This window comes from Pseudomonas sp. PS02303 (assembly GCF_029959925.1).
In the GTDB taxonomy this organism is placed as follows: Bacteria; Pseudomonadota; Gammaproteobacteria; order Pseudomonadales; family Pseudomonadaceae; genus Aquipseudomonas; species Aquipseudomonas mandelii.
The window spans coordinates 1-57,424 of the sequence record NZ_JASCOM010000017.1 but is presented as its reverse complement, the minus strand read 5'-3'; the positions used below and the strand labels follow the sequence as shown (position 1 = coordinate 57,424).

Genomic DNA, 57,424 nt, shown 5'->3' with positions numbered 1-57,424 from the left:
CGCCGGGTGGACGAGGGCTTATCAATAAAAAAACGCGGACGCCGAATCGAGAGGAGCGTGGCGCCGCGTCGGTTCAATCGTTAGAACTGTTCGGCGCTCAGGCCGTACAACGAGGCGCTGCCGGCGAGAATGGAATGCTCCAGGCTCAATGTGCGCGGAAGCAGGCGACGGATGTAGAAATCGGCGGTGGCGATCTTCGCGCCATAGAACTTGGGGTCCTCGCTGAGTTTATTCTTCGCAACCTGGGCCATGCGCGCCCAGAGCCAGGCGTAGGCGACGTAACCGAACAGGTGCAAATACTCGACCGAAGCCGCGCCGATTTCGTTGCGATTGGTGGCGGCCTGGTCTTGCAGCCAGTCGCTCAGGTTTTCCAGACGCTGCACGGCATCGAACAGTTGCACGGAGTAGGGCGCGTCAGGCTGATGGGCGAAACGACGGATCTCCCCGGTGAACTGACGCAGCGCGAAGCCGCTGTCGGCCAACACTTTGCGGCCGAGCAGGTCCAGCGCCTGAATGCCGTTGGTGCCTTCGTAGATCTGCGCGATGCGCACGTCACGGACCAACTGTTCCTGGCCCCATTCGCGGATGTAGCCATGGCCGCCGAACACTTGCTGGCCGTTGATGCAGCTTTCCAGACCCGTGTCGGTGAAGAACGCCTTGGCCACTGGTGTCAGCAGCGCGACCAGGGTTTGTGCGCTGTCGCGCTCCTGGGCGTCATCGGAGAACTTCGCCAGGTCCAGTTGTTGACCGACGTAACTGGCAAACGCGCGACCACCTTCGGTCATGGCTTTCATGCTCAGCAACATGCGGCGCACATCGGGGTGGACGATGATCGGATCAGCCACTTTGTCCGGGGCCATCGCGCCGGTCGGTGCGCGGCTCTGTACACGTTCACGGGCGTAAGCCACGGCGCTCTGATAGGACGCTTGCGCACAGCCGATGCCCTGAATGCCGATGGACAGGCGCTCGTAGTTCATCATGGTGAACATCGCCGCCAGGCCTTTGTTGGCTTCGCCGACCAGCCAACCGCTGGCGCCGTCGAAGTTCATCACGCAGGTGGCGGAAGCCTTGATGCCCATCTTGTGTTCGATCGAACCGCAGCTCACGGCATTGGCGTCGCCAAGGGAACCGTCGGCATTGACCAGCACCTTGGGCACGACGAACAGCGAGATCCCTTTCGGTCCGGCTGGCGCGTCCGGCAGTTTGGCCAGCACCAGATGGATGATGTTTTCCGTCAGGTCCTGATCGCCACCGGTGATGAAGATCTTGCTGCCGGTGATGCTGAAACTGCCGTCGGCCCGGGGTTCGGCGCGGGTGCGGATGATCCCCAGATCAGTGCCGGCATGCGCTTCGGTCAAGCACATGGAACCGGCCCAGCGGCCTTCGTACATCGGTGGCAAATACAGGTTTTTCAGGGTCTCGCTGGCGTGGGCATCCAGCGCCAGGCAGGCCCCGGAACTCAAGGCCGAATACAGGGCGAAGCTTGAGTTGGCGCCGTAGAGCATTTCTTCGAACTGCACAGCAAGCATCTTCGGCATGCCCATGCCGCCAAAATCGGCATTACCGGAAAGCCCCACCCAGCCGCCTTCGATGAAGGTGGCATAAGCCTGTTTGAAGCCGATCGGCGTGCTGACCTGGCCATCGAGCCACTGGGCGCCTTCTTCGTCGCCGCTGCGATTCAACGGCGCAATCAGGTGCGAAGTGACTTTCGCCGCTTCCTCAAGAATGGCGTCAGCGGTGGCGGCGTCGACCGTGTCGGCCAGGGCCGGCAAGCGCGCCCACAGGGCCGGGGCATCGAACACTTCGTGCAGCACAAAGCGCATGTCGCGCAGCGGGGCGTTGAATTCGGGCATAACGTGAACCTCAAAAGGTGTGCGGTGGGCACGGCGCCGTTACGGTAGACCGTGCCCTTTCAATCAATGAGCGGAAGCGCTGGCGGCGCCGAGGCCGGTCTGGGCGCGAACGAACTGGTCGGCGTAGGCGTCACGCTCCTTGTCGGCGCGCACGCTGCGGTCGAGTTTCGACACCACGACGATCACGAAGAACGCCAGCGGCATGGAGAACAGCGCCGGGTGGTCGTAGGGGAAGATCGCGTGAGCGTGACCGAGCACGGTGACCCAGACCGCTGGCGACAGGATCACCAGCACCAGTGCGCAGATCAGGCCGGCAAAACCGCCGAGGATCGCGCCTTTGGTGGTCAGGCCTTTCCAGTACATGGCCATGATCAGCACCGGGAAGTTGGTCGACGCGGCAATGCCGAAGGTCAGGCCTACCAGAAACGCGACGTTCATCTTCTCGAACAGAATGCCCAACAGAATCGCGATGATGCCCAGGCCTACCGTCGCCATGCGCGTCACGCGCATTTCCTGTTTCTGGCTGGCCTTGCCTTTCTTGAACACCGTGGCGTAGAGGTCATGGGAAATCGCCGAGGCACCGGCCAGGGCCAGTCCGGAGACCACCGCCAGAATGGTGGCGAAGGCCACGGCCGAGAGGAAACCGAAGAACAGGTTGCCGCCCACTGCTTTGGCAAGGTGCATGGCAACCATGTTGCCGCCGCCGATCAGGGCGCCGCCGACTTCACCGTTGACGTAGTACTGCGGGTCGGTGCCGATGATGACCATCGCGGCAAAGCCCAGGGTGCAGACCACCAGGAAGAAGAAACCGATAAAGCCTGTCGCGTAGAACACCGACTTGCGTGCTTCCTTGGCGTTCGGCACGGTGAAGAAACGCATCAGGATGTGCGGCAGACCGGCAATCCCGAACACCAGCCCCAACGACATCGACGCGGTGTTGATCGGGTCGGCGAGCATCGAGCCTGGCCCCATGATGTTCCAGCCGCTGGCATGGGCCTGGACGGCTTTGTCGGCCAGGGTTTCGTAGCTGAAACCAAACTGCGACATGGCCATCACCGCCAGGGTGGTTCCGCCGGCGAGCAGCAGCACAGCCTTGATGATTTGCACCCAGGTGGTGGCAATCATGCCGCCGAAGATCACGTAGACCAGCATCAATGCACCGACGATCACCACCGCAACCGGGTAGTCGAGACCGAACAGCAACTTGATCAACTGACCGGCCCCGACCATCTGCACGATCAGGTAGCAGCACACCACTGTCAGCGAACCGAACGCGGCGAAGATCCGCACCTTGTTCTGGTCGAGGCGATAGGAAACGATGTCGGCGAAGGTGTAGCGGCCCAGGTTGCGCAGGCGCTCGGCCATCAGGAAGGTGATGATCGGCCAGCCGACAAAGAAGCCGATGGTGTAGATGAAGCCATCGTAGCCCTTGGCAAACACCAGGCTGGACAGCCCCAGCAGCGTGGCGGCGGACATGTAGTCACCGGCAATTGCCAGGCCGTTCTGGAACCCGGTAATGCCACCGCCAGCGGTGTAGAAGTCCGACGTGGATTTGGTTTGCCGTGCGGCCCACCAGGTAATCGCCAGGGTGCCCAGCACGAAGACAAAGAACATGCCGATCGCATGCAGGTTCAGCGGTTGTTTTTCCACTGCGCCCATTGTCGGGGCGGCGAGGACGATGGAGGCCGGCAACAGGCCGGCAGCGGCGAGGATGAGCTTACGCAGCAGGTTCATCACTTGCTCTCCTCGAGAATGGCGGCGCCCAGTGCATCGAAACGCGTGTTGGCGCGGTAGACGTACCAACCGGTCAGCAGCCAGGAAAAAATGATGATCGCCGCACCCACCGGCATGCCCAGGGTCAACATCCGATGCTCGGCGACTGGCGCATGCAGCCATTGCGGGGCAAACGCCACCACCAGCATGAATCCGTAGTAAGTGCCCAGCACGGCGGCACTCAGCGACCAGGCCAGGCGCGAACGGCTGCTCACCAATTGAAGGAATTTCGGATTGGTCCGAATGCGTTCACAACGTTGGGTATCGGTTGAATGGATGTCGATCATGGGTGGCTCCACATTGTTTTTGTTATGTGTCTGGGGGCAGGGCAGGGCCGAATTCGGCCTGCACGAGCCCGAAGCGGCAGATGAAACACCTGCCGCCGGGTAGGTAAAACGTCGGTTCGGGTTAAAGCGCTTTAGCCCTGTCGCGCAGGACGTACTTCTGGATTTTGCCGGTGGACGTTTTCGGCAACAGGGTGAAGATCACCGTGCGCGGGACTTTGAAGCCCGCCAGATGCTCGCGGCAGAAACTGATGATGTCGGCCTCGCGAACGTCCTGGTGGTCGGCCTTCAAGGTGATGAACGCACACGGCGTTTCTCCCCATTTTTCATCGGGACGGGCAACCACGGCTGCTTCCATCACGCCCGGATGGCGATACAGCACGCCTTCCAGTTCGATGGTGGAAATGTTCTCGCCGCCGGAAATGATGATGTCCTTGAGTCGGTCCTTGATCTCGACATAACCATTGGGATGACACACCGCCAGGTCACCGGTGTGGAACCAGCCGCCTTCGAATGCTTCGGCGGTGGCGGTCGGGTTTTTCAGGTAGCCCTTCATCACGGTGTTGCCGCGCATGAAGATCTCACCGATGGTCTGACCGTCCCGTGGGGTAGGTTCCAGCGTCTTTGAGTCGCCGACCATCACACCTTCAAGCGTCGGGTAGCGCACGCCCTGACGGGATTTGATCTGTGCCCGTTCGTCCAGCGGTAACTCATCCCATTCGGCATGCCAGGCGCAGAGCGTCACCGGACCGTAGGTTTCGGTCAGGCCATAGACGTGCGTGACCTTGATGCCCATTTCTTCCACGGCGCCGATCACTTTGGCGGGCGGTGCAGCACCGGCAACCATGGCGTTGACCGGGTGGTCGATGGCCGCTTTCGCCGATTCCGGCATGTTGACCAATGCATTGAGCACGATAGGCGCAGCACACAGGTGCGTGATTTGATGCTCGCGAATCAGCGTGAGGATTTTCTGCGGATCGACCCGGCGCAGGAACACATGCACACCGGCCATGGCGGTGATGATCCACGGGTAGCACCAACCGTTGCAGTGAAACATCGGCAGGGTCCAGAGGTAGACCGGATGGTTGCCCATGGCCCAGGTCATCTGGTTGCCCAGCGAGTTCAGGTACGCGCCGCGATGGTGGTAGACCACACCTTTCGGGTTGCCGGTGGTGCCGGAGGTGTAGTTCAGCGAGATGGCTTGCCACTCGTTGTCCGGCCATTGCCAGGCGTAATCCGGATCGCCTTCGGCCAGCAGCGCTTCATAATCCAGGTCGCTGACGGCCTTGCCTTCGCCGTATTCCGGGTCATTGACGTCGATGACCAGCGGCGGGTGATCGAGCATGCCGATGGCCGCGTGAATCACGTCATGGAATTCACGGTCGGTGATCAGCACCTTGGCTTCACCATGCTGCAGCATGAAGGCAATGGCTTCGGCATCCAGGCGCACGTTGAGCGGGTTGAGCACGGCGCCGATCATCGGCACGCCAAAATGCACTTCAAGCATCTCGGGAATGTTGGGCAGCATCACCGCCACCGTATCGTTCTTGCCGATGCCACGACCGGCCAGCGCCGAGGCCAGACGCCGGCAACGGGTGTAGGTCTGCGCCCAGGTACGACGGATCGAACCGTGGATCACGGCGGGGTAGTGGGGGTAAACGCTGGCAGTGCGTTCGATGAAGCTGAGCGGCGACAAAGCAATGTGATTGACAGCCGAAGGGCCTAGCCCTTGTTCATAGATCGACATGACGGGTACTCGGTGGCTGATTGTTAGCTCTATGGATGGGCCTGTTCAGCGTAGCCGCTGAGGTCATCCTTTATGTCCGGTGTGCTTTATATAACAATCTGCCACGGATATGGAAGTACAACCTACGCAGTATAGTATATGTACTATATTTGATTCTTCTGCCTCCAAATGAATGCGGCGATACCTCTAGCGCCGGTATATTCTTGGCTCCCCCGACAATGCGGACCTGTGATGACCCTGACTCCCGTTCGATTGCACAGCTGGTTGCGCCTGCAGCGCGAGGGCGTGTCCCTGGCCGCTCGGGCGGATGCGTTGTGCCGTGCGCTGCAGGAATGTCCCGAGGTGCGGCGGGCGGTTTACCTGAGCTGGCAACCCAGCGCGCGAATTTACAGCCACGAAGGCGCCGCCCAGCATTTCCCGCCGGGCCTTGGCGATCCATCGCTGGCCAGCGATCAGCTGCTGTTTGATCGGCTGGGCGAGACCGGGCGCCTGGACCTGGCCCAGGTGCGGCAACTCGATTGCTGGCTGTCGGGCCGATTACGCCGCGCAGCCATCAGCCATGGCCAAGTGTTTGATCTGGCCTTGCAGGCGGGGCAGTCAGGCCTGTTGCTGGTGGAAGTCTGCGACGGCGTGAGTCTGGACTGGCTGGGTTGGGTGCAGGATTTGTTGACCACCTTGCTCAGCAGCGTCAACGGCATGCTGCGGGGGTCGCCGCTGTTGGGGCACGACCCACAACCGAGTCTGTTGCTCGATGCGCAGGGCCGACCGCTGGAGTTCAATGCGGCGCTGCTGGCCCTGCTCGCGGAAAAGCCGCTGACCGAGGTGCTGGGCTTTTTGCCGGTCAATCATCGGGTGTTGGTGCGTGCCTGCCTCGACCAGCAACGTGCCATCGAAGGGGTCGAGGCCCAGTTCGAGGCGCAGATTCTGATCTGGACGTTTATCCCCGATCCCCAGGACAACCGCGTGCTCGCCCGTTGCCGCGACGCCACGGTACAAGTATTGGCCGAACGCGAAGCCGCCACGGCCCGCCGGTTGTACCGGCTGATCATCGAGAACACCACCGACCTGATTTCCCGGCACACCCCGGACGGGCGTTTTCTCGATGCCTCGCCGGCATCCTGGACATTGCTTGGCTACTGGCCCGAAGAGTTGCGCGGGCAAATGGCCCAGGGCCTGTTTCACGGCCAGGACCTCGCCAACCTGGTGCAGCGTGCGCGGGACGCGCTGGAGCAGGACGGTTATCACACCATGACGTACCGCATTCGCCATCGCGCCGGGCATTACCTGTGGTTCGAAACCGCCAGCCGGGCGATCCGTGAAACCTACACCGGCGCGGTGGTCGAGGTGGTCAGTGTGTCCCGGGACATCACCGCCCGGGTACAGGCCGAAGAGAACAAGCGGCGCCTGGCGGAAGTGGTCGAGGCCAACACCGATCCGGTGTTGTTCATCGACCCTGACGGGCAAGTCACTTACCTCAACCCGGCGGCACGGCGCATCCTCGATATCGACGAGCAACAACCGATGCCGGCCCTGGCGCAGCTGTTTGCCAGCGCTGACCTGACGCGCCTGCAACGTGACGGCTGGAGCAGCGCCGAACGCGACGGCGTGTGGAGCACCGATGCACGGTTGCAACCGCCCGGTGGCGGCACGTCGGTGCCGGTGTCGCTGGTGCTGCTGGCGCACCGTTCGGCCGGCGGCGAGCGCTACTACTCTTTGGTGGCGCGGGACATGACCGAGCGTGAATTGCGCGAGGTGCAACAGCGCCGCCATCAAGACGAATTGGCCCACACCGCACGGTTGGTGACCCTGGGCGAGCTGGCCTCGGGCATTGCCCACGAAATCAACCAGCCACTGGCCGCCGTGGTCAATTACGCCAATGCCAGCCAACGCTATTTACAGACGCTCGACACCAACCCCGAGGCCGCCGAACGCGTGGCGAAAGGACTGCAACGCATCACCCATCACGCCACCCATGCCTCGGAAGTGATCAAGCGCTTACGGGCGTTTCTGCGCAAGGGGCAGCGGCGCATGCAGGCCCTGAATTTTACCGACGTCGCCCGTGAGGCCGTGCGTTTGTGTGCCTGGGAAGCGAGCAATTGCCAAGTGACAATCGAGGATCGACTGCCGGATAATCTGCCGCCCGTTTATGCCGACCGGGTGTTGCTGGAGCAAGTGCTGCTCAATCTGTTGCGCAATGCCATCGACGCCAATCGCGAACAACATCCGGGGCAGCCCTCGCTGATCGTGATGACGGCGGAGCAGGGCGGTGGTGCCACCGTGGAAATCCGTGTGCAAGACCAGGGGCCGGGCGTCAGTGAGCCCGAACTGGAGCAGATATTTACCCCGTTCTATACCAGCAAGGCCGATGGCCTGGGCCTTGGCTTGTCCATGAGCCGCAGCATCATCGAAGGTTTCGGCGGTGAATTGCAGGCTCGGCGCCAACCGGTCGGGCTGCTGATGGGTTGCCGCTTGCCGCTTGCCGGCCCAACAAAACAACAACAGGAATAACGCAATGGCAGGTGTGACTGAGCACGTGGTGTATGTGGTCGACGATGACCAGGGCATGCTCGATTCAACGGTCTGGCTGTTGGAATCGGTCGGGCTCAAGGCCTTGCCCTTTACCAGTGGCGTGGAGTTTCTCAGCGCCTGTGATGCCACGCTCGACGCCTGCGTGCTGCTGGATGTGCGCATGCCCGGCATGGGCGGGTTGAACGTGCAGGAAGAAATGCGCGCTCGGGAGTTGAACCTGCCGATCATCTTCGTCAGCGGCCACGCCGATGTGCCCATCGTGGTGCGCGCGTTCAAGGCAGGCGCCCATGACTTCATCGAAAAACCTTATAACGAGCAGTTGTTGCTGGACAGCGTGCAACAGGCGCTGAGCAACTGCGCGGCCAACCGTTCGGGTAATCAGGGCCATGACGCCTTGCAAGCCCGTTTGCTGACACTGACCCCCCGCGAGCGCGATGTCTTGCTGCCGCTGGTGCAGGGTTACACCACTCGGGAAATCGCCGAGCAACTGGGCGTCAGCGCAAAAACCGTCGACCTGTATCGCTCACGCGTGATGAAGCGCATGCAGGCCAGCAACCTGCCGGACCTGGTGGGCATGGCCATTGCCGCCGGACTGGTCGATCCACTGAAATTGCGTTGAGGCCTCACGCCGTGTATTGAGCGTCTATGCTGGGCTAACCGATCCGCTACCGTTGCAGTGATCTGCAAGGAGCCACCCGTGGAGCCCACACCCTTTACCGAGAAAACGCTGAGCCGCACCCTGCTCGATGTAATGATTCGTGCCGGGTTGATCGCGGTGCTGGTACTTTTCTGTTTCCAGATATTCAGCCCGTTCCGCGACTTGATGTTGTGGTCGCTGATCCTGGCGATCACCCTCTATCCGCTGCAAGAGCGACTCAGGGGGAGCCACAAACCCGGGCACGTCGCGACGCTGATCATTCTGATCGCCATCGTCATCCTGATGGTGCCGATCTACCTGCTGGGCACCTCGATTGCCGATTCGGTCGAACGGGCGATGGAAGTCGTCAAGGGCGGCGGTTTTCACATTCCACCGCCGGCCGAGTCAGTTGCCAGTTGGCCGTTGGTGGGCCGGCCACTCTCTGATCTGTGGTTTCAAGCCTCCACCAATCTTCCCGAGCTGACCGCCAAATACGTACCGCAAATCAAACATGTCAGCCTGGGCCTGTTGGGTAAACTCGCGGGTGTCGGCATGGGTTTCCTGACGTTCATCTTCGCCTTGATCATTGCCGGGATTTTCATGGCCCATGGCGAAGGCGGCAGTCGCGCCGCGGTCCAGATTGCCTCCAGAGTCAGCGGTCCGGCACGGGGCCCGAAAATCGCTGAACTGTGCACCGCCACCATCCGTGCGGTGGCGTTGGGCGTGGTCGGCATCGCGTTCATCCAGATGCTGCTGGTGGGCCTCGGCTTTGTCTTCAAGGGCATCCCCGGTGCCGGTCTGCTGGCCTTGGCGGTGCTGCTGCTCGGCATCATGCAATTGCCGGTGACGCTGATTACGCTACCGGTGATTGCCTTCGTCTTTGCAACCGAAGGCGCCAGCACCGCGACCATTATTTTCGCCATCTATGTGTTCATTGCCGGCCTGGTGGACAACGTCCTCAAGCCCTTGTTGCTGGGGCGCGGTGTCGACGTGCCGATGCCGGTGGTGTTGATTGGTGCGTTGGGCGGCATGGTCACCAGTGGCATCATCGGGCTGTTCATCGGGCCAGTGGTCCTTGCCGTCGGCTATCAATTATTCTGGCAGTGGGTGCAGGATCGACCATCGGAAACAGGAGGGCCGCCACTGTGAATGCGCAGGATCATCCACTGCTGGATCAGGTGCTGATCGCCCATGGCGGTCTGGACCGCTGGAACAGCTTCAACACTGTGCGCGCCACCCTGGTGACCGGCGGCTCGCTCTGGGCCGCGAAAGGGCTGACCCAAGACAGCGCCCCTCGCCAGATGACCGTTTGGCTGCATGAACAGAAAGCCTCGGTAACCCCCTTCGGTGGCCCGGATAAACGGACAGCCTATTCACCCGATCGAATCGCCATCGAAACCACCGACGGGCAGGTGATCGCCGAGCGCCAGGCGCCCCGGCAATCCTTTGGCGACCACACCGAAAACACCCCGTGGGATCCACTGCATCGCGCGTACTTCAACGGGTATGCGCTCTGGTCCTACCTGACCATGCCTTTTTTGTTCAAGTGGCCGGGTGTGGTGACCGAGGAAATCGAACCCTGGCAAGAAGCAACCGAGCGCTGGCGCCGTTTGCGGGTGCACTTTCCCGAAAGCATCGCCACGCACTGCGCCGCACAGGATTTCTACTTCGGTGAAGACTTCCTGCTGCGGCGACACGACTACAACGTGGATGTCAGTGGTGGTATGCCTGCCACCCAATATGTGTCTGACTACATCGAGGCTGACGGGCTGCGCATGCCCGGCAAGCGTCGTGCCTACCGACGCGGGAAGGACGGCCTGGCTGACATGGATGCCTTGCTGGTAGCCATCGATCTCAGCGAAATCGGCTATTCCTGATGCGCTGCGCAGGGAACAATCATGACCGTACATGCCTGGGAAAAACTCTACCTCGATGACCTGAGCCTGGGTCAGCAGTTCGAAAGCGACAGCGTGCGGGTCCATCGAGCGTCGATGCTGGCCTTCGCCCAGGAGTACGACCCGCAACCGTTTCATCTCGACCCTGAAGCTGCCGAGTTGAGCCTGTTCCGCGGCCTGGCCGCCAGCGGCTGGAACACCGCCGCCCTGACCATGAAGCTGCTGGTGGACAGCGTGCCGTTGGCGGACGGCATCATCGGGTTGGGCATCGAGCTGAGCTGGCCGACACCGACTTACCCCGATGACCTGTTGCGCCTGCAATGCACCGTGCAGGCCATCGACCCGTCCAGCTCCAAACCCGACCGGGGCGTAGTGACGATGTTCATGGAGACCCTCAATCAAAATGACAAGGTGGTGCAGCGAGCCACCGGCAAATTGTTGGTCTTCAGGAGACCGCCGCCTGACTGAAAAGTAGTCATGGGTTTTAGGGTGCGCGCATGATGGCGGAGGCCAGTTTTCACCGAGTCAGTCGAGTGCGCTCTGTCGATGGCAGGGACCGGAGGAGGCGTCGTGAAACCATTTCTGCCCAGGCCCAGCGCCTCAACAATGAATATGTTGCGTGAAGGGTGCCTGCAACGCCGTGATGCAGTGCCGCAAGACCTGACGGAACAAGCAGTCATTCCGGGCATCCCGAATGCGCGCTACTGGCTGGACCGGGACCTGACGGCGTTCATTGTGGATGCGAGCCTGGCCAACGATCGCGAGGTCGAGGCGCTCGCCGACACAGAGTTGCCGACCGATGCGCTGCCACTGGCTTACTACCTGGCCATTTCGGGGGGCGGCGACGCCGGCACCTTCGCGGCGGGCATCATCGCCGGCTGGAGCTTGCATGGGAGCCGACCGCCTTTCAAAGTCGTCACCGGCATCAGCGCAGGCGCCCTGGTCGCACCGTTCGCATACCTGGGGCCTGAGTATGACCCGGTCATCCTGGGGATCTGCAGCGCAATCGGTCCGAAAGATGTGTTCCATGCGCGAAGTGTGCTGACCCGCCTGGCCAGCGACGGCATTGCGGACAGCAAGCCCCTGGCGCGCCTCATTGCCAAGTACATCACCGCCGACGTGTTAGCGGCCATCGCTGCGCAATACGCCAAGGGACGACTGCTGATGATCGGCACCACCGACCTCGATGCCGGGCGGCCCGTCACCTGGAACATGGGCGCGATTGCTTCCAGCGGAGCACCGGGCGCGCTGCACCTGTTTCGCAACATCATGATCGCGTCGATGAGCATTCCCGGTGCCGTTTCACCGGTCATGATCGATGTGGAGGTCGACGGCCAACAGTTTCAGGAAATGCACGTGGACGGAGGCGTCCTGACACAGGTGTTCCTTTACCCGCCGGGCACCGTGATGGCGTTGAACAGCGTGGCCGGCGCGCGCATCCGCCGGGCCCGGCATTTCTATGTCATTCGCAATGGCAAACTGGAACCGCAGTGGTCCGGTACCAAGCGCCGGACCTTGAGCATCGGCGGGCGAGCCATCAGCACCTTGATCCAGACCCAGGGGATCAGCGACCTCAATCACATTTACCGGATCGCCCAGCAGGACGGCGCAGACTTCAATCTGGCGTACATCGGCGCGGATTTTATCTGCCCGCGCAATCAGAAATTCGATGGCGAGTACATGAAGCGTCTGTTCGATTACGCCTTTCAACTCAGCGCGCAAGGCTACCCGTGGCATAAATCGCCGCACACCTGAGTTGCCTGTATGAAATTTATGCTGTAGTTTTTCATGAAATTATAAAAATATAATTTCATGAGGCTTGTATGTTTCAGCAGTCCACGCAGCATGTCGCCAGCTATTACGCCCACAGTTGCGCTGATCGCCTGACCACCCGACCGGCGCTTGCCGGTGAGCAAACCACCGAAATCGTCATCATCGGTGCCGGTTTCAGCGGCCTGCATACTGCGTTGCGCCTGGCTTTGGCTGGTAAGCGGGTGACGCTGCTGGAAGCCAGCTGCGTGGCATGGGCCGCGTCGGGGCGCAATGGCGGGCAGGCCATTCTCGGCTGGTCGTGTGACATGCCGCCTCTGGAAGCAGCGTTGGGCTACGAGCGTGCGCGGCGGTTGTGGGACGGCATGCGCTGGGCTGCGCAAGAGCTGCGTGAGTTGCCGGCTCGCCATGGTTTCGACTGTGATTACCGCGCTGGCCATTTGTGGACATCGGTGATGCCCCGTCGGGTTGGTCTGCTGACGGAGTGGCAGCACGAAGCCAGCCACAAATGGGGCCACGATGGCTTGCAGTTCATCCGCCGTGAACAGTTGCCGGAATGGGTGGCCAGCGAGCGCTATCAGGCCGGGCTTTATGACCCTGAAGGCGCGCACCTGAATCCACTGAAACTGGCCCTCGGCCTGGCCGCCGCCATCGAGCGTGCGGGCGGCCGTATCCATGAACAAAGCAAGGCGCTGAGTTATCGAGAGGAGGGCGGTCAATTCCTGGTAAACACCGAACGCGGATCGATTCGCGCGGATGTGCTGGTGCTGGCCTGCAATGCCTATCTCGACGAGCTCGACCCGCAGCTGGCCAGTTGCGTGTTGCCGGTGGGCACTTATCAAGTCGCCACCGCGCCCCTGACGGCCGAGCAGGCCACGGCGCTGTTGCCGAGCAATGTCTGTGTCACCGACAACCAGTTCGTTCTCGACTATTTCCGTCGCACGCCGGACAACCGCTTGCTGTTCGGCGGTGGATGCACGTATCTGGGTGGGATGCCCAGGGACATTGCCGGCGCAACCCGGCCGTTTCTGGAACGGGTTTTCCCGCAGCTCAAAGGCGTGAAGCTGGAGTTCGCCTGGGGCGGGCACATTGACCTGACGCTCAAACGCACCCCAGACATCGGTCGCAAGGGTGATCGCTACTGGCTTCAGGGGTATTCCGGGCATGGCGTGCTGCCCACGCTGGCCGCTGCCCGCGCCGTGTCCGACGCGATTCTCGGCCAGAGTGATGAACTGGCGTTGTATCAGGGCTTGAGTAACCCCAGCTTCCCCGGCGGTAAATACCTGGCGGCGCCGCTGGAAGCTATCGGCAAGGCGTGGTATCGACTGCGCGACAGCATTTGATGAATCACTTGGCGGAATTCCAGGCATGAACAAGCAAGAAGAAATCGCCGCGCTGGCGATCCTGATTCACGATCTGCGCAAGCATAAGAAGTACACCTTGAAGGATCTGGCTGATCAGATCGGTCGTTCCGTCGGCTTTCTCTCGCAGGTCGAACGCGGCCTGTCACGACCCACCGTGGCCGACCTGACGGCGATCAGCGAAACCCTGGGCGTGCCGACCACCTATTTCTATAGCCTGCCCAAACCCAAGGAACTGCCGTGGGTCACCCGGCCGGATGAACGCCGCACGTTGTACTACGCCAACGGCATCACCGACATTCTGGTGTCGCCGAAGATGCGGGCTTCGTTTTCCATGCTCGAAAGTCACCTCGAAGCCGGCGCCAGCAGTGGCGAACGGCACTTGAGCGACAGCTCGGAGCAGGGCGGCTACGTGCTCGAAGGCGAGTTGACGCTGTGGTTGGGTGATGACGACGCCGTCACCTTGCAGGCCGGCGACAGCTTTCAGTTCGACAGCCATACCCGTTGCCGCTACGGCAACCTCACCGAGCACCTCACGCGAGTGCTCTGGGTCTACACCTGATCACCACAATAGGACCAACCATGATGGACGCTGATCTGCTGGCCGAGGTGCACGCCTTTCGCCAACGCTACCCTGATGTACGTTATGTCGACCTGATTTCCCTGGACATTCCGGGGCACTTCTACGGCAAGCGCTATCCCGTGGAGATGCTGGAAAAGGTCGCGTCCGGCAGCGCGCTGAAACTGCCGCAAAACTGTGTGCTGCTCGGTGTGCAAGGCGGTTTGTTCAAGATTGGCGACTACTGCTTTAACGACGGTGACCCGGATGCGCTGCGCCGCCTGGTGCCCGGCACACTCAAGCCGGTCAGCTGGGAAGCACAACCGCTGGGGCAAATGCTGATCACCTCGGACGGCACCGAGAAGCCGATTGTGTTCGAGCCGCGCCAGGTCCTGGCGCAGGTGTTGGACAGGCTCGCCGGCAAAGGCATCCATCCGGTGGTGGCGTTCGAGCTGGAGTTCTATCTGTTCGATAAAAAGCTGCGCGACGGACTGCCGCAATTCCCCCGGGATGATCTGACCGACGATACCGACGATCAGCCGAACATGCACATCGAGCGCCTGTCACGTTTTGCGCCGGTGCTGGATGAGATGGTCGAAGCCTCGCGGGCCCAAGGCATCGATACCACAGTGATCACCGCCGAGCTTGGCCCGGGCCAGTTCGAGATCAATTTCGGGCATCTTGATGATGGCTTGCGAGCGGCGGACTGGGCGGCCTTGTTCTGTCGCAGCACCCGTGGCGTGGCCCTGAAACACGGTTACCGCGCCAGCTTCATGGCCAAACCTTACTTGCAGCACCCGGGCAGCGGCATGCATGTGCACGTCAGCCTGTATGACGCCGCCGGCAATAACCTCCTCGCCGCGAATCAGCAGCAATCGTTGCGTCATGCCGTGGCCGGCTGCCTGGAATTACTGCCGCATTGCATGCCGATCTTCGCGCCGAACCAGAACGCCTTTCGCCGTTTGGGCGGCACCACCAACATCGCTACCCGGGCGAGCTGGGGCTTTGAGGATCGTGATGCGTGCCTGCGCATTCCGGAGTCGGATGCGAAAAACCTGCGCATCGAATATCGCCTGGCCGGTGCCGATGCCAACCCGTACCTGGTGCTGGCGGCGATTCTGGTGGGACTCGAACAGGGCCTGGAAGCAGGCAACGAACCGATCCCGCCGCTCAATGAAGACCGCAACAGTGGGGTCGACTTCCCGCTGGAGATGCTCGAAGCGGTGCGCGCCATGCAGCATCAACCGCAGCTGCGCGAAGGGCTGGGAGCGGAGTTCGTAGACGTGTATTGCGAGAACAAGCGCCAGGATCATCTGGCGTTCATGCAGGAGATCAGTGCGCGGGAGTATCGCTGGTATCTATAAGCCAAGCGTGCAAATGCACTTTAATAAAGCTTTCGTGCGGTGGCATGCACTAAGCCAAGGCAGAAACCGCCACGTTGATCTCCTTAAAGTCCCGGAAGGTGCCGTAAAACACTGACATTCAGCGCTTGGCACAATCGCTGCATTACATCGATCAGGCCCACCGTGAACGCAGTCGAGTGGGCAGCCCCCTCGGTCAACGACGATCGATTCGTGGGCAACATCGGTGGGTCAGGCATAGACGTCTGGTTTCAACACCGCAAAAGAACAGGCAAAGACGCCTGGAACCGCAAGGTTTCAGGCGTTTTTTTTTGCTTTTTGAACCGTGATGGGCTTAGTCGGGTACTTCTTATGAATTCCAATGTCGCCGCGTTGAACAAGCTGCAAACGCTGATCGTGATCGGTAACGGCATGGTCGGACATCATTGTGTCGAACAGCTGATCGAGCGCGGTGCCCTTGATCACTATCGGCTGCACGTTTTCAGCGAGGAGCCGATGCGCGCCTACGACCGCGTGCACCTTTCCGAATACTTCACCGGACGTGATGCCGAGTCGCTCGCCTTGGGTGAAGCCTCGTTGTACCAGACCCCGGGCGTCACCTTGCACTTGGGTGTGCCGGTCCTGGAAATCGACCGCGCCCGCTGCCAGGTGATCACCGCGCAAGGCTGCGTCGCCTACGACAAATTGGTACTGGCCACCGGGTCCTACCCGTTTGTGCCGCCGATCGAAGGCGCCGAGGGCGATTCGCGCCTGGTGTACCGCACCCTTGAAGACCTTGATGCAATCCGCGCCGCTGCGTCCAATGCCCGACGTGGCGTGGTGGTCGGTGGTGGCTTGCTCGGACTGGAAGCCGCCAATGCCCTGAAAAGCCTGGGCCTGGAAGCTCACGTGGTGGAATTCGCGCCGCGCCTGATGCCGGTGCAGCTGGACGAGCAGGGCGGTCGTGCACTCAAGGCCCAGATCGAACGCCTCGGCGTCGGCGTGCACCTGTCGCGAGGCACTCAATCGATCAGCCCAGGCGAGGAATATCGCTATCGGATGAATTTCGCCAATGACGAATTTCTGGAGGCCGACCTGATTGTGTTTTCCGCCGGGATCCGCGCCCAAGATACCTTGGCCCGCCAGTGCTCGCTGGAAGTCGGCCCGCGCGGCGGCGTGGTGGTTGACGACCAATGCCTGAGCAGCGATCCGAACATTTATGCCATCGGCGAGTGTGCCGCGTGGAATGGCAGCATTTTTGGCCTGGTCGCCCCGGGCTACCAGATGGCGCGCGGCGTGGCTGCACGGCTGTGCAACGAAGTCGCCGAGCCGTTCATGGGCGCGGACATGTCGACCAAGCTCAAGTTGTTGGGCGTTGACGTCGGCTCCATCGGCGATGCGCATGGCAGCACGCCGGGCTCGCGCAGTTATCAATTCATCGACGAAACCACCGTCAGCTACCGCCGATTGGTGGTGGATGCGACAGGCAAGCACGTACTGGGTGCGGTGCTGGTCGGCGACAACAGCTATTACGACACGCTGCTGCAATACATGCAGAACTCGATTGCCTTGCCCGCGGAACCCGCCAGCCTGATTCTGCCCTCGTCCGAAGGCGCGCCGACCCTGGGCCCGGGCGCGTTGCCCGAATCGGCCACGGTGTGCTCGTGCCACAACGTCACCAAGGGATCCATTTGCTCGGCCATCGACGGTGGCTGCACCGACCTCGGCCTGCTCAAGTCGCAAACCAAGGCCTGCACCGGCTGCGGCGGTTGTGCCGGGTTGCTCAAGCAGGTTTTCGAACATGAGCTGATTGCCCGCGGCGTCAGCGTCGACAAAAGCCTGTGCGAACACTTTGCCTATACCCGTCAGGAGCTTTACGCATTGGTACGGGTAGAAGGGGTGATCACCTTCGAAGAACTGCTGGCCAAACATGGCCGTGGCCACACCGGTTGCGACGTGTGCAAACCGGCGGTGGGCTCGATCCTCGCATCGTGCTGGAACCAGCCGATCATGGACGCCTCACTGGTGCCGCTGCAGGACACCAACGACACGTTCATGGCCAACATGCAGAAAAACGGCACCTATTCGGTGGTGCCGCGCATCCCAGGTGGCGAAATCACCGCCGACAAACTGATCGCCATCGGCGTGGTGGCGAAGAAATACGACCTCTACACCAAAATCACCGGCGGCCAGCGTATTGATTTGTTCGGCGCGCAGTTGCACGAGTTGCCGGACATTTGGGCGGAGCTGATCGAAGCCGGTTTCGAAACGGGGCACGCCTACGGCAAATCGACCCGCACGGTGAAGTCCTGCGTCGGCAGCACCTGGTGCCGGTATGGCGTACAGGACAGCGTGAAAATGGCCCTGCTCATCGAGGACCGCTACAAGGGCCTGCGTTCGCCGCACAAGCTTAAGTTCGCGGTGTCCGGTTGCACCCGTGAGTGCGCCGAAGCCCAGAGCAAAGACGTGGGCGTGATCGCCACCGAGAAAGGCTGGAACCTGTACATCGCCGGCAACGGCGGCATGCGACCGCGTCACGCCGAACTGTTTGCCACCGACCTCGACGATGAAACCCTGATCCGCTACATCGACCGTTTCCTGATGTTCTACATCCGCACCGCCGACAAATTGCAGCGCACCTCGGTATGGCGTGAAAGCCTGGAAGGCGGCCTCGACTTCCTCAAGGAGGTGATCATTAACGACAGCCTCGGCCTGGGTGAAGAGCTCGAATCGCAGATGCAATTGGTGGTCGACCGCTATGAATGCGAGTGGGCCAACGCCCTCAAAGACCCGGAAAAACTCAAGCGTTTCCGTACCTTCGTCAACGACAAACGCCCGGACCCGGACATTCACTTTGTCCAGGAGCGCGGTCAGCGGCGTCCGATCATGGCCGCCGAACTCAACCTTATCCCTGTCACCGAGGAGATTGCCTGATGAGCCAGCCCACTACCCGACGCATTGCGCCCCTGGAAAACACCGGCGCCTGGCAAACCGTCTGCGACCAACAGGACCTGGTCAGTAACTCCGGCGTGGTCGTCTGGCTCGACGGCGCACAAGTGGCGCTGTTCTACCTGCCCGGAGCCGAGGGGCAGACCCTCTACGCCATTGATAACCATGACCCGCAATCCGGGGCGAATGTCATCGGTCGCGGGTTGATCGGCAGCATCAAGGGCGACCTGGTGGTGGCGTCGCCGATCTACAAACAGCATTTCCGGCTCGAGGACGGCAGTTGCCTGGAGTACCCGCAACAGCGTTTGCGGGTCTGGCCGGTGCGGTTGAACGGGGGGAGGGTGGAGGTCGGGGCGGTTTGAAGGCCATTAACTGCATCACGCAATCGAATCGGAGCCACGTATGAAAACAGCCGCACAGTTGCTCAAACTCAAGGTCGTGCAGAACCGTCAGGTGCATAGCATCGCACCCGATGAAATGGTGCTGGAGGCCCTGAAGCTGATGGCCGAAAAGAATGTCGGGGCACTTCCCGTCATCGACAAAGGCCAGGTGGTCGGGGTGATCAGCGAGCGTGACTATGCCCGCAAAGTCGTGCTGCAGGGGCGCTCTTCAGTAGGGACGCCAGTGCGCGACATCATGAGCTCGCCGGTAGTGACTGCGCCGAGTCAGCAAAGCATCGAGCGCTGCATGGCCGTCATGACCGACAGTCATCTGCGTCATTTGCCGGTGGTGGAAGACGGTGAACTGATTGGCCTGCTGTCGATTGGCGATCTGGTCAAGGAAGCCATCGTCGAACAGGCCGATCTGATTCGGCAATTGGAGCATTACATTCGCGGGCACTGAGACGGTGGGTGGTTTTGCGCCAAAGCCATCAACTGACCGGTTCGACCGTACAGCTCATTTCCCGTGAGCCTGGCTTCTGGAAAAGCACCGCGTTGCCGTCTTGCCAAAAGCTGTAATTGCCCTGGTAATCCTTGCCGGTGTATCGAGTGCCCGAATCGCTCGGCACCTGGCTCAGGGTGATCGCAGTGTTGGCCCATTTCAGGTACACGACACCCGGCTGCGCACTGAAGAAAGTGGCGGTAATCAGCGTGTTAAAGCCTGCACAACGAAACGCCAGGGGGCCTTCGGTGAGTCGGTCTGGATCCTTGGTTCGCACGATGGCCGAGCCTTGGCGAAGCTGGTGCGCACGCTCGGCATAACTGCGGATGATGCACATCTTTTGCTCCGGTCCCGAGGCACACCCATTGCGGGCATCGATCCAGAACTGCTGGTCGATGATGACTTTGTCCGGGGGCGGAACTGAACGTTCATCGGTGAGCGCCAGGCGATAAAGACGCGTCAGTTCGATGTCCATCTGCGTCAGTTGTGGATCGCGACAGATAAGCTTTTCGACGGAGACCCTGGTCTTGGCGCAGTCGATGCCGGGAGGGGACGCAGCGTGGGCGCAGGTGCTCGCCGCCGCGCACAGGCTGGCAGCGAACAGGCATCTGAACAGGGCCGTGACCGTTTTCATGTTGGCTTCACCCAGATCATTTTGGGATGCCCGGATTGCCGAGGACCTGGCGATCCGTTGAACAGTCATTCGTTTGCATGGGTGTACGCAGTGTATGCCAGTGTTTGAAACTTGCCACACCCGCCCGGCGGCGGGTGACCTTCAGAATCGATCCAACCTGTAGGGCGCAATGTCCGGTAACTCATGGGTATGAGGCGCAGGCGAAGCCAGTTGCGCGATGAGTTCGGCTGTGACTGCGGCCTGTGTCAGGCCCAGGTGCTGGTGACCGAAAGCGAGCAGCACTTTGTCGTCGCACACCCGGTCGATGATCGGCAGGGAATCCGGCAAGGACGGGCGAAACCCCATCCACGGCGTCGCCGCCTCAGCGTTCAAGTCGCGTTTGAACAGGCCTTCACTTAACCGGTGCAACTGCCAGGCACGCTCCATCACTGGCGCTCGGTCGAGGCCGGCGAACTCGACGGTGCCGGCCAAGCGCAGTCCATCGGCCATCGGGGTCATGATGAACTTGCGCTCCAGAGAGGTGACGGCGAACGGCAGCCGTCCGTGTTCATGGGGCAACATCAGGTGATAGCCGCGCTCGGTATCCAGCGGTACTTTTTTGCCGGTCAGCGCTGCCGTCAACTTCGCGGAGTGAGCACCGCAGGCGATCAGGGTCTGGCGGGCGGTGAAACGGCCCTGGTCGGTGATAAGCGAGACGCCGTGTTCATGCAGGTGTGCGCCCCGGACCTGATGCTTGAGGAAGTGCACGCCGCAGGCTTTGGCGGCATGGACCAGTTCGCAGACTACTCGGTAAGGGTCGAGAAAATGACCGGTGCGCGGGAAGAACAGACCGCCCTGAATTCGCTCGCTGAGTTGTGGCGCCGCCTCGCGCACCGCGTTGGCCTGCCAGTAGTTGACCGGTACGTGTTGATGGCGCATCCGAGCCTGTAGCGCTTCGATTGCTTTATGCGAGTCCGCCCGTTCGAACACCAGCAACGAGCCGTCTTCGCGCAGCAGATGGGGGCGGGCAATGTCCTCCAGCAGTCGGTGCCAGGCGCCCAGGCTGCTTTCGTTGAGTGCGCGCAGGCCGGCGATGGTTCGTTGGAAGGGGGCATGTCGCAGGTTCAGCAACAGGCGCGTGAACCAAGGCAGGGCGCGTGGCAGGTATTTCCAGTCCAGGCGCAACGGCCCCATTGGGTCTGTGAGCATGGCGGGCAGACGTTTGAGGATGGACAGGTCGGCGATAGGAAACACCTGTTCGGTCGCCAGATGCCCGGCATTGCCAAACGAGGCGCCCCGGCCAGGGTCTTGCTGGTCGAGGACCACCACCCGCAGACCCTGACGTGCCAGCCGCACAGCGCAAGCGACGCCGATGATGCCGGCGCCGACCACGACAATGTCGGCGATGTCGTGCGGGTTGTGTGCAGCAGGCAGAGTCATGGCGCTTTCCTGGAAAAAGTGGCCCCGGCTGCAAAGCCGGGCGGGTTTACAGCGGGCGCAGTCAGGGTGGGATCAGGCAACGTTCTGTTCGGCCGACCAGTTTTTGTACCACTGACGGAACAACGTGTACTGAGTCTCGGCATAGCGCCGTTGGGCATCGCTGAGCGCATCGGTTTCGTTGAAGTGCAGGGTGTATTCCTTGTCGCCATTGAGCACCATCAGGTGCTTGTAATAGAGCACCAGATCGCAGCCCTCATCGAAGGACGACAGCACCTGCAGCGCAGATTCCAGCTCTTTGGCCAGGCGGCGAGCCGTGGCGTCACCCTTGGCCGCCTGCTTGCTGAGGGCCACCAATTGCAGCACTTCGCGGGGCAGCGCGTTGCCGATGCCGGTGATAGCGCCGGTGGCGTTGCAGTTGACGAAGCCATGCATCACTTGGGTATCGACACCGACCATCAGGGTGACGTCATCGTCCTTTGACGTGATGTTTTCGGCGGCGTAACGCAGGTCGGCAGCACCGCCGAACTCCTTGAAGCCGATCAGGTTCGGGTGTTCGCGGCGCAGTTCGAAGAACAGTTCGGCGCGGGTGGCGAAGCCGTAGTAAGGACTGTTATAGATCACCGACGGCAGATTTGGAGCAGCCTCCAGAATCGCCGCGAAGTGAGCTTTTTGCGCGGCCGGCGAGGCACCCCGGGAGAGGACGCGAGGGATGACCATCAGGCCCTGGGCACCGACCTTGGCCGCATGCGCCGCGTGGGAAATTGCTTCACGACTGTTGACGGCGCCAGTGCCGACGATGGTCGGAACGCCGGCAGCGACCAGACGCGCCACGCCTTCCTGGCGCTCGGCTTCGGTGAGCAGGGGCCAGTCACCCATGGAACCGCAATACACGACAGCGCTCATGCCGATATCGATCAGTTCGCGACCTTTGGCCACCAGCGCGTCGAAGTCGGGTTTGCGCTCGGCGGTGCAGGGGGTCATCAGTGCAGGCATGCAGCCTGTGAAGATGTTTGCGCTCATTGTTGGCACTCCTTGAAGCGTTTATTCAGCTTGATTGAGGTGGGGAATGCAGCGTGTTCGCTCAAATGCCCCACGCGAAGGGGTCCTGTTCGTCGATCAGCAGCGTGCTGTCGGCGGTCATGAAGGCCTGGCCGGTAATGAACGGGCGGACACGTTCGCCTTCCCATTCGTAACTGCCGACGAATTGACTGGCGGTGATGCTGGCTTGTACCCAGGGCGCACCCGCGGCCAGTTTTCCATCGGCAGCCAGGCATGCCAGTTTGGCGCTGGTGCCGGTACCGCAGGGCGAGCGGTCGTAGGCTTTGCCCGGGCACATGACGAAGTTGCGGCTGTCGGCCTGGTCGTCGTCGGCAAACAACTCGACATGGTCGATGACGGCGCCGTCTTCGCCATGGATGCCTTGGGCTTCGAGGGCCTTGAGCATCGCCCAGGTGTAATCGGTGAGCGCTTCGACGTTATCGAGTTGCAACACTTGCCCGTGGTCGGACACCAGGAAAAACCAGTTGCCGCCCCAAGCGATGTCGCCGTAGACGCAGCCGTGCCCGGGGACGTCTACCGGCACCTGTTGGCGATAGCGGTAGGCGGGCACATTGCGCAGGGTCACCGTGCCGTCTTCATGCAGCGTCGCGCTGACCGGGCCGACCGGCGTGTCGATCTTGTGCACACCCGGAGCGATGTGCCCCAAGTAATGTAACGAGTTGACCAGGCCGATGGTGCCGTGACCGCACATGCCGAGGTAGCCGGCATTGTTGAAGAAGATGACGCCGCAGGTGGCATCCGGCGAGACCGGCTCGCAATACAGGGCGCCGACCAAGACATCGTTTCCCCGGGGCTCCAGCAGGCAGGCCTTGCGCCAGTGGTCATGCTGATCGCGCAGGGCATCACGCTTCTCGATCATGGTCTGGCCGGGCAATTGGGGAAATCCGTTCATCACCAGGCGAGTCGGTTCGCCGCCGGTGTGGGAGTCGATGACATGTACTCGTTTCATGAACCCATCCTTTAGAAGTGTGCCGGTACACCGGTTGCCACCACCAGGCCACCGAACCTGCGGATAGAGTGAACGCGTCAGGGGCGATAGCGATTGATGTTTTCCATGAATGCAAATGACGAAATCAGCACAATCTTTATGGCCTCGACACGGGGTAAACCTTGGGGCAATCTGCTTGCGCGCGCCTCGACGCCAGCTCCGAAGTGAAGGCCAGTTGCTGAGCGGAGAGGGCGCAAGGGAGGATTTTTGCTTGTCCGCAGACTGGGAGAACAAGCGTCATGACGCAGAACGCATTGGCGATCCTGTGCCAAGGAAACGACCTGAATCGGCCCGATACCCTCGAAGAATTACTGGCGGGCGTGGCACTGCTGTTGCCGATGCTGGACGTGATCCCCAATGCCGCGATCTTTATCAAGGACATGAAGGCGCGTTATGTCATGGCCAATAGCACGCTGGTTCAGCGCTGCGGGTTGAAACAGTTGCAACCGCTGCTTGGCAAAACCAGCGCTGAAGTCTTTCCAGCACAATTGGGGCCTGGCTACACCGAACAGGATCGTCGTGTACTGGAGCAAGGCTTTGTTCTGGAAGACCAGTTGGAATTGCATTTATATGGGAGTCGAGAACCCGGTTGGTGCCTGACGCATAAACGCCCGTTGTATAACCGCAGCGGTGAAATCATGGGCCTGGCGGGAATTTCGGTCGATCTGCAATCGGCCAGTGATGCTCACCCGGCCTATCAGCGCCTGGCGGCGGTGGATGAATACATTCGCGCGCATTTCAATCGCCGTATCACCTTGGGCGAACTGACGCGGATCGCCGGTATTTCGGTGGCGCAACTGGAACGGTATTGCAAGCGAGTGTTCCACCTGACGCCACGGCAGATGATTCAAAAGGTTCGACTGGGACATGCGCACCGACTGCTGCACACCGAAATTCCCATTACCGACGTGGCATTGCAGTGCGGCTACACCGACCACAGTGCGTTCACACGACAGTTCAAGGCATTGACCGGGTTTACGCCGCGCCAGTATCGACAGGTGTCATGAATGCATCGGGGGGACATTCATTCGCCAGAAACTAAGTTAGAGTGCCCATCAGTGTCCGCTCATAAGGGCCCTGTACTCGATTCGGGTAGTCGCGCCAAGCGGTTCCAGCGAACGAACAGGGCAAAGAAAACCGTGTATCAATCGTTATGTGAAGAATGAATCGTCCGCTGTTTGTTTCTCTAGATGGGCCCAAGGGAGCCGGCAAAACCACACTGTTGGAGGCCGTCACGGAAGTACTGAGGGCAGACAACAAAAAAGTGATCCGGCTTTGCGAGAAAAAAAGCGATCCCTACAGGGGTGAAACAATGGCCCTCGTGAACAAACTCGTCAGAAATCCCAGCCGGGATCTGGAGTTGGAAGTTTGTGAGCGCTTCGCCGATAGCCGTGCCTGGATCTCCCGGCACGTGCTGACTAAACAACCACCAGGCAGCATCATCTTGATTGATCGCTGGTATCCATCTGATGCCGCGTTTCGCCGGATAATCCCGTTTGCAGAGATTCTGCAGTTGAACATTGATCGAAACGTGCGAGTGCCAGACCTGCATGTCGGAGTTGTCACCGCCCCTGATATTTCATGGGCGAGGGCAGCGGCACGACAGCGTGGGCTGAGCAGTACTGTGATCCATCGGTTGGAAGAACATGTCGCTTGTACCCAGGCGTTCGAACGAGCGATTGCAGATCACGGCTGGGTTTTATGCCGTAATGAAGGAACGATCGAAGCCGCAACGATGCAGGTGGTTTCGCAGATCAATGGCGTCCTTCGATGTGCCCTGTAGACGAAGTTCGCTGCGCCGGTCTTGCGTCGCTGACAGTTTTTACGTAGCAACGACGTCTTCAAGAAGGTGCCCGCGCTTTTACACACACGCACACACAGCCTGGGCCAGAGGTCGGCAATCGAAAGCCTATGCGGGAGCAGCGTTGATTCGCTGTTTGAAATATTACATTTCTGACAGCTAACCGGCAGTAGGCAGTCCATGGGCTAGAGTGAAGTACCAACGTAGCTATTCAAAGGGCTTGCAGATGAGCTTAGCCATTGATGCTATTGCAAAGGTGATTGGTGGAAACGACAGTGAGATCTAATTGGCGTTGGAAATTGCATCCGCGATAGCTTCACTCAGCCAGGAGCACTTGAGATGACAAACACCCAAAAGTTGCTGTTCGCTTTAGGATCCGCAATAGCACTGCCAGTCGCCACATGCCTTGCGCAAGCGGAAGAGCCGCAGATCAAGACGCTCACCTCACCGAAAGATCCAACGGAAAGCGCAGTTCTAATAGGTAGAGTCATCAACGACGGGCTGACAATCCAGTTGGAGCTTGAGGGCGCCGAAGCTATGTGGATGCAGATGGGAACACCTGCTCAGTGGAGTGAACATGTTCCCGCAAAGAACGAGCGGTATCATATTGAGATCAAGGTGACGGACAACGCAACCAAGACGCGACTCCCGTACTCCACGGTTACCTTCGCTGCGACGAACAAAGCCAATGGAAAGAGCGTAGAAACGATTCTACCGCCGATGTGGGGCGGCAGTGGTTTGCATTACTCTGAAAACAGCCCCTTAGCTGGTGATGGTGTTTACGCCGCCACGGTCACTGTTGGTGTTCCAACGTTCGCTCGTGAAATGCAGGACAAAGACCTGTGGTCGAAACCGGTAAACGCCCACTTTCACTTCAAATTGAAGGAAAGTGTGCTTGTCGAGGTATCAGAACCCGTCTCGGCAGCAAACTAGCGGAGCCCATTTTGCCGAAGGAGGGCGCAGATAAGGGATTTCGGAAGAACTTCACCACGGTGCTGGAGCATAAATTCCAATAATGAAAACTCTTTCGCCGTTAGGTCGATCCGTTTCCCTCCTCGAAACGCCTGATGCTTGAGTAGGTCAAGCTCAAGATCACCGATTACTAAATGGGGCTGACTGGATGGAGGGTTTGCTCTACGCAGCAAGACTCGGACTCTAGCAAGTAGCTCGGGGAACGCAAAAGGCTTGACCATGTAGTCATCAGCACCCAGATCCAACCCTTTAACTCGGTCTTCTACGCCATCGCGAGATGAGAGGAACAACACTCGCATACTTACGCCTGCGGCCCGGATCTTTGTCAGGACGTCCCAACCGTTGAGCACCGCCATTAATAGGCTTTTTTGCTATCGTTGCATTAAATTGAGTGATCACAAAGGGATAAGAAATGGCGATTCCAATGTGGCAAGGTCAAGTCGCGCTGGTCAGCGGTGCGGGCAGTGAAAGTGGTATTGGACTCGCAATCGCCCGACGTTTGGGCCGCGAAGGCGCGCGAGTCTTGATCACTGCCAGCAGTGCGCGAATTCAGCAACGTGTCGCCGAGTTGCAGGCTGAAGGTATAGACGCTCGGGCGATGGCAGCCGACCTGACTGACGAATTGCAAGTCAAAGCGCTGACCGATTGGGCTCATGAGCAGTTCGGCCATATCGACATTTTGGTCAATAACGCTGGCATGGCTATGGTCGGCAGCCCGGAACCCTTCGTCGAAGTGGCGGACATGGATTTGGCGACCTGGAATCTATCTCTGGCGCGCAACCTGACTACCGCTTTTTTGCTGACTCGTGCGGTGTTACCTGGGATGAAGACGCGCGGTTACGGACGTATCGTCCACATTAGTTCGACGTCCGGTACACGCGGAAGCAATCCAGGTGAGTCGGCTTACAGTGCGGCAAAAGCAGCAATGCTGGGGATGAATATGGCCCTGGCGCTGGAAGTCGGTAAACGGGGCATCACCGTCAATAGTGTTGCACCAGGCTGGATTGATACGGGAGCATTGACCGAAGAAGAAAGCCGCGCGGGTACCTACACTCCGATCGGTCGCGCCGGTCGTCCAGAAGAGGTTGCCGCTGCAGTGGCGTTTTTGGCGTCTCCGGAAGCCAGCTATATCACCGGTGAAGTGCTGGTGGTGGATGGCGGTAATTGTCTGATCGAAAACAAGGCGCCCTGACGTTAGCTTGGACTGCTGTCTTTTAGCGAGCCTACTATTTAACGAAGAAATCAAACGCGCAGATACTTGCTAGCCTTAAGCCGGATGCTAGTTCCGCCAGCGTTGAAATAGTGACTCAGGTTGAGCAATTACTTTCAGGTGCTTTCATACCAGAACATCCGTTGCAGCCCACCATCCTTAAGCACCACGTTTGTCTTTCGATGACGTAGGGCATCGGCATACACCAAACTCGGCCGAAGGCCGGGCCATTGGCATCTCGCCGGATAGCTGGAATGGGCCATGATCTTGTGCACCATCTGATTACGATTACGGCAGTGCACAAATTATGGCGGATGATTGCGAGGGTGGGGGTGGTACGTTGCTTGAGAGTTCACCAGTCCCTGGTTCAGAAACAGGGACGTTTTTACGGGTGGATACTGGATCGTTAACCCATCAAGTGCGGATTCATCTAGGTTTTAGATTGTAATAGAGCCAGCTGGGTCTTCAGCTGTGCGACTTCAGCTTCCAGTTCACGCACTCGCTCCTTGGCCTCAACTTCGACGCTGACGTCCTTCTGGATACCGATGAAGTAGGTGAGTTGATCTGTGTCGTTGAACACTGGGGTGATCGACAGCTCGTTCCAGAAGGCGCTGCCGTCCTTGCGATAGTTGCGAATGACTTGGCGGCAGGGGAGCATGTTCCTTATCGCCTCGCGGATTACTGTCAAACCAGCTTGATTACGGTCATCACCCTGCAGGAAGCGGCAGTCCTGGTACAGGATGTCGTCAACGCTGTACCCCGTTAGGCGCTGAAAGGCGGGGTTGGCATAGATCAGGATGTTTTCGTCGCCTTCCTGCTCTGCTACCACGATGCCGTCGTTGGATGCTTCAACCACCAGTTTCAGCAGTTCTGCGTCGATCATTTTCAGAGCCCCAGTGAGTGACATCTCATTTTTAGCGGTTACCCGCCATACACGCAGTAATCAGTATAACCCTCGGCATTACCGCCATACACTGTGGCTGAGTTTAGAGGGGGCAGCGGCCAATCGTTCGAGATTCTGGCTGGCAGATCCGGGTTGGCCATGAACGTACGGCCAAAAGCGACAATGTCGGCCAGTCCTGAATCCAGCAACTGCGTAGCGCTTTGTGCAGTGTAACGACCGGCGTAGATGATCGCACCGCTGAAAGAACTACGGACTGCGCGACGGAACGATTCCGACATCAGTTGTGCATTATCCCAGTCCGATTCGGCGATGGAGAGGTATCTCAGCATGGGTTATACGGGGGGATGAGTGGCCCGCTATTCATGTTCAAGGATCAGAAAGGCACTGTTACCGGCATCACACCTGTAACGTGAACCAAGCCTAAGGCGTGAACGTGGTCATCGCTGAAGGTTTTGATGCCCAAAAGTTAAGCGACAGTGCCGCCCTTTTGAGTAGGGGCGGCTGTCTTCACCTTCGGGCGGTATCCTTTGGTATCGCTTTACGATCAATTTCCTCGGTATGTGGAGAAACCGTAAGGGCTCAGAAGCAACGGGATGTGATAGTGAGGAACGGTACCGTCCACCTCAAAAATGACGGGTACCTCCGGAAAGAAGCTGGACGTTTTGTGCGACTTGAACCACTCACCAGTCTTGAAGGTGACACGGTAGGTACCTTTCTCCAGACCCCGACCTTGCGGATACAGCCCGGTGATACGACCTTGCTCGTTGGTAGCCGCGCTGTTGAGCATGTCCCAGTTTTTCCCATCCTGTTTTTCCAACGTGACATTGACTCCAGGGGAGGGCAGACCATCCTGCAAGTTGAGTACATGCACGCTCAACGGATTTGTTGCCGCTGATGCAAGGGCTGAAAGGGCACTCAATACAGCGCCAGCGAAGATACTTTTCAATACAGTCATGGTGATGTCCTTAGTTTTTAACGGCAGGTAAAACTTTGTTGATAGCGACCTCTGCGCAACCTTCATCGTGTGTTGCGCCCCCCGCACCAGCCACCCCAATGGCGCCGATGACCTGACCATCGAATTTCAATGGCACGCCTCCACCGAGCAGTAACAACTCATCGAGGGTGTTGAGGTTTTCAGCATCTGGATTAGCGCGAGCGCGCTCAGCTAACAACCGCGTCGAAGTCTTGGTCGACAGGGCGGTATAGGCTTTGCGTTGCGCGGCTAACGTGTTGTGCGGGCCGACATTGTCATCGCGTTGCACGGCAACCAGATTGCCGCCACGGTCGACAACTGCGGCGACGGCTGTGCGGCCATCGGCATGACAGGCGGTCAGCGCGGCCGTTAGCAAATCGTTGGCCATTGCAAGTGACACGTCCTGGCGCTGCGCAACCTGATCCGGAGCTGCAACGGCGAACGCAGAGTTCATTGCGAGTGTGATCAGCAATGAAGTCGATAGGCTTGTACGCATGCTGTTTCCTTGGTTGGTTGGTTGAGTCTGTCTGGGTCATTGCCAGACATCATGACCAGCCCGCTCCGTCAGAATGATTACCTCCTGATTACCAATATGTAATGTGAGAAATCAGCGAAGCGGGCTAGCCTGTGCGCCAGTCCTGGAGGAAAAAATGCGTATCCTGGTGGTTGAAGATGAAACGAAAATGGCGGATTACCTGCGCAAAGCCCTGACTGAATCGGGCTATTCGGTAGAGATCGCTCTTGACGGCCTCGATGGCCAGCATTTGGCACAGGAGAGTGAGTTCGATCTGATCATTCTGGATGTCATGTTGCCGGGGTTGGACGGCTGGCAATTGCTGCAAATCATCCGGCGTAAGTGGCAGACCCCGGTACTGTTTCTTACCGCACGTGATTCGGTTGATGATCGGGTCAAAGGGCTGGAGTTGGGGGCTGATGATTATCTGGTGAAACCCTTTTCCTATGCCGAGTTGTTGGCACGCGTACGCACTTTGCTGCGCCGTGGCCCGCCTCGCGAGGTGGAGCATTTTGTGGCTGGCGACCTAAGTCTGGACTTGTTGCGACGCAAGGTAACGCGCAACGGAGAGCGCCTCACCCTGACCAATAAGGAGTTCGCCCTACTGCACTTGCTGCTTAGTCGTGAAGGGGAGGTGCTATCGCGTTCGTTGATTGCCTCACAGATCTGGCAAATGAACTTTGACAGTGACACTAATGTGGTCGATGTCGCCATCCGCCGACTGCGCGCCAAGGTTGATGATCCTTACCCGCTGAAATTGATCCACACAGTCCGTGGTATCGGTTACATGCTCGAGGTGCAATCTTGACTCTGTTTCCGCGCACTCTGAGCCTGCGCCTGGCGATCATGTTCGCATTGGTCAGCGCACTGTTATTGGGCTCCATCGGTTTTTATCTTTATCAATCGTTACAGCGAGAGATTGCGTGGCGCGACGACCAGGCCCTGCTGGGACGCCTGGAGCGAATGCAAGCATTGATCAGCGATAGCGACAGCATCGAGCAACTGCGAGGTCGGCCCAAGCTCTACGAAAACATGTTGGGCAATCGCGACAGTCTGCTATGGATTGTCGATGACACCGGCAAGGTGTTGATCGAAATCAACCCGGTGGGTATGACTTTTCCAAAGTTGCCGGCTGCCCCCCAGGCGCGCCTTGTTGAGGATCACTCTTCCGAGGCTGTGCGGCTTGCCTGGCAGGATGTCATACAAGGTGATCGCGGCTTGACCTTGATCGCTGGCAAGTTGTTGGGTGAGCGCGAGCAGATGCTGGGGGTTTACCGACTCAGGCTTTGGCTGGCCATGTCAGTCGGAGCGCTATTGGCTTTTGGATTCGGTTGGTGGGTTAGTCAACGAGGCCTGCACCCTGTGCGCCTGCTGGCCAAGCGCGCCGCTGGAATCGATGTGCAGCATCTGCATCTGCGGCTGGATGAGTTCAGTGAGCTGAATGAACTCAAACCGCTCTGTAATGCCCTCAACCAGATGCTTGCACGTCTTGAGGACGGATTCGCCCAGCTTTCACGTTTCTCGGAAGACCTCGCCCATGAGATGCGAACCCCACTAGGCAACCTGATGGGACATACCCAACAAACTCTGAGGCGCAGTCGCTCTATAGAGGACTATCAGAACCTGCTGGTTTCCAATCAGGAAGAGTATGAAAGGCTGGCCCGCATGATCGACAGCATGCTGTTTCTCGCTCGCACCGAGCAACCAAACGCTTGCGTAAAATTCGAGCAAATCAACCTGCACGATCTGATCGAGCAGCTCTGTGAGTATTTCGAAGGGGTAGCGCAAGAACGAGATGTACAGCTGATAAACCAGGCCCAGGATCAATTGCTGGGTGATCCAGGCTTGATCCGTCGAGCACTTGCTAACTTGCTGGCGAATGCGCTGCGCTACGCAACTCCTACCTCTGCAGTGACGATCAGCAGCAGGGTTTTGGAGCACCGTCTCGACATCACTGTGCACAACCACGGCGAGCCGATTGCGGCAGAACATCTTCCACGATTGTTTGAGCGCTTTTACCGGTGTGACCCATCACGCAATCAACCCGACGATTCCGGAGGGCTGGGATTGGCCATCGTTCGTTCGATTATGCAACTGCATGGCGGTCGTATAACCGTTGATAGCACTGACGCAGGTACGAGCTTTCACTTGGAGTTTCCCCTTATAAACGCCTGAGCTCGAACCGAAGGTATTGCACACGACACAGCGAATACTGGCAAATTGCCCTATAGTGAGTTTCGTTGCGGTGGTGACCATCTAGGAAGCAGCAAATGGAGCTCGAAAATTTTTCTTTCGAGCACATGCGAAAGGGGTAGCCGCAGTGCAGAGCAGAAATCGTATCGGATCTGATTCCTTGGGAGTTGTTTTCAATGCTCAGCGACCTTCAAATCGGCATTTATCGGTCGTTCACCCGCGATCTCTTTTAGCTTCAACGGTGCTTGCCAAGGCTCGGCTCTCGCTCTGCGCTTTGGAAAAGTTAAAGTGATGCTTACTAGGCGGCGCAGCTCCCTGGCAGGTTTCATTTTCCTCGCTGTCGGATTGGTTGTTTTTTCAGCTCTGTTACTGCTGAAGTCTGAGACTGAACGTAGAGAAAAGCGTTTCTCGGAATACGTACAAAATATTTCCGGCATCGTGCGCAATCAGCTTGATACTAATGAGGCTGTGCTGGCGGGTTTCTCGGCATTTCTTCAAGCCGTCGATCAGAGCGATACGGAAGCTGCGGCCCGGTATGCAGCCGTCGTTTTAGCCGCTTACCCTCATATTTATATGCTTGAGGCGGCGCGGGCGGTACCCATCGCCGAACAGGCGGCTTTTGAAGATCTGTTGCGCCGTACTTGGCGACCAGACTTTCAACTCAAGGATTTTCCGAGTCTCACTCACCAACCTGCGCAACATCAGGTCTATCTCAATGAGACTTGGCCTGTATTGTTCATGTACCCTTTACTCCCTGAATCGAGTTCGATCTATGGCGTCAAGCTAGAAACCGTCGCCTATCTCTCCTATGCGTTGGCTCGAACACACAATAATCAGAAGCCGGTCGTATCGCCTGTTTTCTCAATGTATGAGGGGGGGAACGCTTACATTCTGATGCAGTCAGTCATTCGTCCTGAACAGGATCGAGGGAACACTCGCCCCAATTTCTTTGGCAGCACGATGGTGTCTTTGCTTTTGATCAAGACGGACTCGCTACAGGAGGCTGTGAGTTATGCGAACGTAGATCCCCTGGTTCGCGTCAGTGCTGTCCTGAAAACCGCTGCAGGATCTGAAAGCAATGTTTTTTCAACGCAGACCGAGCAAGCCTGTATCTTGGATCGCTTCCTATTACCGGCGCTATCTGACCGAGTCGAGATCAGGAATGTTTCACAACCGATGATCTTGTTGTTTGAGCGTCAGTTGCGATTGGGGGATATTCTGACCGCGGAAACATTGATCATCCTTGCGGTTCTCGCGGGGGCATTCGTGCTTGTGCCTGTGGTATTGACTCGGCATTTCAAAGCGATCGAAAGAGCAGAGGTTGAACACGAACGCTCGGCTTATCTCGCAACTCATGACGTGCTCACCCAACTGCCTAATCGCTACCTTTTCGCCGATCGATTTGATCAGGCCTTCTCCGATTGGAAAGTGAACGGGGTTCCATTTGCCGTGCTGTTGATCGACCTGGATCACTTCAAGGATATCAACGATAAGTACGGCCATGAGGTCGGCGATCAGGTTCTCCGAGCGGTCGCAAATCGCATGCTTCAAGCCACTCGCTCGTGTGACACCATCGCACGCTACGGCGGGGACGAATTCGTGATTCTGGTTACAGGCATTACCCACACCGAGAGTGCGGAACTGAAGGCGGCGAGGGTGCTCGAAACCATCGCGCAGACAGTCGTGACCAGTGCAGGAGAGCTTTCAATATCGTGCAGTATTGGCGTCTCGCTGTGTCCTACCCATGGCAAGAGTCTCGATACATTGCTTAAGGCGGCGGATCAGGCCATGTATGGCGTTAAACAACTGGGGCGAAAAGGAGTCGCGATGACTGAGTCCCCGGAAGCTTGAGATGCTCACTAGCACCGCTAGTCGCTTAGTCAGGCAAGGATCCATCGGATGTAAATTTACTTTAGCGTCCCGTTGGCCTCGATGCGGCATTGGCCTTCGTCATATTTAAACTCGCAGCACGCCCCCCTAGAACAAAACGGGAACCCAACAAGGCGTCAGTTTTTATTTGCGCGTTACTGACTTAGAGGCGGCTTTGCCTTTTGCGGTCTTTCTTCGGTAGCGATCTTGCGTCTAGGATATTCCGGCTCATTTAGTCGCTAAGTTCGGCAACAAAGACCCAGGGAGCCTGTCAGGTTCTGTTAGAAATGCTCTGAATACAGATATCATTTCTGCATATCGGCATTCCGACTTCCGATGCGGCCTATCAGGTTGAAATACCTTGAAATCCTTACGTGATTGAGCCCCCCCGCGTCTCTCTAAGTTTGATTTCGCAATGCCGGGCCCCTCCGACAGCTACGCCGTAACCGTCCGCCAAACACACCTTCCCGACTCCGGCACTCAGGGTAATGATGCCAAATCAATCCAAAGTGGACACCTAAAATGCCCGTACCGGCGCAGTCGAATTAGTTTTGGCCAAGGTCAGTTATCCCACCACGCGTCGCGAGGCTGTTTTGCCTGCGATAAAAGGCGTGAATTGCCCATACCACCCCGACCAATAGCAACCCTGTCCCAAGCGCTTCCATAGGAGAGGGCCAGCGTTGGTTGATCAGCAGGCCCATCGTAGTTGCATAAATGGTTCCGCTGGCGATCAATTGCCCGCTGAGCGCCAGAGGTAGACGTCGAGTTGCAATTGACCATGCCCAGGCACCCGCAAGGGTAGCCCCTAACCCCTGAATCAACCCACAGACTAATAGCGCCTGAGTACCTGCTAACCCGCTCGGATGGCTAGCGAAGTGGGACAGGTTCAAGTGCAGACCAACGGGTATGAACGCCAGCATCTCGACGCTGCACATGAAGATCAGCATGGCTGACCACAACATGGGGGACATGCTTGGGCGCTGAGCCAAAGCACTTTCATTTAACAATCCAAAGCCCGTCCAAAATCCAATTGCCATTAACGATGCGAGCAGCCCCAGCAGTATCGAATGGGTCGGGAGCACCACCTTTGCGGCGCTAAAATCAAACACGCTCAAGTTGACCAAACTTATGCCCAATGCCGCCACCAGCAGCGGCCCGGCAATGGCGCGCCAGGGCACGCTGGAGCTTCGCATGTTGCCGGCGATCGCAAGCACAATCGGTACTGACCCCATCATCACCGGAGGGATCACCGGCCCAGCTGCCAAGACTGCAGTGGTGATCAGGAAGAAGTAGCCGATGTATCCCAAGAAGCCCAGCAGTGCGGCACAGGCCCAGTCGCTCAGTCGCAATTGCCTAACTTCGCTGCGGTAAACAAACAGCACAAGCAGGCTACCTAAACCGGCAAAGGCATAGCTCACCACAGCCAGATCAAAAAGGCTGTAATCGCCGACCAACCCCGGAAAGATGTAGAGCAGCGACCATGAAAAAGTGGCGGCAATGGCCGCCAATAGGCCTAGGGTCATACGCTCTGCTCCTGTTGGGCCTGCTTCCGGATCCAGCAATGAGCTACGCGTCGGGCAGTGTCGAATACCCTGACGTCCTGGCCCATGGCGCCGCTGACAAAACTGCCCTCCAGTAAGATAAAAAGCCCCTCAGCAACTACGTCAGGGTCACTTATACCGGCGCTCACGGCCAAGGTAGTGAGATTGTCGCGTATCCCTTGCTTATGCCTGCTCACTGCCAAATGCACAGGGTGGCTAAACTGGGGGAATTCGGCCGCACTGTTGACGAACAGGCACCCGCGTTCGCTGTCTTGTAAAAGAAAGCGTTGATACAAATCGAAAAAAGCGAGCATGCCACTGACCGGGTCAGGATGCCCTGCCAAGGTGCGCTCTACCTCTTCACGCCAGCGTCGGTCGCGCTCCTCAAGGCAAGCCACTATCAGCGCATCCTTGGAGGGGAAATGGCTGTAGAGCGTCATCTTGGTAACACCTGCCATCGCGGCGATGGCCATCACACCAGTAATGTATATACCTTGTGAAAGAAACAGCTTCAGCGCTGAGTCAATCAAGCGTTCACGGGTATTGTCCAATTTAAGGCACTCCGGCATAGGGACGGAGCTAACTATACTGACCGGTAAGATTGGGGTGCATCCAAATACGACCTGAATCATGGCCGTTACGACGCAGACCGCAGTATGCAAAAGCAGCAGTAAATCGCAGGATTTGGCCAGCCAGGACGTTCGTTACGCTAACTAAACGCACCCTGCACCCGAGTGGTTAACGCATACGCTCTTGCCTCTGGTATGTGACGGGAATCGATCCACGGGTAAGGATGTGCATTTATGGGGCTAATTGTAGAGGTCGGCAAATCGCCAATAACATCATCTTTGAAGCCGATTACGCTTGCAGCGACGTTTGAGGGCTTGCCTATTACACCGGATACATTACCGAAGCTGGAACAAGCCCGTTTTCTGGCAATTCAGTACCACGATGCTATCTTTTAACGGCTTCCAACCGAAATGGAGTTCTATGAAATGGCTAGTCGTCTTCAAGAAACCGATCGCTTCGAAGCAATAGGTAAGTCTGGACGGCAATACACGATTGTTGAATCAACGAGCCAGTCGTCACGAGACGCCATGATTGGCGATGAGTCAAAGTGGGTTAACGGATCATCATATTTGCGCGCGATAGATTTTGGGCCGGTCAGTCAAATCAGCGATTCCGAGTTTATAATTTTTCTCACCGGAGAAAAAGTTAGGAGGCTTAAATGAGCGCATTGCAATATTCCGATTACCAAATCAAGTAAAGCAAACCGAGCTTGTTAGATCGCGAATCTGAGTAGTAGCTAGAATATTAAGGCCTACGGTAAGACGCAATTAATGCCACTGACGCTTTATTTCCTGCCACTGCTCGTCTGCCAGCCATTTATCTGCCAACGGAAAGAAAATATTTTCCTCCGAGTCCATATGATCGAAATATTTTTTGATAAAGTCATCGATAGTATCAGCAATTACTCTCGCTTCCTGAGTTGTGTCCTCCAACATCTTCAGCTGTCCAGCAATGCGCCCAAATGCTTGATGATCTCGCTCGATATCCTTGACCCGTTGGTGGATCGGCGCCTCAGTCGCTAGCAATGCCAGCCTAATAAGTTCTTCATTTTCATGGTGGTGTCGTTCTGCATCACCATGCATGGCTTCCAGCATCTTGAACAACAGCTTGCAGTCATCAGCACCATCGGATTCGGATTCATGCCTCATCTTCCTCAGCAACTCTTTGATCTGAGTGATTTTTATAGCGACCTCATGATGATATGCCTGAAGTTCTTTCAACAAGACGTTCATATCAAAACCTCTAAACGACACCAAACCGTCACGGCGAAATATTTCTTAACCCGCGACCTCCAAGGCAAACAATTTTTTAAATCTCCATATTTATCAATGCCTTGTTAGCCGAGCTCACCAGCATGATTTAACATTATTAGTATAGGCGAGCACAGAGTTCGCGCTTTGTCTCGCTGAAAGGAGGTCTGTAAACATCTTAAACTCGCCGCAGGGCAGGGAGCCTTGGACGACCAGGCAAAGCACAGCTGGCGCGGTTTCCCTATTAATTTTGGTTTCAAGAATCTGTTCATTGCATTGGAACGCTTTAAAAACCCGATCACTAAGAACTGAAGACTGGAAGGGTTCTAGGGTGCGGTCGACTTGGTAAATGCAGGCACTGAGCATGATCTCAAGGATGCGAAACTCCTCATATGCCGTCGCCTCCTTGCCCGCAAAGCAATGGGCAATGATCCAATTCTACAAAGCGATTCATTACGCTGACCCCAGCTTCGGATCGCCATCAATCTCGCCCAAGCGGGGCTTTTGGGCCTACAGTCTTGAGTGTCGCTCACTGCAAGGAATACAAATGAACGCGTTGCCTTCAACCTCTCTGCCAAAGCACGTCAGCCTGCTGGGTTATGGCGGTCTGTTGCCGTTTATTTTTCTGACGCTGCTGATCCCGTTCTCGCTCGACTATCGGCCGTTGTTTGCGATTGCGCTTGTTAACTATGGCGCAGTCATCCTGAGCTTCGTCGGCGCCTTACACTGGGGCTTCGCCATGACCGTGCAAGACATGAGCGCCGAGCAGGGCAGAGACCGGTTCATCTGGAGTGTCATTCCTGCGCTTGTTGCTTGGATTGCCACGTTACTGCCAATGCCATTGGGTTGCTTGCTGTTGGTCATCGGCTTTGTTGCCCACCTCCGGCAGGACAGGCAGCTGTTGCGGGTTACGAGCTTGCCCGCTTGGTACTTGCCGATGCGATTACGGCTTACCTTCGTGGCGAGCGTCTGCTTGCTGCTTGCCGCGATCGTTGAGGCGCTTCATTCATGAAGCCTCGTGAGCCCGGTTCGTTGCCCGTGCCTGGCAGCCGCTTATCGCGGTTGATGCGTTTTGGCAGTTTGGCCTCGGGCGTCGCGGGCGGCATGCTAGCCGAAGGCGCTCGGCAGTGGGTTCAGGGCAAACGTCCGGCGCTCAGCGAACTTCTGTTGACGTCGGGCAATGTGCATCGGGTGGTCGAGCAACTGTCGCAACTGCGTGGCGCCGCCATGAAGGTTGGCCAGTTGTTATCGATGGACACAGGTGATTTGTTGCCGCGCGAGTTCAGCGAAATCCTTTCTCGTCTGCGTTGCGACGCTCACCCTATGCCTATGAGCCAGTTGGTGGCAGTCCTCAACGAAAACTGGGGCAAGGGGTGGGAAGAGCGCTTCGAACGGTTTTCCTTCACGCCATTGGCGGCAGCGTCCATCGGCCAGGTTCATGCTGCGAAAGATAAGGACGGCCAACGCCTGGCGATCAAGGTGCAATACCCTGGCGTGCGCGAGAGTATTTCCAGCGATGTGGATAACGTTGCTACCTTGCTGCGCATGTCCGGGATGCTGCCTAAAGGCATGGACATCGGCCCATTGCTCCAAGAGGCCAAGCGTCAGCTACAGGATGAAGCGGATTACATGAAAGAAACCGAGCACCTACAGCGCTTTGATCAACTGTTGGCGGACAGTCCTGACTTTCTGGTTCCTCGTGCGTATGCCCAGTTCAGCACGCCAAATATTTTGGTGATGTCCTTCGTTGATGGAGTAGCGGTGGAGTCACTAGAGCACGCGCCGCAGGCAGAGCGCGACCGGATCATCATGTTGCTATTCGGCCTGTTTCTGCGCGAGGTGTTTGAGTTCCAGTGCGTGCAGACCGACCCTAACTTTGCCAATTACCGTTATCAGCAAGACTCCGGCCGGATGGTATTGTTGGACTTCGGCGCCACGCGACTTTATGACCGCAACACTACCGAGGCTTATCGCCGCTTGTTGATTGCAGGCCTGCATGAAGACCGTGCCGCCATCACCAATGCCGCGCTGGACGTCGGCTACTTTCAGCCTGAAACGCTGCCCAAACACCGAGCGGTGCTCACTGATCTCATTACACAGGCCTGCGAGCCACTGAGGCATCAAGGTACCTATGACTTTGCGACGTCTGACCTGGCCGTACGCCTACGTGATACCGGTTGGGAACTAGGTGCCGACCGCGACTTCTGGCACACGCCACCTGTGGATGTACTGTTTCTGCATCGCAAGGTGGGAGGCTTGTACCTGTTGGCCGCGAAGCTGAAGGCGCGGGTGAATGTCCGGAGGCTGTTCGAGCCTTACGTGATGTGAGCGCTTTATGGACGATTAATGCTCGTCCTGGGTACCACTACTGCTTAACCAGGCCTTTACATAATTCTCGGCCCGCAAGTATCTGATCTCTGATTCAATTGGCGATTTGCTGGGCTGCGGAGCTATAGCTACATCGGCTATCGCTCATTCGGGCTTAAGCCCGGTTCGACCCAAAGTATTCATATGCCCTGAGCGATTCACTCCGCAGTTGGCCTGCCACGATTGATTCGCGAAGCGCATTGCAGCTGTCTCATTTCTCCTGGGCGTTACCAAGCTGCCTGCTATTCCATGCTTCCGTGAGCTCGTCTATCAGATCCGTGATTTGAGGCTTTTTTGATAGGACAAGGCAGCGCGTATTGCCAACAAATTCTTCTATCAAATACACAGCGTCGCCGACATCCAGTTCCAATTCCTGCAGCGCTTCGTCCGGAATTCGAATAGCGCCGTCACCATCCCATTCTTCAATGATGACCTTCAAAGGGGGCTTTCTCACGTGTGGTCTCCATTGGTTCTAATTCTGAAGCCGTCCAATGCCTTTAGATTCACTGCGGCGTGTTTTACAGATCTGGATAATCGTCCAGCCTAAGGCTAGGAGCCCCCGTCTCCTGAGACTCACGCTTAGGCGTATGTATCACTCCGGCTTCGGCATCTGCACGCATTTGCTCTAACTCTTTGTGAAAAGCCTTGTCCTGAACCGTGGGCTTACTGGTGTATGGCTTCCGTTCGGGTTCAGGCTGTGCTGCATAAGTCGTTACCGCATCAGGGTCGTGCTGTAGCTTTTCTTGAGCTTGCGATTCGAGCATTGCACGTAGCGCATCTTTGTCGGGTCGAGTCAGCAATTTGTCACTCCTATGAGGAAACCAGGCACCCAGTAATCGACTAGGCCAGTGGCCGGTTGGGGAACATCCAATCGATCGTGTCGAAAATTTGGGCTGCAGATACAGCCACAGGATTTCAGGTCGAAGAGAGGAGGCGGATCATCAATTTCTTCCAACACGGCGATCGTGTGAAATTGGGAACATGCCAGGGATGATTCCGTACTCGATCTTATCGGTCGACTGGATAGGGGAGTGCGAACGTGCCTGGCTCAGGCTTGGCTGATTCATGTAGATACCTTTGCAGGCTTCGATTGCTTGCCGTGCAGAAAGGCTTCCAGTGAATCGTCCATCGCATCCATCCACGGCGTGTGATGCACGGGCGCCATGGTGCCGGTCAGCGTGGAGCGGTAGCTTTTGTTGCGATAGCCGAGGATGTCCGCTTCTTTGTCATGCTCCCACTCCTTGAAGATATCAGCCACGGCGAGAACATCGAAAGGCGGGTAATCGGTGGGCTCAAGCAGGTCGAGTATGTAGGCGGCTTGATAGTCGATGGCTTCAAAGGGATCGGCCACTTGCTCTTCGCGAGCCACCCATTCACGGCTGTCGCTGACCATGGCTTGCTCTACTGGTAGCGTGATGCGGCCAAGCATAATGTCCCGGGCATACCAGGCCTGGGCATCGAACATGTTGAACGTGTAGTACTGATCCTGCATGCCGAGGAACATCAGCTTCGGATTGGCCAAAGACACGATGCCTTTGTACAAGCCTTCCGGGTAGAGCCGGTTGCGCGTGGTCAGCGTCAACTCGTTGGGCATGAACGGGAAGTGATGCTGATACCCGGTGCACAGGATGATCGCGTCGACCTCTTTGCTGGTGCCATCCTTAAAATGTGCGGTCTTGCCGACCACATGGGTGAGCAACGGTACTTCGGCAAAAGATTCCGGCCAATCAAAGCCCATAGGCTTGGTGCGATAGCTGAAAGTAACCGACTTGGCGCCGTACTTGTGGCACTGCGTGCCGATGTCTTCTGCGGAGTAGCTGCTGCCAACCAGCAGCAAATTTTTGCCTTGAAACTCGCATGCATCGCGGAAATCATGGGCATGCAATACGCGACCGGGGAACTGCTCCAAGCCTTCAAAGTAGGGCGCGTTGGGGGTCGAGAAGTGCCCGGTGGCGACGATTACGTGATCGAATTCTTCGGTGATCAGTTGGTCTTGCTTGAGGTCGCGCACGGTGACCGCGAACTTGCCGGTGCTCTCGTCATAGGCAACCCAATGCACCGCTGTATTGAAACGGATGTGCTGTCGCACGTTGCTTTTGGCTACGCGGCCGATGATGTAGTCTCGCAACACGGCGCGTGGCGGGTAGGAAGGAATCGGCCGGCCGAAGTGTTCTTCGAAACTGTAATTGGCGAACTCCAGGCATTCCTTGGGGCCGTTTGACCAGAGATATCGGTACATGCTGCCATGGACGGGCTCGCCATACAGATCCAAACCGGTGCGCCAGGTGTAATTCCACAGACCGCCCCAGTCACTCTGCTTTTCGTAGCAAACGATCTCGGGGGATTCAGCGCCGTCGCAACGGGCAGCTTCAAAAGCACGTAATTGTGCCAAGCCGCTAGGGCCGGCGCCAAGAATGGCAACTCTAAAAGTCATAAAGACTCCTTTCTTCAGGCGGTTCATCGCGCGCGGGATCTTGGCCCTGACGACGACTGAGCGCGGGAAAGAGTGATGCTCGTACCGGCAACGGTCGGGCCATCAAGCTCTGTAGTGATGCGCACTAAAATCGGCTTTACCGATAGTGCAATGTGATGAAGGCAGCATCTGTCGGTGAAACAGAAGGCCGGAGGGTGGGCAGGCCACCAATGAAGCGAGGGTTCTCGAGAAAACGCTGGAAGGCAGCGTTCGATCCGGTCAAACAGGAGAAAAAATGCTTGAAACCGGTCAGAACGTTAACACACCTGACGTAGGGAGAAGCCTTTTTCCTGCAAAGAACCATTGATGATGGTGAAGATCGCATGGGCCAACTTATGTATTTCCAGCAGGTGCCGGAAGGTCATGATCGTGGTGTCTTCGGAGTTAGACGCACTGATGGTCAGGCATGCGAACTGACGTATTGGCGCGATTCATATAGCGCTTCCTCCATCCTTCGAGCCACCGGCTCGGCTCAGTACGTCAGATGAATCCCAGTTGGTCATCGCACGAATCGCTTGAGTGACAGGCGACTCGCTATCACCTGCACTCAGAGGCTCTGTCGGTGCGGGGTACAGCAGTGGTAGCTCGAAAGAACCTTTGGTAGAAGTTCCGCTCTGACACATCGTTTAACATAATATACATTACACGTAACAGTATGTTTCGAGATTAGCCCGGTTGCACGCAGATTTTGAAGCGCTCCATTCACTGAATCTCCCATTACTTTGTCAGCGCTCCGATTAGCTGCGAATGCTCCGGGAATTGCTCGCCGAGCGCCTGCCAATCACCCAACGTCATGTCCGTATAATCAAACCCTGGTGAAACTGCTTCACTGATTAATCCATATCCCGACAATCCATCCATAAGCCGTGAAGCTTTCCAGACACCGCTTGGTCCGTGCAGCTGCAATTTTTGTTCGGCGTTTATGTGTTTGCCCATCACCACCGTTTTCAACGTGCCGTCTGGAAAAATCAGGCTGTATTGAATCGCGTCTCCCAAATGGTAGTAATGCACGATGTCTGATTGGTTGAGATGAAAATGGCCTATTGGCGAATCCTTGGTCAATAAATAGAAAATGGATGTCATCAGGTAACGCGGGCCGCTATCCGTTTCAACCATGGCATGGTGATCCGGTTAGAAGGTCCTGCGGTAGAAACCGCCTTCTGTATGAGGCTCAAGATCCAGTGATGTGATTAATGCTTCAGCGGTTTTTAAGTATGTTATTGGCCATCTGAACAGAGCCCTTTCATCAAAGTAACCATCGACTTAATATTCCTTTTTGTTATAACTATGCTAAATGTCTTTTTAGTAGAGCTAAGTTTGTAAGCAATGGACTTGCCCCTACCAAACCGGACACCAACTCCCCGTTAAATTGATGTTCCCGCTAAGCGCCTGAACTCCCTCGGTGAACGATATTTCAAGGCGCTGTGCGGATGCTGCTCGTTGTAATGTTCGAAGGCAATTGCCAGGCTAAGCGACTACGGCTCGGCGTACACCGCCGAACAGACACGCCTGTTTGCTCGACAGATCGGTTTGCAGCCGGTGACCACCCCAGTTCGCAGCCCGCAGAGCAACGGCATGGCCGAGAGCTTCGTGAAGACGATCAAACGTGATTATGTGGCGCACATGCCCAAGCCGGATCGAGAAACGGCGCTGCGTAACCATTGCACCGGCGTAGCGGGCAGTTGATCACCAAAGCGTTTCTCCACGCTTTCCAGCATCAAGTCGCGGATATCATCGCCGCTGTACCCGGTCGGGCTCGCGACCCAGCCGATGGCTTCGCGATCACAGCAATCGAGGGCGAAGGTCACGCTCAGTTTGGCACCGTCCTCGCAACGGAACTCAAAGCCGTCCGAGCACCAACGCGTATCACTGGTTTCCACTGCAATACGGCCTTCGTGCCGACGCGGCACGCCGGGCTGTTTGATCCGGCGTTCAAGCAAAAGGTTGTGGTCACGCATCACCCGGTAAACCCGTTTCACGTTGACCGCCGGAAGCGACCGCTTTTCACGTGCACGACGCAGCAGTCCCCAGACGCGACGGTATCCATAGCTGGGCAGTTCGCTGACCTCTTGCTGGATTTCAGCGACCAGCTCTACATCGTTCACAGGCCTGCTTCGCCGCACTTTGGGCGATACCGATTGCTTGATTCGAACCGTTAATTGCGAGCGCGCCACACCGAGACATTCGCTGACCAGCTTCACTGGTCGTCCCCCGGCAACAAGGGTGAGTGCGCAATCCATTTTCGCGACCGGGCGATCTCCACGGCCTCTTTGAGGATTTCGGCTTCCATCGTTTTCTTGCCCAGCATCCGTTGCAGTTCACGGATCTGCTTGAGCGCATCGCTTAGCTCGGAGGCAGGCACCACGGCTTCGCCAGCACTGACCGCCGACAGGCTGCCGTCCTGATACAGCTTGCGCCACAAGAACAACTGATTGGCATTGATGCCGTTGCGCCGAGCGACGACCGACACACTTTGTCCTAGCTCAAGGCTCTCGCGAACCATGGCCAGCTTTTGCTCTGGACTCCAGCGGCGCCGCCGCTCCTGGCCCAAAAGCTCCCCACTCTTGTCGTTGCTATTAGTCATAAACATAACCGTTTGCCTATCCCTTATCGTAAGGGGGAAACGGTGTCCTGTCTTTCATGGGGCACGTTCAAGCAACTCGAAAAAACACTCTCGCTACACATACCAAACAACGTCGCGCCATTAAGTAAGCAATGATCCACTCAACTGCCGGACAAACCAGCCTACGACACTGGCCGCTTTCGATAACGGATGCTGGTGGCTGAACGCTAAAGCGATCGTTCTTTTGATCTCCTGCTTATGGATCTTCACCGCGTCAAGCGACCCGCGTTCGATCTCGTCCTGTACGGCCAAACATGGCAGTGACGCCGTAGCGGCGCTTCGTCAGTACGCCCGGCATTGCCAGTGGCACTGTTCTCCCCTGCCCCTTTCTATTTCGACGAATCGGCTCATGAAGCCTTTTTGATCCCCATTCAGGATGCCGGCTTACAGACGTAGCTCGCTTACTGGACATTCGGTTTAGCTGAAACCTGGGTCACCACTGAGTCAGTTGGCAAGGCAATACTTGTTTCAATGGACGTACCGAGTGGCCCTGCCTTGATTTAAATCAGACGAATCGACAACGAACGAACTCATCCTGCGTTATCGCTTCTCCAGTCTCGACGATGTCAGGGCGCAGCTGGGTTTGAAGTCGGGCGAGCCGGTCAAACCCGAGCATGTGGACTAACCTGATGTTTTGATTTCAGCTGCGCCTCGTCCTGGCAATGACACCATTGCCTTTACATCAACCTGGATAAGCAGGTCTGCGATGTATCAGAACTTAGCTCTGCTTGCCGCCTTCCTCCTGACCTACAGCATATTTGCGGGGCGCTTCGAATCTCGCCTGCTCAACGGTCCACTCATGTTCATGCTTGCCGGCCTGATTCTTGGCCCTGCGTTCCTGGGAATTCTGCAACCCCGGATTGACAAGGATGGCCTCAGGATTCTGGCAGAGCTGACATTGGCCATTGTTCTCTTTAGCGATGCGGCCAATGCTGACCTCAAGGTTTTAAGGGCGCACGAAGGGTTGCCGTTGCGTTTATTGATGATAGGTCTGCCACTGACCATGCTCAGTGGCTGGCTGGTCGGTATCTGGCTGTTCCCGCAAGTACCGCCATTGGAACTGGCCATACTGGCGACCCTTCTGGCGCCCACCGACGCTGCGCTGGGGAAGGCGGTGGTGAGTAATCCCAAGGTGCCCGCCCCCGTGCGTGAAGGACTGAACGTAGAAAGCGGGCTGAATGACGGGATCTGTGTTCCAGTGCTGCTGATGTTCCTTGCACTGCTGGTCGAAGAGCAGACGCAGTCGCCGCTTTCACTCGCGGTAGAGTTGGTTATCGAGGAGCTGGGCATCGGTGCAATCAGTGGTGTGGCGCTTACGCTCATTGCCTGGCTGTTGCAGCGTTACGCCGCAAAACACCATTGGCAAGCCCCCATGTGGTCGCAACTGACACTGCCGGGGCTCGCCATTTTGTGCTTTGCCACCGCGCAAACATTGGGCGGTAGCGGTTTTATCGGCGCGTTCGTCGGTGGGTTGCTCGCCAGCTTTTTGTTTACCGAACAAAAGCATCATCTGCTCGAAGCCAGTGAAGAATTCGCCAGCCTGCTGTCGGTCATCACGTGGGTCGTATTCGGCGCAATTGTGATCCCTTGGGCCTGGAACAATCTCACCCTGAACATTTGCCTGTATGCAGTGCTTAGTCTGACCGTGATTCGCATAGTGCCCGTGCTGATCAGCCTGACAGGAACCGGCTTTGATTTCGAAACCCGCCTGTTCATCGGCTGGTTCGGCCCACGCGGCCTGGCCAGCATCGTCTTCGCCGTCATGATATTGGACTACCCTCTAGAAACCAGTCGCACCTTGGTATCTGTCGCTGCCTGTACCGTTTTACTCAGCGTGCTTCTGCACGGCTTGAGCGCCAATCCATGGGTCTCGCGGCTGGCCGGTCGTATTCATTGATTATTGTCAGAAATGCCACGGTCTGCGGGTGTTAGCGTTTTACGAAAGCGTGGCTAAGCGTTTAGGGAGCGTGAGAATGGGCGCAAACATGATTGTTGTCAGGCAGCTCGTCGGCTTGCCTGTTGCCATTATGGTCGGGGTCTTGAGCCTGGTCGGTTGCGGCAAAGAGCCCGTGACCCTGGCTCGCCAAGCCCCCGATGTGACGGTCATGACGGTCACCGCCCGCGACACCCCGGTAACATTCGAATTCGTTGCCCAGACACAAAGTTCCCGCGAGGTTGAGATCCGCGCCCGGGTTGCCGGCTTCCTGGAGAAGCGGCTGTACACCGAAGGCGATTTGGTAAAAACCGGGCAAACGCTGTTCCAGATGGACCGTAAACCTTTTGAAGCGTCATTGCTGTCGGCTCAGGGCCAATTGGCTCAACAACAGGCACGCTGGGAAGTCGCCAAGGCTACGCTGGCCCGTGTCCGTCCCTTGGCGGCGCAGAATGCGGTCAGCAAGATGGATCTGGACAATGCTGTCGGTGATGAGCGTCAGACACGGGCTGCCGTGCTTGCCGCCGAGGGCACGGTTCGAACCGAACAGTTGAACCTCAGTTACACCACCATAGCCTCGCCCCTCACCGGCCTTTCAAGTTTTGCCAAAAAGCAGGAAGGCAGTTACGTCACGCCGGGTGAATCCGGGCTGCTGACCACCGTTTCACAGATGGACCCTATCTACGTCAACTTCAGTCTTTCGGAAAACGAGACGCTCAAGTTCCGCGACGAGATTGCGTCTGGACACCTTATATTTCCCCTGCGCAGTGAGTTCGTCGTAGAGGTCGTCCTGGCCGACGGCACCGTTGTCCCTGAGCGTGGCCGCCTGAATTTTGCAGCGCCTTCTTATAGCCAGGATACCGGGACCTTTCTGGTCCGGGCGGTGGTTGCCAACCCGACAGGCCTACTCAGACCCGGACAGTTCGTGCGGGTGCGGGCCATCGGGGCTTCCAGGCCGAACGCCATTACGGTGCCGCAGAAGGCCGTTCTGGAGGGAGCCAAAAGCCGTTTCGTCTGGGTGATCAATGCACAGGGCAAGCCCGAGCAACGGGTGGTCGAAGTGGGTGACTGGCATGGCAATGACTGGTTTATCACCCAAGGATTGCAAGCCGGTGAACGCATCGTGGTCGATGGTGCGATCAGAGTGACCCCCGGAGGGCCGCTGAATATCATCACCCCCCCTCCCCCGGCAACCGAGACGACGGCAAAACCGGCAGCCACCGCGTCGGTGCAAGACAGTGGGCGTCGCCCATGAGCATCTCTCACTATTGCATTGATCGCCCCATTTTTGCTTCCGTTATCTCGATCATCATCACCTTGGCGGGTGCAGTGGCGATGGTCAGTTTGCCGGTCGCCCAGTACCCGGATATCACACCGCCACAGATTACGGTGTCAGCCACCTACCCGGGCGCGGATGCCCAGGTCGTGGCCAATAATGTGGCAGCGCCTATCGAGCAGCAGGTCAACGGCGCCGACAACATGATCTACATGAACTCGTCGAGCTCAGCGACCGGCAACATGACCCTCAATGTGTTCTTCGAGATTGGCACCGACCCTTCCCTTGCCCAGGTAGACGTGCAGAACCGGGTCAACCTGGCCCTGCCGCAACTGCCCTCCGCGGTTCAGAGCCAGGGTATTCAGGTGCAGAAGAAATCATCGGCCTTCATGATGGTCCTCGCCGTGTACTCCGCAGGTGATCGTTTTGACAGCACCTATGTGGCCAACTACGCCAACCTCTACATTCTGGATGCGATCAAGCGTATTCCGGGCGCCAACCAGGCCAGTATTTTCGGCACACCCGACTACGCCATGCGGATCTGGCTCAAGCCCGACCGGATGGCCCAGTTGGGCATCACTGCGGCAGACGTGCAAAAAGCCGTGTCCAATCAGAACCAGCAATTTGCTGTCGGTCGCGTTGGCCAGTCGCCCACCGGCCAGGCGGTAGAGCAGTCGTTTGCCGTGACCACCAAGGGACGTCTGACCGAGCCGGTAGAGTTCGAGAACATCATTCTGCGCGCCAGCAACGAAGGGGCGGCAATCGTTCGTCTCAAGGACATCGGCCGTGCCGAACTCGGACAAAAAGACTACTCGCTGCGCAGCACCTATCAGGGCCGTCCGGCAACGCTGATTGCGGTGTATCAACAACCGGGCGCCAACGCCCTCGACGTGTCTGCAGCGGTTACCAAAACCTTGGCAGACATGAAGACGACCTTCCCCGAGGGCATCGAATACAAGATCGTAATGGACACCACCGCGTTTACCCGCGCCTCGATTTCCGAGGTGATATACACCTTTTTCGAAGCGCTGGTGTTGGTGGTCATCGTGGTGTTCATCTTTCTGCAGAGCCTGCGTGCCACTCTGATCCCGGTGCTTGCGGTGCCGGTGTCGATCGTCGGCACCTTCATCGGGATGTCGGCATTGGGCTTTTCAGTGAACATGCTGACGCTGTTCGGGATGGTCTTGGCCATCGGTATCGTGGTCGACGACGCCATCGTGGTGATCGAGAACGTCGAACGCAACATGCACGTCCATAAGATGACGCCCAAGGACGCTGCGAAAAAAGCCATGGATGAAGTCGCAGGCCCGGTGGTGGCCATCGTGTTGGTGCTGTGCGCGGTGTTCATCCCGGTGGCCTTCATGGGCGGGATCACGGGTCAGCTCTACAAACAGTTCGCGATCACCATCGCCATCTCTGTGGTGATATCCGGTCTGGTGGCATTGACACTTTCGCCTGCCTTGGCGGCCCTGCTGCTCAAACCCCAACACGGCGAAAAAAATGCTTTTTTCCGCTGGTTCGAGCACAGCTTCGAACGCATGACCGAGGGCTACTCGCGCTCGGTGGCCTTCATGATCAAGCGCTTCGTGATGGCGTTGTTACTGTTCGCCGGCATGATCGCGTTGATTCTGCTCATGGCGCAGCGCATTCCCAGCGCCTTTTTGCCGCCGGAAGATCAGGGGTATCTGCTGGGGGCCGTGATCATGCCCGATGCCGCCAGTCTCGATCGCACCGGCGAGGTGGGCAAAGTAGCCAGTGACTTCTTCATGAACGACGAGGCCGTCGAGGGCGTTGCCATCGTTAATGGTTACAGCCTGCTCGACGGCCAGAACAAGAACAATGCCGGCGCCTTTTTTGTCGGGTTCAAGGATTTCGAGGAACGCTACAAGGACTCGGACACAATCAAGGAACAAAGCGCCCCCGCCGTCATCCAGAAAGCAGTCCATGCTTTTGCCAACGTTCAAGGCGGGATCATTCTGCCGGTGAATCCGCCGTCCATTCCCGGCCTTGGCACCACCGGCGGCATGGAGGTATGGATTCAGAGCAAGGGGGACGCCGGCGTCAATCAACTGGCAGAAATGGTCGGCACGTTTGTCGCCAAAGCCAGGCAGCGCCCCGAACTCGGCGCCATCACCTCCACCTTCAACGTGTTTTCCCGGCAATTGCTGGTCGACGTAGACCGGGAAAAGGCAGAGTCGCTGGGTGTGCCGGTGGAAGAAGTCTATAGCACCATGCAGACCATGTTCGGCTCGCTCTATGTGTCGCAATTCAACAAATTCAGCCGGCTGTGGCAGGTGATCCTGCAGGCAGAACCAAGCTATCGCCTCAAGGCCGAGGACCTGCAACAGATCTACGTGCGCAACAAAAACCAGGAGATGGTGCCGCTCAAAGCCGTGCTGACCACCCGCTACGTCACCGGTCCCGACCTGCTGACCCGTTTCAATAACTTCCCCGCAGTCAAACTCACCGCCAACGCAGCCCCCGGTTACAGCTCCGGCCAGGCACTCAAGGCGCTGGAAGAAATAAGCGCTGAAATCATGACCAACGACTACGCCCTGGCCTTGAGTGGTGAAGCCTTCGAGGAGAAAAAAAGCGGCGGTGCCTCGTCCCGGGTGTTCATCTTCGGCCTGATCATGGTGTTCCTGATCCTGGCGGCTCAATACGAGAAATGGTCACTGCCTGTCGGGGTGCTGCTGGCGGTGCCCTTTGCATTGTTCGGTGCGCTGCTGGCTGTGCTGATCCGTGGGTTGAGCAATGACGTTTATTTCCAGATCGGCTTGACCATGCTGGTGGCCCTGGCCGCCAAGAACGCCATCCTGATTTTCGAGTTTGCGGTACTGAACCGCGAAAGCGGCATGTCTGCCTACGATGCCGCCATGACCGCCGCGAAGGAGCGCTTGCGCCCGATTGTGATGACATCCCTGGCATTTATTCTTGGCTGCGTCCCGCTGGCCATTGCCGTCGGTGCATCCGAAAACAGTCGCCACTCCATCGGCACCGGGGTCATTGGCGGGATGCTGGCGGCGACAGTCATCGCAATCTTCTTTATCCCGCTGTTTTACTACCTGGTCGAACGGTTGACCGAGAAAAAAGGCACGGTCAAGCAGACCACTCAACCACCGCCGTCTACGTCGACCGGGGAGATTCCCGGCGGCGCTGCGCAACACCGACATGAGGGGGATTGAGATGCGCACCTTTCATCTTCCCCTCGTGGTGTGCCTGGGCCTGACGGGCTGCATGCTCGGCCCGGATTACCAGCGTCCGACCACGGACACCCCGGCAACCTACCGTTATGCAGACCAGGAGGCCCATGACCTGTCCAATACGCTGTGGTGGGAACAGTTCAAGGATCCGGCGCTCAATGACCTGATTCGCACGGCGCTGGCGGAAAACAAAGACATCAAGATTGCCGCCGCCCGGGTCGAGGAATTCCAGGGCCGTTACGGAGTGGTGCGCTCGCAGATGTTTCCGCAAATCGGCGCCGGCGCGCAAGGCAGTCGGTCCAGGGCGCCACGCGACAACGGTCCGGTGCCTTTGGATGCCAACGTCGATCCGATTTACAACAACTACCAGGCCACCCTCAGTGTCAGCTGGGAGCTGGATATCTGGGGTCGTTTGCGGCGCCTCAATGAATCCGCACGCGCTGAACTGCTGGCCTCTGAAGAAGGCCGGCGCACGGTCATTCTGAGCCTGGTGTCGTCGGTGGCATCCAGCTACATCCTGCTTCGCGATCTCGACCGCGAACTGGAAATCGCCCGCACCACTGCCAAGGCCCGCGGCGACTCCTACGAGATTTTCAAACTGCGCTTTGGTGCCGGCACCATTTCCGAAATGGAACTGGCGCAAAACCTTTCCGAGTTCCAGCGCACTCAGGCCTCTGTATCGCAATTCGAGTCCCAGGTTGCACAGCAGGAAAACAACCTGGCCGTGCTGTTGGGACGCAACCCGGGGCCAATTCTGCGCGGGCGTGACCTGGCCCAACTGACGCTACCGTTGGTGCCTGCCGGCTTGCCTTCGGACTTATTGGAACGACGCCCCGATCTGCGTCAGGCCGAGCTGGATCTGATTTCCGCCAATGCCCGCATCGGTGCCGCCAAGGCGCTGTATTTCCCGACGATCTCCCTGACCGGGCTACTGGGCTCAGTCAGTGATCAACTCTCGAATTTGTTCACCGGGCCGGCCGCCACCTGGTCCTATGGTGTCGCCGCGAGCATGCCGATTTTCACCGCGGGTGGCATCGCCGGTGAAGTCCAGCAAGCCGAGGCGTTCCAGCAACAAACCTTGCTGGCCTACCAAAAGACCATTCAGTCGGCTTTCAGGGATGTTGAAAACGCACTGGTGGCGGCGAGCAAATCCCGCGAGCAGATGATGTCCCAGGCCAATCAGGTCGAGGCGTTGCGCACTTACACCCGGTTTGCGCGCCTGCGCTACGACAACGGATACACCAGCTACATAGAAGTACTGGATGCCGAACGCAGCTTGTTCGACGCCGAGTTGAATTACACCCGGACCCGGGGTTCGGTGTTCAGCGCCATGGTCGATGTTTACAAGGCCACTGGCGGAGGCTGGGTTACCGAAGCGGACAAGCTGACCGCACTGCAAGCGAAAAGCCACCCTGATTAGCGCTAGACAGATGGGGTCAAAAAAACACCAAGGTTAAGCCCTTGCCCGACGACAAGTATCCAAGCGTCGGGCACAGGGTCAATGCGTCGAGCAGATCCAGGAGTTTCCGATGGCCGACTCAAGCAAGAAAATGAGCCTCATGGGGCTCACCACACTGGTCACGGTGAACATGATGGGCTCAGGCATCATCATGTTGCCGACAAGCATGGCGCAACTCGGGGCTGTTTCATTGTTGTCATGGATCGTCACGGCCATTGGCTCAATGTCCATCGCCTACTGCTTTTCCCAGTGCGGTATTTTCTGCCCGCGTCCAGGAGGGTTGTCTGCCTACACCGAAGAGGCACACGCCAAATCAGGGTTTTTCCTCTGCTCGTACCTGTACTTCCTTTCGCTGGCCATCGCCAACGTGGCCGTCGCCATCTCCGCGGTGGGGTACATGACATCGTTCCTGCCGTGGCTGGGAAACTTCCGTTTGCTAGTCGATACCGCGCTAAGTGACATGTACCGCTCGGGCGAGATTGGGCAGGCATTCGACAAATACCTGGGTGGCGCCGACGACACGGCTAAAAAGCTGTTCAAGGTCTATGCATTGCCGCAATAACACACCCCGTTTTAGCGAGCGACAAGTAACGTGTCCAGCAACGCCTGCAACCCCATGGGCTTGGCAAAATAATAACCCTGAGCCTGCCCTGCCCCCATTTCGCGCAGCAAGATTAGCGTCGCTTCATCCTCGACACCTTCGGCCACCACGCTCAGGTCCAGCGATTCGGCCATCCGCACAATTGCCCGCACGATCGCGCGACTGCGGGCGCTGGTGGTCAGTTCAAGGATAAAAGACTTGTCGATCTTCAAGCCGCTGAAACGGTATTGATGCACGTAGCTCAGGGATGAAAATCCTGCACCGAAGTCATCGAGCACCACCGACATGCCGTTGTCGGCCAATTGCTGCATGTTCTGCCGGGCAATAGCCGGCTCGGCCACCAGGGCACCTTCGGTCAACTCCAGGCAGATCCGCGACGGCGCGACCCGGTGCTGCGCCAACAGGGCAAGCACATCACTGGCAAAGTCCGGGCGCGTCATGCTGTAGCTGGAGCAATTCACGTGCACCGGCGGCCAATTGGCGTGTTGAGGGAGTGCGAGGATTACTGCAACGCTGGTGAGCATGTACAGGTCCAGTCGACCGATCAGGCGCAACCCTTCGACGTTCGGTAAAAACTCCCCTGGTGCGATCACTCGGCCGCCCGGCTGATGCCAGCGGATCAGCGCTTCAAGGGCCAGGAGTTCACCCGTTTCAACGCTGACAATCGGCTGAAAATACGGCAGCAGTTCGTCGGTGCGTTTCAGCGCATTGCGCAAGGCCCCTTCGCGCTCCATCTGGTCCGAGACTTCTCGGCGCACTTCCTGATTGAACACCGCGTAGCTGTCGCGACCGGCACTCTTGACCCGGTACATCGCCGCATCGGCATCGCGCAGCAAGTCGGCCGGTTCGTGATGGAACTGATTGTCGGCGCTGACAATACCGATACTGCAGGATGAAAAAACCTCATGGCCATTGATAAAAAATGGCAGGTCAAACGCCACCAGGATCCGTTCGGCGATTTCGATCACCACGTCCAGCGGCGCGTCGGGAGCGAGCACCGAAAATTCATCGCCCCCCAGTCGCGCGAGCATGTCGGTGTCACGCAGGCAACTGCGCAAACGGTGGGCGGCTTGCCTCAACAACAGATCGCCAAAATGGTGGCCGAGGCTGTCGTTGACCATTTTGAAACGATCAAGGTCGATGAACATCACCGCCAGGTGCCCGCCTTCGCTGCCGAATCGCAACCAGGCCTGATTGAGGTGCTGTTGCAGGTAGGTTCGGTTCGGCAGCCCGGTCAGCGCATCGTGGGAGTTTTCGTGTTGCAGCTTGGCATTGGCGTGATCGAGTTCTCGGGTGCGGCTCTGCACCCGGGCTTCGAGCTTGAGGTTGGCGGAATGGATGGCTTCGGCGGCCGTGCGTCGCGACAACGCGGTGTCGATGTGCCGCGACACAAACGTCAGCAGTTCCTGATCACGCAGGGTATACCGCACTTGCGAGGTATAGCTTTGTACCGCCAGTACACCACGCACCACATCGCCATCGAACAAGGGAATGCCCAGCCAGGAGTAGGACCGGTAACACTCTTCGGCAATTTCGATTTCACCGTGCACATGCAATCGTTCAGCCTCGTCGGCGTCAATCAAGCAAGGTCGACGCTGACGAATAACGTACTCAGTCAGGCCCCGGCGTCCACGCCGTGCCGACGGACAAGTTGTCTGCCGATCATCAACGTAATACGGAAAAGTCACTTCAGTGGTCGTGTCGTCGAACAGTGCGATGTAGAAGTTCTGCGCGAACAGCAGATCACCGACGATGCCATGCAATGTTTGAAACAGTTCAGCCATATCGCCAGGCTGGCTTGACAGTTCAGCAATCTGGAACAGCGCGCTCTGCAAATGTTCGGCGCGCTCACGTTCTGCCACTTCCTGCCTCAAGGCGTCGTTGAGTGCCGAAAGCTCCAGGGTGCGACGCATGACGATCCCTTCGAGATTCTCGCGGTGCAGGATCCGGTCCAGCGCCATGGCCACGTGGCGGACCACCACCAGAAACAATGCGCGGTCTTCAGCGCTGTAGGTACGGGAAACGTCGTAGACCTGCATGGCCAGCATGCCAAACACGTCATCCGAGGCATTTTTCAACGGCGCGCCCATCCAGAACTCGGGACGATCCCCCACGCAGTAGAAGCGGCCCTCGGCCTGAGCCGCGCGAATGCCGGCGGCGTCGATCAGCAACGGCTGGCCGGTGGTCAACACCTGGCCGGTCAACGACAGGTGTGAAACATCAAGGTACTCGTAGTGTTCGGCCTCCACGGCATCAACGTCGATGATGTCGACGTAATACGGATAGTCAATCTTGCCGGTGTGCGGGTCATACAGTGCGAGATAGAAGTTCTCGGCGTCGATCAGGCTGGCGAGTAGCCGGTGAACCCCCACCAAAAATACAAACCGGTCGCGGGTCGAACTCGCGAGGTAGGTAATTTCATACAGCACCCGTTGAGTAATTTGCGCTCGGGCAAGGGTATCGGTCTGTACCTGCATGCCCAGGCGCTGGGCAAATTCGGCGAGCGCCGGCTCCGCAGCATCCTTGATGGGCGCGAGCAGCCATCCCAATACACTTTCGCCTCGACCGGTGGGCCATCGGTGCAAGTGTCGGGCCTGGCAAAAGGCCTCAAATTCTTCACTCGCCACACTGGACGGCCACTTCGCCTGCGGGTCGCCCTGCCCGACCAGGTGCATGTGTTCGCCGGCACGGTACACCACCCATGCGGTGGTGTGAGACCAGTGGCGAGCCGAGGTCAGCAATTGTTCAACCGTTTCTTCATGGCCCTTGCAGGCTGTGCCGACAGCACCTGGCCGACTCTTCGGTAGCGTGGCGACAACGGATTGCTGCGGGGAGTCGGACAATGGACAAAAACTCATCAGCGCTCCCTGTGCCAAAACTGGCGATATCCACTTTTTAGTTGCTAGCAATACGCCAGTGTTCTTCCCGTTTAAAGCTTATGTACCTTTTTATCAATAGTTTTATTCGCTTTAGTACCCATGAAAGATTTGACGACGCACTCAGAACTTTTCGGGAATGCGTTTTAGTGGGTAATCCGGTTCGTGATAACCGCCTGGCCGCTGACGCTTGGGCAACTTCACTTTCTCGCGCGGCACCTCTTCATAAGGAATGCGGCTGAGCAAATCGGTGATGATGTTCAGACGAGCCCGTCGTTTGTCGTTCGAGTTGGCTACCAGCCAGGGAGCATGTCCGGTATCCGTCGCCTTGAACATGTCATCACGTGCACGCGAGTAGTCATACCAGCGGCTGTACGACTTCAGGTCCATTGGGGTGAGCTTCCAGATTTTGCGGCCGTCCTCAATCCGCGCTTCAAGTCGTCGGGTCTGTTCCTGCGGGCTGACTTCCAGCCAATACTTGAACAGCATGATGCCCGAGTCGACGATTGCGCGCTCGACCAAGGGGACAGCCCTCAGGAAACTGACCGCCTGCTCTTTGGTGCAAAACCCCATCACGCGTTCGACGCCCGCACGGTTGTACCAACTGCGATCAAAGATCACCACTTCGCCAGCCGCAGGCAAATGTGGCAGATAACGCTGCACATACATCTGGCTTTTTTCGCGATCGGTCGGGGCAGGTAACGCCACAACGCGAAAGATCCGTGGGCTCACGCGCTCGGTCAGCGCCTTGATGGTGCCGCCCTTGCCCGCCCCGTCGCGGCCCTCGAAGACAATGCAGATCTTGATGCCCTCATGCCGCACCCATTCCTGCAACTTCACTATTTCGACATGCAGTCGGCGCAGTTCACTCAGGTAGTCCTTGTTGGACATCTTCGCGATGTCGACGGAATGACGTTTCTTGGTGGATTTCTTGTCCTTTGCCATGAACAACACCTCGCAGTCGATTGGCTCGCTGAGTTTAGTCCATGGTTGAAGATTTACCGGCGCCGAGGACGCCGTCGAGGATTTAAAAGACAACACAAAACAAAAGTGGGAGCGGGCTTGCTCTCGAAGAGGTCGTGTCAGTCAACATCAGTGTTGAATGACACACCGCTTTCGCGAACAAGCCCGCTCCCA

Annotated in this window: 48 protein-coding genes and 7 pseudogenes; 29 read left to right on the top strand and 26 right to left on the bottom strand. The window is 57.8% G+C overall.

The genetic code is table 11. The features are described 5' to 3' along the window. Window positions 1-80: 80 nt before the first annotated feature. The 4 genes from QMX98_RS07250 to QMX98_RS07235 all read right to left on the bottom strand — a co-directional run bounded on the left by QMX98_RS07250 (window position 81) and on the right by QMX98_RS07235 (window position 5,657). Window positions 81-1,853, bottom strand: coding sequence for an acyl-CoA dehydrogenase C-terminal domain-containing protein (locus QMX98_RS07250; RefSeq protein WP_282410493.1), 1,773 nt, complete (start codon window positions 1,851-1,853; stop codon window positions 81-83). A gap of 63 nt (window positions 1,854-1,916) precedes the next feature. Next, on the bottom strand, window positions 1,917-3,587 hold the full coding sequence (locus QMX98_RS07245) for a cation acetate symporter (RefSeq protein WP_010460315.1): 1,671 nt from the start codon (window positions 3,585-3,587) through the stop codon (window positions 1,917-1,919). Next, window positions 3,587-3,913: a DUF485 domain-containing protein gene (locus QMX98_RS07240; RefSeq protein ID WP_010460314.1), complete on the bottom strand. Its 327-nt coding sequence runs from the start codon at window positions 3,911-3,913 to the stop codon at window positions 3,587-3,589. The genes QMX98_RS07245 and QMX98_RS07240 overlap by 1 nt, the downstream gene beginning before the upstream one ends. Before the next feature lie 121 nt (window positions 3,914-4,034). Continuing rightward, on the bottom strand, window positions 4,035-5,657 hold the full coding sequence (locus tag QMX98_RS07235; protein WP_010460312.1) for an acyl-CoA synthetase: 1,623 nt from the start codon (window positions 5,655-5,657) through the stop codon (window positions 4,035-4,037). A 231-nt stretch (window positions 5,658-5,888) separates the two neighbouring features. Here QMX98_RS07235 and QMX98_RS07230 point away from each other — a divergent pair, with 231 nt between their 5' ends. From QMX98_RS07230 to QMX98_RS07175, 12 genes are all read left to right on the top strand, one after another. Continuing rightward, window positions 5,889-8,165, top strand: coding sequence for a PAS domain S-box protein (locus QMX98_RS07230; RefSeq protein WP_083376748.1), 2,277 nt, complete (start codon window positions 5,889-5,891; stop codon window positions 8,163-8,165). Between the two features lie 4 nt (window positions 8,166-8,169). Beyond that, window positions 8,170-8,805 carry a response regulator transcription factor gene (locus QMX98_RS07225; protein WP_010460308.1) on the top strand — a complete coding sequence of 212 codons (636 nt, stop codon included), beginning with the start codon at window positions 8,170-8,172 and terminating at the stop codon, window positions 8,803-8,805. A gap of 78 nt (window positions 8,806-8,883) precedes the next feature. Then, window positions 8,884-9,972, top strand: coding sequence for an AI-2E family transporter (locus QMX98_RS07220; RefSeq protein WP_077748470.1), 1,089 nt, complete (start codon window positions 8,884-8,886; stop codon window positions 9,970-9,972). After that, on the top strand, window positions 9,969-10,700 hold the full coding sequence (locus tag QMX98_RS07215) for a hypothetical protein (protein ID WP_083376751.1): 732 nt from the start codon (window positions 9,969-9,971) through the stop codon (window positions 10,698-10,700). Before QMX98_RS07220 ends, QMX98_RS07215 begins: the two co-directional genes overlap by 4 nt. Before the next feature lie 21 nt (window positions 10,701-10,721). Further along, window positions 10,722-11,186: a MaoC family dehydratase gene (locus QMX98_RS07210; RefSeq protein ID WP_010460302.1), complete on the top strand. Its 465-nt coding sequence runs from the start codon at window positions 10,722-10,724 to the stop codon at window positions 11,184-11,186. 102 nt (window positions 11,187-11,288) lie between these two features. Next, the gene (locus QMX98_RS07205; protein ID WP_042932066.1) at window positions 11,289-12,473 is read left to right on the top strand and encodes a patatin-like phospholipase family protein; all 1,185 of its coding nucleotides are present in this window, start codon (window positions 11,289-11,291) and stop codon (window positions 12,471-12,473) included. Window positions 12,474-12,541: 68 nt separating this feature from the next. Continuing rightward, the gene (locus QMX98_RS07200) at window positions 12,542-13,831 is read left to right on the top strand and encodes an FAD-binding oxidoreductase (RefSeq protein WP_077748468.1); all 1,290 of its coding nucleotides are present in this window, start codon (window positions 12,542-12,544) and stop codon (window positions 13,829-13,831) included. A 25-nt stretch (window positions 13,832-13,856) separates the two neighbouring features. After that, window positions 13,857-14,411, top strand: coding sequence for a cupin domain-containing protein (locus QMX98_RS07195; RefSeq protein ID WP_010460296.1), 555 nt, complete (start codon window positions 13,857-13,859; stop codon window positions 14,409-14,411). A gap of 23 nt (window positions 14,412-14,434) precedes the next feature. Continuing rightward, window positions 14,435-15,772, top strand: a complete 1,338-nt coding sequence (locus tag QMX98_RS07190) for a glutamine synthetase family protein (protein WP_282410497.1) — start codon at window positions 14,435-14,437, stop codon at window positions 15,770-15,772. A gap of 348 nt (window positions 15,773-16,120) precedes the next feature. Continuing rightward, on the top strand, window positions 16,121-18,682 hold the full coding sequence (nirB, locus tag QMX98_RS07185) for a nitrite reductase large subunit NirB (RefSeq protein WP_282410492.1): 2,562 nt from the start codon (window positions 16,121-16,123) through the stop codon (window positions 18,680-18,682). Continuing rightward, window positions 18,682-19,059, top strand: a complete 378-nt coding sequence (gene nirD, locus QMX98_RS07180; protein WP_077748465.1) for a nitrite reductase small subunit NirD — start codon at window positions 18,682-18,684, stop codon at window positions 19,057-19,059. The genes nirB and nirD overlap by 1 nt, the downstream gene beginning before the upstream one ends. 40 nt (window positions 19,060-19,099) lie before the next feature. Continuing rightward, window positions 19,100-19,540 (top strand): CBS domain-containing protein, encoded by a 441-nt coding sequence (locus tag QMX98_RS07175; RefSeq protein WP_010460288.1) that lies wholly within the window; start codon window positions 19,100-19,102, stop codon window positions 19,538-19,540. Window positions 19,541-19,568: 28 nt separating this feature from the next. On the opposite strand, the gene QMX98_RS07170 is transcribed toward QMX98_RS07175, so the two are convergent. The 4 genes from QMX98_RS07170 to QMX98_RS07155 all read right to left on the bottom strand — a co-directional run bounded on the left by QMX98_RS07170 (window position 19,569) and on the right by QMX98_RS07155 (window position 23,640). Then, the gene (locus tag QMX98_RS07170) at window positions 19,569-20,213 is read right to left on the bottom strand and encodes an MliC family protein (protein ID WP_282410491.1); all 645 of its coding nucleotides are present in this window, start codon (window positions 20,211-20,213) and stop codon (window positions 19,569-19,571) included. Window positions 20,214-20,354: 141 nt separating this feature from the next. Next, entirely contained in the window at window positions 20,355-21,632 is a 1,278-nt protein-coding gene (locus tag QMX98_RS07165) for an FAD-dependent oxidoreductase (RefSeq protein ID WP_282410490.1), read from the bottom strand. Between the two features lie 72 nt (window positions 21,633-21,704). Then, window positions 21,705-22,652: a dihydrodipicolinate synthase family protein gene (locus QMX98_RS07160; RefSeq protein ID WP_282410489.1), complete on the bottom strand. Its 948-nt coding sequence runs from the start codon at window positions 22,650-22,652 to the stop codon at window positions 21,705-21,707. 61 nt (window positions 22,653-22,713) lie between these two features. Continuing rightward, window positions 22,714-23,640 (bottom strand): 4-hydroxyproline epimerase, encoded by a 927-nt coding sequence (locus QMX98_RS07155; protein WP_145307056.1) that lies wholly within the window; start codon window positions 23,638-23,640, stop codon window positions 22,714-22,716. A 278-nt stretch (window positions 23,641-23,918) separates the two neighbouring features. Here QMX98_RS07155 and QMX98_RS07150 point away from each other — a divergent pair, with 278 nt between their 5' ends. From QMX98_RS07150 to QMX98_RS07140, 3 genes are all read left to right on the top strand, one after another. After that, a complete protein-coding gene (locus QMX98_RS07150) occupies window positions 23,919-24,686 on the top strand; it encodes an AraC family transcriptional regulator (RefSeq protein WP_282410488.1) in 768 nt (255 codons plus the stop codon). Window positions 24,687-24,841: 155 nt separating this feature from the next. Further along, window positions 24,842-25,462, top strand: a complete 621-nt coding sequence (locus QMX98_RS07145) for a dTMP kinase (RefSeq protein ID WP_282410487.1) — start codon at window positions 24,842-24,844, stop codon at window positions 25,460-25,462. A 357-nt stretch (window positions 25,463-25,819) separates the two neighbouring features. Beyond that, window positions 25,820-26,413 (top strand): iron transporter, encoded by a 594-nt coding sequence (locus QMX98_RS07140; RefSeq protein ID WP_282410486.1) that lies wholly within the window; start codon window positions 25,820-25,822, stop codon window positions 26,411-26,413. 23 nt (window positions 26,414-26,436) lie between these two features. Here the strand turns inward: QMX98_RS07140 and QMX98_RS07135 are convergent. Next, window positions 26,437-26,814 (bottom strand): annotated as a pseudogene (locus QMX98_RS07135) (response regulator); the annotation flags it as partial. A 50-nt stretch (window positions 26,815-26,864) separates the two neighbouring features. On the opposite strand from QMX98_RS07135, the gene QMX98_RS07130 reads away from it, so the two are divergent. Further along, window positions 26,865-27,644 (top strand): SDR family NAD(P)-dependent oxidoreductase, encoded by a 780-nt coding sequence (locus QMX98_RS07130; protein ID WP_042932070.1) that lies wholly within the window; start codon window positions 26,865-26,867, stop codon window positions 27,642-27,644. A 448-nt stretch (window positions 27,645-28,092) separates the two neighbouring features. Here the strand turns inward: QMX98_RS07130 and QMX98_RS07125 are convergent, their stop codons facing one another. From QMX98_RS07125 to QMX98_RS07110, 4 genes and pseudogenes are all read right to left on the bottom strand, one after another. Next, window positions 28,093-28,545: a PAS domain-containing protein gene (locus QMX98_RS07125; protein WP_010460270.1), complete on the bottom strand. Its 453-nt coding sequence runs from the start codon at window positions 28,543-28,545 to the stop codon at window positions 28,093-28,095. A gap of 38 nt (window positions 28,546-28,583) precedes the next feature. Next, a pseudogene (locus QMX98_RS07120) lies at window positions 28,584-28,886 on the bottom strand (alkene reductase); the annotation flags it as partial. Between the two features lie 224 nt (window positions 28,887-29,110). Beyond that, window positions 29,111-29,521 carry a hydroxyisourate hydrolase gene (gene uraH / locus QMX98_RS07115; RefSeq protein ID WP_077748458.1) on the bottom strand — a complete coding sequence of 137 codons (411 nt, stop codon included), beginning with the start codon at window positions 29,519-29,521 and terminating at the stop codon, window positions 29,111-29,113. Window positions 29,522-29,531: 10 nt separating this feature from the next. Further along, window positions 29,532-29,993 (bottom strand): heme-binding protein, encoded by a 462-nt coding sequence (locus QMX98_RS07110; protein ID WP_224795482.1) that lies wholly within the window; start codon window positions 29,991-29,993, stop codon window positions 29,532-29,534. 196 nt (window positions 29,994-30,189) lie between these two features. Between QMX98_RS07110 and QMX98_RS07105 the strand changes: the two genes are divergently transcribed. From QMX98_RS07105 to QMX98_RS07095, 3 genes are all read left to right on the top strand, one after another. Next, the gene (locus tag QMX98_RS07105) at window positions 30,190-30,861 is read left to right on the top strand and encodes a heavy metal response regulator transcription factor (protein WP_077748456.1); all 672 of its coding nucleotides are present in this window, start codon (window positions 30,190-30,192) and stop codon (window positions 30,859-30,861) included. Beyond that, the gene (locus QMX98_RS07100) at window positions 30,858-32,228 is read left to right on the top strand and encodes a heavy metal sensor histidine kinase (RefSeq protein ID WP_221105933.1); all 1,371 of its coding nucleotides are present in this window, start codon (window positions 30,858-30,860) and stop codon (window positions 32,226-32,228) included. Before QMX98_RS07105 ends, QMX98_RS07100 begins: the two co-directional genes overlap by 4 nt. Before the next feature lie 309 nt (window positions 32,229-32,537). Continuing rightward, on the top strand, window positions 32,538-34,097 hold the full coding sequence (locus tag QMX98_RS07095; protein WP_282410496.1) for a sensor domain-containing diguanylate cyclase: 1,560 nt from the start codon (window positions 32,538-32,540) through the stop codon (window positions 34,095-34,097). Between the two features lie 563 nt (window positions 34,098-34,660). Here the strand turns inward: QMX98_RS07095 and QMX98_RS07090 are convergent. Next, window positions 34,661-35,638, bottom strand: a complete 978-nt coding sequence (locus QMX98_RS07090; RefSeq protein WP_282410485.1) for a DMT family transporter — start codon at window positions 35,636-35,638, stop codon at window positions 34,661-34,663. Then, the gene (locus tag QMX98_RS07085) at window positions 35,635-36,207 is read right to left on the bottom strand and encodes a TetR/AcrR family transcriptional regulator (protein ID WP_077748453.1); all 573 of its coding nucleotides are present in this window, start codon (window positions 36,205-36,207) and stop codon (window positions 35,635-35,637) included. The genes QMX98_RS07090 and QMX98_RS07085 overlap by 4 nt, the downstream gene beginning before the upstream one ends. 444 nt (window positions 36,208-36,651) lie before the next feature. Between QMX98_RS07085 and QMX98_RS07080 the strand changes: the two genes are divergently transcribed. Then, window positions 36,652-36,888 carry a hypothetical protein gene (locus QMX98_RS07080; RefSeq protein WP_077748452.1) on the top strand — a complete coding sequence of 79 codons (237 nt, stop codon included), beginning with the start codon at window positions 36,652-36,654 and terminating at the stop codon, window positions 36,886-36,888. A gap of 105 nt (window positions 36,889-36,993) precedes the next feature. Here the strand turns inward: QMX98_RS07080 and QMX98_RS07075 are convergent, their stop codons facing one another. After that, window positions 36,994-37,458 (bottom strand): hemerythrin domain-containing protein, encoded by a 465-nt coding sequence (locus tag QMX98_RS07075; protein ID WP_077748451.1) that lies wholly within the window; start codon window positions 37,456-37,458, stop codon window positions 36,994-36,996. Window positions 37,459-38,023: 565 nt separating this feature from the next. Here QMX98_RS07075 and QMX98_RS07070 point away from each other — a divergent pair. Both QMX98_RS07070 and QMX98_RS07065 read left to right on the top strand, forming a co-directional pair. Continuing rightward, window positions 38,024-38,488, top strand: a complete 465-nt coding sequence (locus tag QMX98_RS07070; protein WP_221105930.1) for a DUF3429 domain-containing protein — start codon at window positions 38,024-38,026, stop codon at window positions 38,486-38,488. Beyond that, entirely contained in the window at window positions 38,485-39,804 is a 1,320-nt protein-coding gene (locus QMX98_RS07065) for an AarF/ABC1/UbiB kinase family protein (protein ID WP_221105929.1), read from the top strand. Before QMX98_RS07070 ends, QMX98_RS07065 begins: the two co-directional genes overlap by 4 nt. A 250-nt stretch (window positions 39,805-40,054) precedes the next feature. Here the strand turns inward: QMX98_RS07065 and QMX98_RS07060 are convergent, their stop codons facing one another. The 6 genes and pseudogenes from QMX98_RS07060 to QMX98_RS07035 all read right to left on the bottom strand — a co-directional run bounded on the left by QMX98_RS07060 (window position 40,055) and on the right by QMX98_RS07035 (window position 43,776). Next, a complete protein-coding gene (locus QMX98_RS07060; protein ID WP_010460266.1) occupies window positions 40,055-40,297 on the bottom strand; it encodes an AbrB/MazE/SpoVT family DNA-binding domain-containing protein in 243 nt (80 codons plus the stop codon). Window positions 40,298-40,361: 64 nt separating this feature from the next. Beyond that, entirely contained in the window at window positions 40,362-40,643 is a 282-nt protein-coding gene (locus QMX98_RS07055; protein WP_282410484.1) for a hypothetical protein, read from the bottom strand. A 263-nt stretch (window positions 40,644-40,906) separates the two neighbouring features. Next, window positions 40,907-42,277: an NAD(P)/FAD-dependent oxidoreductase gene (locus tag QMX98_RS07050; RefSeq protein WP_077748449.1), complete on the bottom strand. Its 1,371-nt coding sequence runs from the start codon at window positions 42,275-42,277 to the stop codon at window positions 40,907-40,909. A 305-nt stretch (window positions 42,278-42,582) separates the two neighbouring features. Next, window positions 42,583-42,747 (bottom strand): annotated as a pseudogene (locus tag QMX98_RS07045) (IS5/IS1182 family transposase); the annotation flags it as partial. A 286-nt stretch (window positions 42,748-43,033) separates the two neighbouring features. Continuing rightward, window positions 43,034-43,537 (bottom strand): annotated as a pseudogene (locus QMX98_RS07040) (cupin domain-containing protein). A gap of 143 nt (window positions 43,538-43,680) precedes the next feature. Continuing rightward, a complete protein-coding gene (locus tag QMX98_RS07035) occupies window positions 43,681-43,776 on the bottom strand; it encodes an integrase core domain-containing protein (protein WP_282410495.1) in 96 nt (31 codons plus the stop codon). Between the two features lie 7 nt (window positions 43,777-43,783). Between QMX98_RS07035 and QMX98_RS07030 the strand changes: the two are divergent. Further along, window positions 43,784-43,975, top strand: a pseudogene (locus tag QMX98_RS07030) (IS3 family transposase); the annotation flags it as partial. Here the strand turns inward: QMX98_RS07030 and QMX98_RS07025 are convergent. Next, a complete protein-coding gene (locus QMX98_RS07025; RefSeq protein ID WP_282410483.1) occupies window positions 43,927-44,556 on the bottom strand; it encodes an IS3 family transposase in 630 nt (209 codons plus the stop codon). The pseudogene QMX98_RS07030 and the gene QMX98_RS07025 sit on opposite strands and share 49 nt — an antisense overlap. Further along, window positions 44,514-44,900 carry a transposase gene (locus QMX98_RS07020; protein WP_282410482.1) on the bottom strand — a complete coding sequence of 129 codons (387 nt, stop codon included), beginning with the start codon at window positions 44,898-44,900 and terminating at the stop codon, window positions 44,514-44,516. The genes QMX98_RS07025 and QMX98_RS07020 overlap by 43 nt, the downstream gene beginning before the upstream one ends. Before the next feature lie 745 nt (window positions 44,901-45,645). Between QMX98_RS07020 and QMX98_RS07015 the strand changes: the two genes are divergently transcribed. The 6 genes and pseudogenes from QMX98_RS07015 to QMX98_RS06990 form a co-directional block, all read left to right on the top strand. Next, window positions 45,646-46,836 (top strand): cation:proton antiporter, encoded by a 1,191-nt coding sequence (locus QMX98_RS07015; protein ID WP_010460127.1) that lies wholly within the window; start codon window positions 45,646-45,648, stop codon window positions 46,834-46,836. A 76-nt stretch (window positions 46,837-46,912) separates the two neighbouring features. Next, the gene (locus QMX98_RS07010; protein ID WP_282410481.1) at window positions 46,913-48,127 is read left to right on the top strand and encodes an efflux RND transporter periplasmic adaptor subunit; all 1,215 of its coding nucleotides are present in this window, start codon (window positions 46,913-46,915) and stop codon (window positions 48,125-48,127) included. Then, on the top strand, window positions 48,124-51,333 hold the full coding sequence (locus QMX98_RS07005; RefSeq protein WP_010460123.1) for a multidrug efflux RND transporter permease subunit: 3,210 nt from the start codon (window positions 48,124-48,126) through the stop codon (window positions 51,331-51,333). Before QMX98_RS07010 ends, QMX98_RS07005 begins: the two co-directional genes overlap by 4 nt. Window position 51,334: 1 nt before the next feature. After that, window positions 51,335-52,771, top strand: coding sequence for an efflux transporter outer membrane subunit (locus QMX98_RS07000; RefSeq protein WP_282410480.1), 1,437 nt, complete (start codon window positions 51,335-51,337; stop codon window positions 52,769-52,771). A 109-nt stretch (window positions 52,772-52,880) separates the two neighbouring features. Next, window positions 52,881-53,237: pseudogene (locus QMX98_RS06995) on the top strand (amino acid permease); the annotation flags it as partial. Then, window positions 53,235-53,372: pseudogene (locus tag QMX98_RS06990) on the top strand (amino acid ABC transporter substrate-binding protein); the annotation flags it as partial. The pseudogenes QMX98_RS06995 and QMX98_RS06990, both read left to right, overlap by 3 nt. Before the next feature lie 11 nt (window positions 53,373-53,383). On the opposite strand, the gene QMX98_RS06985 reads toward QMX98_RS06990, so the two are convergent. After that, window positions 53,384-56,269: an EAL domain-containing protein gene (locus tag QMX98_RS06985; RefSeq protein WP_010460114.1), complete on the bottom strand. Its 2,886-nt coding sequence runs from the start codon at window positions 56,267-56,269 to the stop codon at window positions 53,384-53,386. A gap of 141 nt (window positions 56,270-56,410) precedes the next feature. Continuing rightward, complete coding sequence (ppk2, locus tag QMX98_RS06980; protein ID WP_010460112.1) at window positions 56,411-57,232, bottom strand: polyphosphate kinase 2; 822 nt, start codon at window positions 57,230-57,232, stop codon at window positions 56,411-56,413. Window positions 57,233-57,424: the final 192 nt, after the last annotated feature.

What these genes read in the sequence shown, in the direction of transcription:
- QMX98_RS07250 (WP_282410493.1), bottom strand. Translation starts at nt 1,853, where the DNA reads ATGCCCGAATTCAACGCCCCGCTGCGCGACATGCGCTTTGTGCTGCAC.
- QMX98_RS07245 (WP_010460315.1), bottom strand. Translation starts at nt 3,587, where the DNA reads ATGAACCTGCTGCGTAAGCTCATCCTCGCCGCTGCCGGCCTGTTGCCG.
- QMX98_RS07240 (WP_010460314.1), bottom strand. Translation starts at nt 3,913, where the DNA reads ATGATCGACATCCATTCAACCGATACCCAACGTTGTGAACGCATTCGG.
- QMX98_RS07235 (WP_010460312.1), bottom strand. Translation starts at nt 5,657, where the DNA reads ATGTCGATCTATGAACAAGGGCTAGGCCCTTCGGCTGTCAATCACATT.
- QMX98_RS07230 (WP_083376748.1), top strand. Translation starts at nt 5,889, where the DNA reads ATGACCCTGACTCCCGTTCGATTGCACAGCTGGTTGCGCCTGCAGCGC.
- QMX98_RS07225 (WP_010460308.1), top strand. Translation starts at nt 8,170, where the DNA reads ATGGCAGGTGTGACTGAGCACGTGGTGTATGTGGTCGACGATGACCAG.
- QMX98_RS07210 (WP_010460302.1), top strand. Translation starts at nt 10,722, where the DNA reads ATGACCGTACATGCCTGGGAAAAACTCTACCTCGATGACCTGAGCCTG.
- QMX98_RS07200 (WP_077748468.1), top strand. Translation starts at nt 12,542, where the DNA reads ATGTTTCAGCAGTCCACGCAGCATGTCGCCAGCTATTACGCCCACAGT.
- QMX98_RS07195 (WP_010460296.1), top strand. Translation starts at nt 13,857, where the DNA reads ATGAACAAGCAAGAAGAAATCGCCGCGCTGGCGATCCTGATTCACGAT.
- QMX98_RS07190 (WP_282410497.1), top strand. Translation starts at nt 14,435, where the DNA reads ATGGACGCTGATCTGCTGGCCGAGGTGCACGCCTTTCGCCAACGCTAC.
- nirB (WP_282410492.1), top strand. Translation starts at nt 16,121, where the DNA reads ATGAATTCCAATGTCGCCGCGTTGAACAAGCTGCAAACGCTGATCGTG.
- nirD (WP_077748465.1), top strand. Translation starts at nt 18,682, where the DNA reads ATGAGCCAGCCCACTACCCGACGCATTGCGCCCCTGGAAAACACCGGC.
- QMX98_RS07175 (WP_010460288.1), top strand. Translation starts at nt 19,100, where the DNA reads ATGAAAACAGCCGCACAGTTGCTCAAACTCAAGGTCGTGCAGAACCGT.
- QMX98_RS07170 (WP_282410491.1), bottom strand. Translation starts at nt 20,213, where the DNA reads ATGAAAACGGTCACGGCCCTGTTCAGATGCCTGTTCGCTGCCAGCCTG.
- QMX98_RS07165 (WP_282410490.1), bottom strand. Translation starts at nt 21,632, where the DNA reads ATGACTCTGCCTGCTGCACACAACCCGCACGACATCGCCGACATTGTC.
- QMX98_RS07160 (WP_282410489.1), bottom strand. Translation starts at nt 22,652, where the DNA reads ATGAGCGCAAACATCTTCACAGGCTGCATGCCTGCACTGATGACCCCC.
- QMX98_RS07155 (WP_145307056.1), bottom strand. Translation starts at nt 23,640, where the DNA reads ATGAAACGAGTACATGTCATCGACTCCCACACCGGCGGCGAACCGACT.
- QMX98_RS07150 (WP_282410488.1), top strand. Translation starts at nt 23,919, where the DNA reads ATGACGCAGAACGCATTGGCGATCCTGTGCCAAGGAAACGACCTGAAT.
- QMX98_RS07145 (WP_282410487.1), top strand. Translation starts at nt 24,842, where the DNA reads ATGAATCGTCCGCTGTTTGTTTCTCTAGATGGGCCCAAGGGAGCCGGC.
- QMX98_RS07140 (WP_282410486.1), top strand. Translation starts at nt 25,820, where the DNA reads ATGACAAACACCCAAAAGTTGCTGTTCGCTTTAGGATCCGCAATAGCA.
- QMX98_RS07130 (WP_042932070.1), top strand. Translation starts at nt 26,865, where the DNA reads ATGGCGATTCCAATGTGGCAAGGTCAAGTCGCGCTGGTCAGCGGTGCG.
- QMX98_RS07125 (WP_010460270.1), bottom strand. Translation starts at nt 28,545, where the DNA reads ATGATCGACGCAGAACTGCTGAAACTGGTGGTTGAAGCATCCAACGAC.
- uraH (WP_077748458.1), bottom strand. Translation starts at nt 29,521, where the DNA reads ATGACTGTATTGAAAAGTATCTTCGCTGGCGCTGTATTGAGTGCCCTT.
- QMX98_RS07110 (WP_224795482.1), bottom strand. Translation starts at nt 29,993, where the DNA reads ATGAACTCTGCGTTCGCCGTTGCAGCTCCGGATCAGGTTGCGCAGCGC.
- QMX98_RS07105 (WP_077748456.1), top strand. Translation starts at nt 30,190, where the DNA reads ATGCGTATCCTGGTGGTTGAAGATGAAACGAAAATGGCGGATTACCTG.
- QMX98_RS07095 (WP_282410496.1), top strand. Translation starts at nt 32,538, where the DNA reads ATGCTTACTAGGCGGCGCAGCTCCCTGGCAGGTTTCATTTTCCTCGCT.
- QMX98_RS07090 (WP_282410485.1), bottom strand. Translation starts at nt 35,638, where the DNA reads ATGACCCTAGGCCTATTGGCGGCCATTGCCGCCACTTTTTCATGGTCG.
- QMX98_RS07080 (WP_077748452.1), top strand. Translation starts at nt 36,652, where the DNA reads ATGGCTAGTCGTCTTCAAGAAACCGATCGCTTCGAAGCAATAGGTAAG.
- QMX98_RS07075 (WP_077748451.1), bottom strand. Translation starts at nt 37,458, where the DNA reads ATGAACGTCTTGTTGAAAGAACTTCAGGCATATCATCATGAGGTCGCT.
- QMX98_RS07070 (WP_221105930.1), top strand. Translation starts at nt 38,024, where the DNA reads ATGAACGCGTTGCCTTCAACCTCTCTGCCAAAGCACGTCAGCCTGCTG.
- QMX98_RS07065 (WP_221105929.1), top strand. Translation starts at nt 38,485, where the DNA reads ATGAAGCCTCGTGAGCCCGGTTCGTTGCCCGTGCCTGGCAGCCGCTTA.
- QMX98_RS07050 (WP_077748449.1), bottom strand. Translation starts at nt 42,277, where the DNA reads ATGACTTTTAGAGTTGCCATTCTTGGCGCCGGCCCTAGCGGCTTGGCA.
- QMX98_RS07025 (WP_282410483.1), bottom strand. Translation starts at nt 44,556, where the DNA reads ATGGATTGCGCACTCACCCTTGTTGCCGGGGGACGACCAGTGAAGCTG.
- QMX98_RS07020 (WP_282410482.1), bottom strand. Translation starts at nt 44,900, where the DNA reads ATGACTAATAGCAACGACAAGAGTGGGGAGCTTTTGGGCCAGGAGCGG.
- QMX98_RS07015 (WP_010460127.1), top strand. Translation starts at nt 45,646, where the DNA reads ATGTATCAGAACTTAGCTCTGCTTGCCGCCTTCCTCCTGACCTACAGC.
- QMX98_RS07010 (WP_282410481.1), top strand. Translation starts at nt 46,913, where the DNA reads ATGGGCGCAAACATGATTGTTGTCAGGCAGCTCGTCGGCTTGCCTGTT.
- QMX98_RS07005 (WP_010460123.1), top strand. Translation starts at nt 48,124, where the DNA reads ATGAGCATCTCTCACTATTGCATTGATCGCCCCATTTTTGCTTCCGTT.
- QMX98_RS07000 (WP_282410480.1), top strand. Translation starts at nt 51,335, where the DNA reads ATGCGCACCTTTCATCTTCCCCTCGTGGTGTGCCTGGGCCTGACGGGC.
- QMX98_RS06985 (WP_010460114.1), bottom strand. Translation starts at nt 56,269, where the DNA reads ATGAGTTTTTGTCCATTGTCCGACTCCCCGCAGCAATCCGTTGTCGCC.
- ppk2 (WP_010460112.1), bottom strand. Translation starts at nt 57,232, where the DNA reads ATGGCAAAGGACAAGAAATCCACCAAGAAACGTCATTCCGTCGACATC.